Below are 55,867 nucleotides of genomic sequence, written 5' to 3'. Positions count from 1 at the left end.
GAACCAATGAGACCGGTAAAATCAACCTGCTCCACCAGCTTGCGCATGTCGCGCAGTTCCTGCCGCAGCGGCTCAATGTCGGGCCAGGCATGGGAGCGCAGCAGGCTTTCCACCCGGTCGGAGATATCGCCCACCCGGCCTTCCAGCACCATCAGATGCTCGGCACGCGGCAGCGAAGCAAGGCCGTCCTCGATCTCGACCAGACGGGCACTGAGATTGCGCACGACGCGCGGATCAACGGCAGAACGGGTCAGCTCGTCCAGCCGCTGCACCACATGGGCATAGCCCATTTCCAACGACTTCAGCGTGCCATCCACGTTGGTCTGGCCGATCAGCGTCTTCAGACTGGAAATCTCGCTTCGCAGTTCCTTCGCCAGGCGGTCGTTGACACCTCCGGCACGCAGGCCCTCGACCATTTCCGCAAGGCGCCGCATCTCGCGCCGGTCGCTGTCATCGCGCTGGGCTGCGGGCATGTTGCCGATGGCTTCGCGCAGGGAGCCGATTTCCCGCCGCACCACATCCAGCGCCTCTTCCTGCGGACGGCGCAGGGCGTCGATGCGGCGGGCCAGATCCTGATAGAGATGACGGGACTGCTCTTCCCCCTCACGGGCGGCCTGCTTAGCTGCCGCGCTGCGCGGAGCGGGGCGGGAGCGGGTGTCCTGCACCTCGAAATCTTCCTCGATCAGCCGCTCCAGCGGGCTGCCGCGGCGGCGCGGCTGTGCCGGGGCACGGCGCGGGGTGCGGGCGGCAAAATCATCTTCGTCATCCAGTTCCGCACCGGCTGCCAGTTCGTCGAAGTCATAACCGGGCACGCCCCGGCCCTTCTTCGGTGCCGGGGCACGCTGGGGCTGGGGGCGGCGGGCCGGAGCACGTGCAGAAGCAAGGGCGGGCGCCTCGTGCTCGTAGTCCTCATCCTCGAAATGAGATCCGTAAACGCTGCTGCCGAAGTCTTCCTCATCGTCCGCCGCTTCATGGGGCCGGACGGGCGAGGACAGGGTTTCCACATGGCGGTCCAGACGCTCCAGCGCCTCGAGAACGGCGCCGATCCGGCCGGGAGCAGCCTCGCGGCGCGCACGCGCGGAGCGCTCGCTATGCTCTACGGCGTCTTGGGCCGGACGGCGGCGGTTTTCCTCGGGCTTGCGGCGGGCGCGCTGGCGGCTGTTCATCAGGCGGTCGAGCTCGCTCGCCACCTCTTCCAGTTCTTGCGCGGTTTCAGAGGCGTGGCTGGCCCGGCCAAAGTTGCCGGCAGCGGTGGATGTGCGCGTCAGACGCTCGACACGCTCCTGCGGACGCTCTGTGCGCAGGCCATAGCCCGCGTCAAAGCCGTCATCCTCGCCGTCATTTCCCGGACCATCCCAGCCGTCATGGCTATGCCGGGCATATCCCGCATCATGACGTACGCTGCCGCTTTCAGGCTTGCGGGTTTTCCAAGAGGACATTGACTGGACCTGGCCTTGCGGTCGTGCTGACCATTGAACACAAGAGATGCTGCAGAAGCCCGGAACGCAATACTGACTTGGCAACGAAGCAATTGATGAATCTTTGTCGTGTTAGGGTAAACACCGCGTTAACTGGCACTGCATGTTGCAACAGCAGGCCCCCGGAAGCTGGCTCTGGCAGGGCTGTTTGTCAAAAAATTGCGCAAGGTCACTGGACCATTCCGTATGCGTAAGGTAAGGCAGAGACAAGCAGGCAGTCTCGTGCCTCCCTCCTCAAGGGCCGTGACGCCGGGGGCATCCGCCCGCATGCACTTCAGATTTTCCGCAGTACAGCAGGTCCGGCCACATGCGGACGGACAGGACAAGGCAATGAGCGAAGCACTTTCCATTCAGGACGGCAACGAGATTGCCGATGTCGTTGCCGCAGCCGACGACAGCACCAAGAAGACCCAGTTCACCATCGGTGACCTTGCCAAGGAATTCGGCGTCACGCTGCGCACCCTGCGCTTCTACGAAGACCGGGGCCTGCTGAACCCCAAGCGTGATGGCCTCAACCGCGTCTATACCCGCCGCGACCGCGCCCGCCTGAAGCTCGTCGTCATGGGCAAGCGCGTCGGCTTTTCCCTGTCCGAGATCCGTGACATGCTGGATCTTTATGACCTGCGCGATGGCCAGGTGACCCAGCTCCGCGTCGCCCTCTCCCGCTTCAACGAGCAGATTGCCGTGCTGGAAACCCAGCGCAAGGACATCGATCAGGCGATTGAAGAGCTGTCGCGCACCGTCGCCATCGTCTCCGGCATGCTGAAGCACAAGGAAAACGAAGCCGGGGAGTGATCCCGGTCCGGCCGCCATTTCTCCAGGAGGCGGCAAAACAGCGCGCCTGACCATCAGAACCGGAGCCTTCGCTCCGGTTTTTCGCGTTTCATGACACAGTTTTCATTCATTTCACGCAAAAACAGGCGTACCTTCCCCAAGGACATGGCTTGCCCGCCTGAAAATTGAGACGTATATATCGGGAGAGGTGACGTTTACGGAAACGTCAACTGCCAACGGTTACGTTCTGGGAGGAATTGATGCCGGCTTACCGTGCTCCCGTCGAGGACACCCTCTTCCTGCTCAATGATGTGTTCGGCTACGAACGCTACAGCAATCTGCCTGGATTTGCTGATGCGACGCCGGATCTGGTGGAAGCCATCCTGCGCGAAGGCGCGAAGTTCTGCGAGGAAATTATCCAGCCCCTGAACCAGACCGGTGACCGGGAAGGCTGCGTCCGCCATGAAGATGGCCGGGTGAGCACGCCCAAGGGCTTCAAGGCTGCCTATGACGCCTATTGCGAAGGCGGCTGGGGCGGGCTGTCTGTCAGCCCGGACTTCGGCGGCCAGGGCCTGCCGCATACGCTGGCCATGATCATGGCCGAATACATGTCTTCCGCCAACATGGCCTTCGCCATGTATCCGGGTCTGACGGCAGGAGCCATCGCCGCCCTGACCCTGCATGGCACGGATGAGCAGAAGGCAACCTATCTGCCGAAGATGGTGGCAGGCACCTGGACCGGCACCATGAACCTAACCGAGCCCCATTGCGGCACGGATCTGGGCCTCATCCGCACCAAGGCCGTGCCGCAGGGCGACGGCAGCTATGCCATCTCCGGCACCAAGATCTTCATTTCCGCTGGCGAGCACGACATGGCGGAGAACATCATCCATCTGGTTCTGGCCCGCATCGAGGGCGCTCCGGAAGGCGTGAAGGGCATCTCGCTCTTCGTGGTGCCGAAGTTCGTTCCTGCCGCCGACGGCACGCCTGGCGAGCGCAACGGCGTCTCCTGCGGCTCCATCGAGCATAAGATGGGTATCCACGGCAATGCCACCTGCGTCATGAACTATGACGGCGCCCGCGGCTGGCTGGTTGGCGAGGAGCACAAGGGCCTGCGCGCCATGTTCACCATGATGAACGAGGCCCGCCTCGGCGTCGCGGTGCAAGGGCTGGCCCAGTCCGAAGTCGCCTATCAGAACGCCGTCATCTATGCCAAGGACCGCATTCAGGGCCGCGCCCTGACCGGGCCGAAAGCGGCGGACAAGGCAGCCGATCCGATCATCGTGCATCCGGATGTGCGCCGCGTGCTGATGTCGATCCGTTCCTTCAACGAGGCCGCCCGCGCTCTGGTGCTGTGGACGGCCCTCAAGGGCGATGTGTCGCACCGCTCCGAAGATGAGGCCGAGCGCGTCAAGGCCGACGACATCATGGGGCTGATGACTCCGGTTCTGAAGGGTGTGCTCACCGACACCGGCTTTGCCAATGCGGTCAACGCCCAGCAGATGTTTGGCGGCCACGGCTATATCGCCGAATGGGGCATGGAGCAGTTCGTCCGCGATGCCCGTATCGCCATGATCTACGAGGGTGCCAACGGCATTCAGGCGCTGGATCTCGTCGGCCGCAAGCTTCCAGCCAATGGCGGGCGTGCCGTCATGGCGTTCTTCGATGAGGTCGGCGCCTTCCTGAAGGCACACAAGGAAGACGAGGCGCTGGCGCCCTACACCAAGCCGCTGAAGCAGGGGCTCGATCATCTGCAGGCCGCGACCATGTGGTTCATGCAGAATGCCATGAGCAACCCGGACAACGCAGGCGCTGGCTCCACCGACTACATGCATCTCTTCGGGCTGGTTGCCCTTGGCTACATGTGGGCGCAGATGGCCAAGGCAGCGCAGGCCAAGATCGCCAGCGGCGAAGAGACGGAGCGTTTCGAAGCCAAACTGGCTTTCGGACGCTACTTCATGGAACGGGTCATGCCGGAAACGGGCGCGCATCTGGCCCGCATCACCAGCGGTTCCGCCACCATGATGAGCCTTGCGGCAGACGCATTCTAAGCCTTTGATACGCCATAGCCCCGGGCGCCATGCCCCGGGGCAGCCCCGCCAAAGAAAAGCCCGCCGCTGCGGGCTGGAGGTTTCATGGCCGAGTATGTCCTGCATTGTTTCGCCCAGTCCGGCAACGCCTACAAGGTTGCCCTCATGCTCCAGCTTGCCGGAGCGGAGTGGGAGCCCCGCTTCTGCGACTTCTTCAACGGCGCCACCCGCACGCCGGAATTCCGCGCCGAGGTGAACGAAATGGGCGAGATTCCGGTGCTGGAGCACAAGGGCCTGAAGCTCAGCCAGTCTGGCGTCATCCTTGATTATCTCGCCGAGGAACTGGGCGAATTCGGTGCCCACACGGAAGATGAAGCCCGCGAAATCCTGCGCTGGGTGCTGTTCGACAACCACAAGCTCACCAGCTACACCGCGACGCTCCGCTTCCTGCGCCAGTTCGCCAAGACCGGCGAGACGCCGGTCACGGCCTTCTTCGAGGCACGCGCCAAGTCGGCCTATGCCATTCTCGACAAGCATCTGGAGGGGCGCCGTTTCGTGGCGGCGGACCGGCCGACCACGGCGGATCTGTCCCTGTGCGGCTATCTCTTCTGGCCCGAAGAGATCGGCATCGACTTTGCCCCCTACTCCAGCATCGCCCGCTGGCTGGATGCAATCCGCGCCCTGCCCGGCTGGGTGCACCCTTATGAACTCATGCCGGGGCACCCGCTGCCCGCCAAGGCCTGACAAGAAACACATCAGGAGGAAACCATGCCCGAGGCCTATGTATTCGACCATGTGCGCACCCCGCGCGGGCGCGGCAAGAAGGACGGCAGCCTGCACGAGGTGACCGCCGTCCGCCTTGCCGCCATCGCACTGGAGGCACTGCGCGACCGCAACAAGCTGGACACCCGTCAGGTGGACGATCTGGTGCTGGGCTGCGTCGATCCCATCGGCGAGGCTGGCGGCGACATTGCCCGTGCGGCGGTGTTTGCGGCTGGCTATGACAACTCGGTCCCAGGCATGCAGATCAACCGCTTCTGCGCCTCCGGCCTTGATGCAGTGAACATGGCCGCAGCGCAGGTCATGTCCGGCCAGCACCAGCTGGTCGTGGCTGGCGGCGTGGAAAGCATGAGCCGCATCGGCATCGGTGCCTCCGGCGGTGCCTGGCCGGTCGATCCGCAGGTGGCCCTGCCCTCCTATTTCATGCCGCAGGGCGTCTCGGCGGACCTCATCGCCACCAAATACGGCTTCACCCGCGACGATTGCGACGCCTATGCGGTGGAAAGCCAGAAGCGGGCGGCAAACGCCTGGGACAAGGGCTATTTCAACAAGTCGGTTGTGCCGGTGAAGGACGTCAACGGCATCACCATCCTTGCCCGTGACGAACACATGCGCCCCGGCACGGACATGCAGTCGCTTGCCTCGCTCAACGCCTCCTTCGAGATGATGGGCGCCATGGGCGGCTTCGATGCAGTGGCCATTGCCGCCCATCCGGAGCTGGAAAAGGTGCGCCATGTGCACCACGCGGGCAATTCCTCCGGCATCGTTGACGGCGCCGCCGCCGTGCTGATCGGCTCGCGCAAGGCCGGCAAATCGGCTGGCCTGAAGCCCCGCGCCCGCATCCGCGCCTTCGCCAACATCGGCTCGGAGCCTGCGCTGATGCTGACCGGCCCGGTGGATGTCACGGAAAAGCTGCTGGCCAATTCCGGCATGAAGCTGAAGGACATCGACCTCTTCGAGATCAACGAGGCCTTTGCCTCCGTGGTGCTGCGCTACCGGCAGGCCTTCGACCTTGACCCGTCCGTGGTCAACGTCAATGGCGGAGCCATCGCGCTCGGCCACCCGCTGGGGGCAACCGGCGCCATGATCCTCGGCACGGTTCTCGATGAACTGGAACGCCGCGACCTGAACACTGCCCTTGTCACCCTCTGCATCGGCGCCGGCATGGGCACGGCGACGATCATCGAGCGCGTGTGACAAGAGACCGGAGGAGACAAGCCATGACCTACAAGAACTTCACTCTTGAAACCGGCGCCGACGGCATCGCTCTGATCACCTGGGACATGAAGGACAAGTCGATGAATGTCATCGACATGTCCGTGATGGACGATCTGGAAGCGATCGTTGCCCATGTGGCCACGACGGATGCCATCAAGGGGGCCATCATCACATCCGGCAAGGCCGCCTTCTCGGGCGGTGCGGACCTGACCATGCTGGAAGGCCTGCTCAAGGTCTTCCATGCCGAGCGTGCCAAGGATCAGGAAGCGGCCGCCAAGGCGCTGTTCGAAGGCTCCCGCCGCCTCTCGCTGATCTACCGGAAGCTGGAGACCTGCGGCAAACCCTTCGTTGCTGCCATCAACGGCACCTGCATGGGCGGTGGCACCGAGCTGGCGCTCGCCTGTCATGCCAGGGTTGCGGCGGAGGATGACAGCTTCAAAATGGGCCTGCCGGAAGTAAAGGTCGGCCTCTTCCCCGGCGCTGGCGGCACCCAGCGCGTCATGCGCATGACCGATGCGCAGGCCGGCCTTCAGTTCCTGCTGCAGGGCCAGACCCTGCGTGCCGCCAAGGCCAAGCAGATGAAGCTGGTGGACGAGACGGCAGCGCCGAAGAAGCTGGTGGAGACCGCCCGCAAGATGCTGCAGGCAGGCGTCAAGCCGGTGAAGCCGTGGGACGAAAAGGGCTTCAAGCTGCCGAACGGCCCGGTCTATTCCCCCGCCGGTTTCCAGTTCTGGCCCGCCGCCAATGCCATCTACCGGCGTGAGACCCACGACAACTACCCCGGCGCCCGCGCCCTGCTGAAGTCCGTCTTCGAAGGGCTGCAGCTGCCGATGGATCTCGCCCTGCAGGTGGAAAGCCGCTATTTCGCCAACGTGCTGCAGAGCCCGGAAGCGGCGAACATGATCCGCTCGCTCTTTGTCTCCATGCAGGAGCTGAACAAGGGCGCCCGCCGCCCGCAGGACGTGAAGCCCAACAAGATCAAGAAAATCGGCGTGCTCGGCGCCGGCTTCATGGGCGCCGGCATTGCCTATGTCACGGCCAAGGCCGGAATCGACGTGGTGCTGCTCGACCGCGATCAGGCTGCCGCCGACAAGGGCAAGGCTCATTCGGACGAGCTGATGAGCAAGGCCGTCTCGCGCGGCCATGCCACGGCGGGGGAAAAGGAAAAGCTCCTCGCCCGTATCACCCCGACGGACAACTATGACCTTCTCGCCGACTGCGATCTGGTGATCGAGGCCGTGTTCGAGGACCGTGAGGTCAAGCGTGTGGTGACGGAAAAGGCCGAGGCGGTGATGAAGGCCCGCGCCATCTACGCTTCCAACACCTCCACCCTGCCGATCACCTCGCTGGCGGAAGCCTCTTCCCGCCCGAAGAACTTCATCGGCATCCACTTCTTCTCGCCCGTCGACAAGATGATGCTGGTGGAAGTGATCCTCGGCAAGAAGACCTCCGACAAGGCGCTGGCCATGGCGCTGGACTACATCAAGGCTATCAAGAAGACGCCGATCGTCGTCAATGACAGCCGCGGCTTCTACACCTCGCGCGTGGTCATGACCTACATCCGCGAAGGCCTGATGATGCTGGCCGATGGCGTTCCGGCGGCCATGGTCGAGAACGCGGGCAAGATGGCCGGCATGCCGGTCGGCCCGCTGTCGCTGGGTGATGAAGTGGCGCTGGACCTTGCCTGGAAGATCGTCTCGGCCACCCGCAAGGACCTTGGCGTCAACTATGTGGAAGGCCCGCTCGACAACATCCTTGAGGAGATGGTGGTCAAGCGCGAGCGCTTCGGCCGCAAGAACGGCAAGGGTTTCTATGACTATGCAGGCAAGGAAAAGAGCCTGTGGCCCGGCATTCCGGAGGTCTTAGGCAAGCCCAAGGCCGCTGACGCCTTCAACATTGAAGAGCTGAAGCAGCGGCTTCTGGTGATGCAGGCGCTGGAAACCGCCCGCATCTTCGAGGAAAAATGCCTGACGGACGTGCGTGAGGCCGATGTCGGCTCAATCCTCGGCTTCGGCTTCGCCCCTTACACCGGCGGCACGCTGAGCTACATCGACATGATGGGCACCCACGCCTTCGTGGAGCTGTGCAAGAAGTTCACCAAGAAGTGGGGCCCGCGCTTCAAGCCCAACCGCCTGCTGCGCGAGATGGCCAAGACCAACGAAACCTTCTACGGCAAGTTCCCGCCCAAGGCCGAAGCTGCCATCACGGCGGATGCAGCCTGACAGGTTCTGCAAGTTAGCCTCGACGCCCGGCCCTGTGCCGGGCGTTTTGCTTTTTCTAGCCGCTCATCGATGAGAAGCGCTGGTGGAACAGGCATGTCGCGGGGCTGCCCGTCTGGAGAGAGCACGGCATGGATGCCGTTACCCGTCATCACGAGAAGCGGTGCGCCCTGCCCCCAAAAACAAAACCGCCGCAGCCTTTGCAGGCTGCGGCGGCTCAAAACGTCAAAACTTCAAAGGCTCAGGCAGCCAGTTCGCCGCTAAGGGCCTTGGCGATGAGCGCGCGGGTTTCGGCGATGCCGTAGAGCGCCACGAAGGAGCCGAAGCGCGGGCCCTGTTCGAGGCCCAGCAACACCTTGTAAAGCGCCTGGAACCAGGCCACCGACACGCCGGGGCCGCCGTCCGGGCTCTTCTTCGTCTGGTCCTGATAGCGCTCGATCTTGCGCGCTACATCCAGCACGGCATCCTGAATGGTGTTGCCATCGGCACCGGCCGGCAGGGCAGCCAGCGCGGCATCGAGGGCTTCGAGAGCGGCCCGCTCCACATCGTCCGGCGCGCGGAACTGCTTCGACGGCTTCACGAAGTCGTCGAAGTAGCGGATCGCATAGGTGACGAGTTCATCCAGCTTCGGATGGGTGTCCTTGGTCACGCCCGGCGCATAGCGGGTGATGAAGGCCCACAGCACGTCCTTGTTTTCGGCGTTGGAGGCCGAGACGAGGTTCAGCAGCATGGCGAAAGGCACCGGCGAGCTGATGTCCGGCACATTGCCGGAATGAATGTGCCAGGCCGGGTTCATCAGCTTCTGTTCCGGCGTCATTTCCGCGAACTTGCCCGCAAAGGCGAGATACTCATCGACGGCACGCGGGATCACGTCGAAATAGAGCTTCTTCGCAGTCTTGGGCTTCTGGAACATGTAGAGCGCAAGGCTCTCCGGCGAGGCATAGGTCAGCCACTCGTCGATGGTCAGACCGTTGCCCTTGGACTTGGAGATCTTGGAGCCGTCATCAGCCAGGAACAGCTCATAGACGAAATGCTCCGGCGGGGTGCCGCCCAGCACTTCGCAGATGCGGTCATAGACCGGCATGTTCGGGCCATGGTCCTTGCCGAACATCTCGAAGTCAACGTTGAGCGCGGCCCAGCGGGCGCCGAAGTCCGGCTTCCACTGCAGCTTTACCTTACCGCCGGTGACCGGCAGGGTCACGTCGGTGCCATCCTCATCCTCAAACGTGATGGTGCCTTCGCGGGCGTTCACATCCTTCATCGGCACATAGAGCACGCGCCCGGAAATGGGCGAAATCGGCAGGAACGGGCTGTAGGTGGCGCGGCGCTCTTCGCCGAGCGTCGGCAGCATCACGTCCATCAGTTCCTGATACTTCTCGACGGCCTTCAGCAGGATGCCATCCAGCTTGCCGGACTTGTAATACTCGGTCGCGCTGGCGAATTCGTACTCGAAACCAAAGGTGTCGAGGAAGCGGCGCAGCATGGCGTTGTTGTGGTCGCCAAAGCTCTTGTAGTCCCCGCCGAAGGGATTCGGCACCATCGTCAGCGGCATCTGCAGATAAGGCTTCAGCGCTTCCTGATCCGGCACATTTTCCGGGATCTTGCGCATGCCGTCCATATCGTCGGAGAAGCACAGCAGGCGGGTCGGAATCTTGTCTTCGGTGAGGATGCGGAAGGCCGTGCGCACCATGGTCGTGCGCGCCACCTCGCCGAAGGTGCCGATGTGGGGCAGGCCCGAGGGGCCGTATCCCGTTTCGAACAGGACCGGAATCGAGGGATCACGTTTCTCGATGCGCTTCACCAGTTTGCGGGCTTCCTCGAACGGCCAGGCCTTGGAGGTCCGGGCCGCCTCGACAAAAGCGGGCGACAGGTCAAGCGAAGGGAGGGAACGTTCACTCATAATCTCAGATGGTCCGTGATGTTTTCGGGAATCCGGTTCCGTTGCCCGCGAGCTCCTGCGGGCGGCCGGAGCGCGGACACTAGAAAAGCCGCGGGCTTGCGTCAATCAAACTCTGCCCGCCGGACGTCCGCGCAGGCACAAATATTTGCGGCCCTTCTTGAAGGCCGCCTGCCGAAGCATTACCCATGGGGCCTTGAAACTGTTCAACAGGACCGTGCAGCCACAATGAGCAAGCCGTTCAGCATCCAGGAAGCCCTGATCTATGTCATGGTCATCACATCGGCCTCTGACGGGCTGATGACCGACAATGAGCTGGCCACCATCGGCGACGTGACCCGCATGCTGCCGGTTTTCGACGGTTTCGACCCGGCCAATGTGCTGCCGGCGGCCCAGCGCTGCACCCAGCTGCTGCAGGCCGAGGACGGCATGAATGACGTGCTGACCATCATCGCCGAGACCCTGCCGCACCTGCTCTATGACACGGCCTATGCGCTGGCAGTGGAGGTGGCGGCCTCCGACATTGCCGTCTCGAAGGAAGAGCTGCGCATCCTGCAACTCCTGCGCGACCGGTTCCGCCTCGACAAGCTGACCTGCGCCGCCATCGAGCGCGGTGCCATCGCCCGCTACCGCCTCGCCGGATAGGCCTCCGGCAGAGCGGGTTTGAGCGGAGTGGGTTTCAGTTCAGAAACCCGCGCCGGTTCGGAGTGTCCAGCGAAAAGGGCGGGATGGAGACATTCATCATGCGCCCGTCCGGCAGCTCCATCAGATAGGCGCCTTCCATGATGCCGGAGGGCGTGGTCAGCGGGCAGCCGGAGGAATATTCAAAGGCTTCGCCCGGCTTGATGACCGGCTCTTCCCCGACCACGCCCGGCCCTTCCACTTCCTGCATCTGGCCGTTGCCATCCGTAATCAGCCAGTGGCGGCGGCGCAACTGGACCGGCACATCCCCGAGATTGACGATCTCGACGGTATAGCCCCAGACATAGCTCCCCTCTTCCGGCGAGGACTGGTCCGCCAGATAGAAGGGTTCGACTGTGACCTGTATCCCGTTGGTAACGGCCCGGTACATGGCCTTCCGGATCCTCAACAATTCGTGAAGCGGATCAGGCTGTTGCCGGCTCCGCGTGTCATTTTCAAGATATAGAGCGCCGCAATGCACACGAAAAGTGCAAGCGTGAAAATGACTGACGGGGTGGAGTGTTTTCAAGCACTCCACCCCGTCCTGATATCGTCCCGTGCTCAGCGGGCTGCCGCCAGTGCCCGCTCGATATCCTCGATAAGGTCCAGCGGATCTTCGAGGCCCACGGACAGGCGCAGCATGCCTTCGGTGATGCCCAGTTCCAGCCGCGCCTCTTCGGCCACGTTCTTGTGCGTGGTCGTGGACGGGTGGGTGATCAGGCTCTTGGCATCGCCAAGATTGTTGGACAGCTTGATCACTTCCAGCGCATTGGTGAAGGCAAAGGCTGCTGCCTTGCCGCCCTTCAGCTCGAAGGCCAGCATGGTGGAGCCGCCGCGCATCTGCTTGCGGGCGACTGCGGCCTGCGGATGGTCGTCACGGCCCGGATAGATCAGGCGGGCAATGGCAGGGTCGCCCGCCAGACGGCCGGCAATGAGGGCCGCGCTGGAAGACTGCTGGGCAACGCGCAACGGCAGCGTCTCCAGCCCCTTCAGCAGCACCCAGGCATTGAACGGGCTCATGGCCGGGCCAGTGTGCTTGACCAGCGGCAGCACTTCTTCTTCGATCCACTTGGCATCGGACAGCACGACGCCGCCCAGGCAGCGGCCCTGACCGTCAATGTGCTTGGTGGCCGAATAAACCACAACATCGGCGCCCAGCTTCAGCGGCGACTGGAAGATCGGCGTGGCAAAGACGTTGTCGATGATGACTCTTGCGCCTACGCCATGGGCAATCTCCGCCACGGCAGCGATATCGATCACATCCAGCGCCGGATTGGTCGGACTCTCAAGGAACACGGCCTTGGTGTTCGGCTTCACCGCATCGCGCCACTGATTCAGGTCCGTACCGTCCACCAGCGTACTGGTCACGCCAAAGCGCGGCAGCAGGGTTTCGACGATGTAACGGCAGGAGCCGAAGAGCGCCTTGGCGGCAACCACATGATCACCGGCCTTGACCGAGGCCATCAGCGCCAGATTGACGGCGGCCATGCCGCTGGCGGTGCCGATGGCTGCTTCAGCCTCTTCCAGTTCGCACATGCGCTGCTCGAACATGGCAACGGTGGGGTTGGAATAGCGCGAATAGACATAGCCCGGATCCTCGCCGTTGAAGCGCGCTTCTGCTGCTTCCGCATTGGCATAGACGAAGCCCTGCGTCAGGAAGATGGCTTCGGAGGTCTCGCCATGCTGGGAGCGGACAGTGCCACCATGAACAAGACGGGTGGCCGGACGCAGGGGGCGGGAGGACGGGGTATCGGATGCGCTCATCGGTCTTCGCTCCAGAAACAAAAAACCGGCCATAAAGGCCGGGTGTTTCTCCCCGGCCTCTTTAGCAACTTCTTTAACGTGGCTGCAAGCCGGCCGGCTCAAATCACCACGGATCCTGTCTGCAAATACGCCTTTCATGGCCAGTGGTCAATCTTTGCCAGCCATGGCCCCTCCATGAAAGGGTTGGCCAAGACCCTGCCATCGGCTAATGACAGCGCAGAGGAAGATAACGCCCCTCCCCGGCTCCCTCCGGCTCCATGAAAGGCTTGCCATGCGCCCAGACGGCATTCTGCCCGCCCACATGATCGAGGACATGTTCCGCGCCGGAACGATCCGCAGCGAGCTGGCGCCTGTCGACGGCCAGATTCAGCCGGCCAGCCTTGACCTGCGCCTCGGGGGGCTGGCCTACCGGGTGCGCGCCAGCTTCCTGCCGGGCAATGGCGTCGCCGTCGCCGACAAGCTGGATGCCTTCGCGCTGCACACCATCGACCTGACACGTGGCGCCGTGCTGGAGACGGGCTGCGTCTACATCGTGCCGCTTCAGGAAAGCCTCGCCCTGCCTGATGCCATCTCGGCGACTGCCAACCCGAAAAGCTCCACCGGGCGGCTTGATGTCTTCACCCGCGTCATCACCGATGGCGGGCGCGCCTTTGACACGGTGCCGGCCGGCTACAACGGGCCGCTCTATGCGGAAATCTCACCGCTCACCTTCCCCATTCTGGTGCGCAGTGGCTCCCGCCTGTCGCAGATCCGCTTCCGCGCCGGTGAACCGCTGATCCCGGACAGCGAGCTGGAAGACGTGCATGCGCGCCTGCGCCTTGTTTCCGGCGGCATGGAGCGCATCGGCGGCGGCGTGCAACTGTCCATCGATCTGGAAGGCTCCGGCGATGGCAGCCTCGTCGGCTACCGCGCCAGGCACCACACGGGCGTCATCGATGTGGACCTGAAGGATGCGCATCACCCGCTCGACTTCTGGGATCCGATCTACCGGCGCGGGGCGGCCGAACTGGTGCTCGACCCGAACGAGTTCTACATTCTCGTCAGCCAGGAGGCGGTGCATGTGCCGCCGGATTTTGCCGCCGAGATGGTGCCCTTCGATCCGCTGGTGGGAGAATTCCGCGTGCATTACGCCGGTTTCTTCGATCCCGGCTTTGGCCACAGCACCGCGGGCGGCACAGGCTCACGCGCCGTGCTGGAAGTGCGCTCGCACGACGTGCCCTTCATTCTGGAGCATGGCCAGACGGTCGGGCGGCTGGTCTATGAGCACATGGCCGAGCGCCCGCATCAGCTCTATGGCGAGGGCATCGGTTCCAACTATCAGGGGCAGGAGCTGAAGCTCTCCAAGCACTTCCGCGCGCTCAGCTGATATGAACTCCCGATGAGCCTTACTCATCGGGAGTTGATCAAGCCCACGCGGCAGCCGCACCGGGCCTGCAATCTCAGGCGGCCAGAACCTTGCGGGCAAACTCCGCAACGGCCTTGGCGGTGGCGGTGATGTTGCTGTCCCAGGTCGCGGGCGACTGGCCGCGAGGCCCGAGGTCGTGGTTGCCGTCTTCGAGGAACAGGATCTCGCAGGTGCCCGGCAGGGTCACGTCTTCCAGCTCGGCCTGACTGCCGAAGGGGTCACGCTCGCCCTGCGCAATGAAGATGGGGCGGCGGGCCTGTTCCAGCGGCTCAAGGCGCCAGACATCGGACTTGCCCTGCGGGTGGAACGGGTAGCCGATGCAGACAACGCCCTTCACACGGCCCGGCAGCGAGGCGCCGGCCGTCAGCATGGCGGCCACACGCCCGCCCATGGACTTGCCGCCAATGAGGAACGGGCCTTCCACCTCCCCCATCAGCGCCTGCATGGCCTTCTGATAGGCCCCGACCAGCAGTTCGGCCTTCGGCGGCGGTGCCTTCTTGGCCGTGGTGCGGCGCGCGGCCATATAGGGAAACTCGAACCGCACCACGGCAATGCCTTCGGCCGCGAGGGCTGTGGCAAGCCGGTTCATGATGGCGGAGTCCATCGGCGCACCGGCGCCATGGGCCAGAAGCAGGGTTGCATCCGGCGTGCCTTCCGGGCGGGTCCAGAGAAATTCGGTCATCAGGTTGTCCTGTTGTGGCGGCGGATGGGCTCCGCGCGCAAAGAGTGCCCCGGCTTAGCCAGAACCGGCCGGTCTGGCAATGGCTTTGCTGCCGGTCTGAAGCCTCAGTAGAACCCGACCGGGAAATAGCGCAGGTAAAGCTCGCCATAGATGCCCTTGTCCTGCACCTGCCGCAGGGCATAGTTCAGCGCGTCCAGCAGCGCCTGGTCATCACGGCGCAAGGCAATGGAAAGCCCGTCGCCAAAATAGCGAGGCTCCAGCCAGGGGCCGGGGGCAAAGCGGCAGCAGCCATCCGCCTCCTTGCTGGCCAGCCAGAAGGACAGCGCCATGCCGTCGCCGAAATGCACATCGGCCTTGCCCTCCTTCAGCGCAGCCCTTGCCTCACCGGCTGTGGGGAACGGCTCGACGGCAAGGCCCGGGAAGGCGGCCTTCAGGAAGGCCTCGTGGCGGCTGCCGGCTTCCACGCTGATGCGCTTTGCGGATGGCATGTTGGGATCAAAGCTGTCCGTGCCCTGCCCAAGCACGAACCGGGCGGGCAGGCGCATATAGGTGTCGGAGAAGGCCATCTCCCGCCGCAGGGCTTCCGTCTTGGCGAGGCCGGAGAGAATGGCATCGCCCTCCCCCGCCATCAGCGCATCCGGCAGAGCCTCGAAGGCCTTCACCCTCAGGCTGCAGGAGGCTCCAAGCTCCTCGCAGACCGCCCGCGCCAGATCCACGTTGAAGCCGGTCAAGCGTCCTTGCGGGTCGCGGAAGGAAAAGGGAGGAAAATCATCCGAGGCGAGGAATTCAATCTTCTCCGGCGGCTGCGCGGGACGTTCGGCCAGCGCGCGCGGATCGCGGAAGTTGGGAATGACAATGGTCATGCCCGCTCCGTTCAGGGGCGAAGGATCCGCAGTTTCCTGAGCTGGTGCCTGGGCTGGTATAAAACCAATCGCAATCGAGACTAAAAAATATAAAACTGTTGATTGCAGGAATATCTTCTGCCGTACTCCTTGCAGGAGCCGGATGAGTGTGTGTCCGGCGGCCTCGGAAGGGGCGGGCAATGTCTGTTGTGGCACAGGAGACTGCGTCAGACACTGTGAAGCTGCCAAGAATGGCAGCAGACGCCGGCGAAGCTTTCCTGCAGTGTGAATCTCCTTCGCCCCGCCCGCAGGCAGCGGCCCACAAGGCCTCTTCCGAAAACGGAGCAGTCCCGAAAAATGAAAGAGCCGCACCGCAGCAATTGCTGCAAGAGGAGATGCATGTCCTTGTGTCACGGGGTCTTTCTGCCTCTGCGCTGCGGTCTGCCTGTCAACTGGCATCCTATCACGGTGTCCATCCCGTGCACTACATGATGCGCAATGCCATCCTCACGGAAGATGCCTATTACAGCGCAGTGGCGGAAATCTGCGGCGTCCCCTTTCTGCCAGCCGGCAGCTTCCGGCCGCTGCTGGTCAATGGCCATGTGCTGCAATGCGGTCCGGGTGAAGCCGGGCCGATGATGATCGGTCTCGGCCAGGAGGGGCCGGTCTATGTGGTTGCGCCCGAACCTGAGCACGCCGCCGAACTGCGCGCCTTCTTTCTGCGCCATCCGGACTGGAGTGCGGCCGTGCGCATCGCCACGCCTTCGGCCCTGCGCCACGCCCTGACTGTGCTGAATGCGCCCGCCGGCGAACTGGAAGCGCGCTTTCCCCACATGTCGGCCCGCACCCGCGTGACACCGCGCCAGCAAATCGGCGCGGCTGCCATGGCCGCCAGCTTCTTCACCGGCATGGTTCTGCCCTTTGATGTACAGATGCTGCTGCTGAGCCTTGTTGTGGGCCTTACCTGCATTCTCACCGCAATCGCCCGGCTTTCGAGCGCGCAGCAGGCCCAGGAACGGGCGCGTCTCGCCGCGGAGGAAGCCTTTTTTCAGTCCCAGCGGGCAGCAGCGCATCCCCATGAGCGTCCAATTCAAGAAGAGTGGCCGCTCTATACGGTGCTGGTCCCGCTCTACAAGGAAGCGGCGGTCGTGCCGTCGCTGGTGGATGGCCTTGCCAGGCTCGACTATCCGCCGGACAGGCTCGACATCCGCTTTCTGGTGGAACAGGACGACCGGGAAACCCGCGTGGCTTTCAGGGGCCTGCTACGCGAGGGCATGGAAGTGGTGGTGGTGCCCCCGGGCCATCCGCGCACCAAACCAAGGGCTCTGGCCTATGGGCTGGACTCCTCCATGGGCGAGTTCGTCACCATCTATGACGCGGAAGACCGGCCAGAGCCCGGCCAGCTGAAAAAGGCGGTGCGCAAGTTCCGGGAAAGCCCGGAAAGCCTTGCCTGCCTGCAGGCGAGCCTTGTCATCGACAATGCGGAGGAGAGCTTTTTCACCCGTCAGTTCGCCATGGAATATGCGAGCCTGTTCGATCAGGTCATTCCGTGGTTTTCCGGCGAGGAATGGCCCTTTCCGCTTGGGGGCACCTCAAACCATTTCCGCCGCGCGGCCCTCGTTACCGCAGGCGGGTGGGACCCCTACAATGTGACGGAAGATGCCGACCTTGGCCTGCGCCTTGCCCGCCTCGGCTTTTCCAGTGCCGCCCTCGACAGCGCCACCTATGAAGAAGCGCCGGTGACGTGGAAGGTCTGGTATGCGCAGCGGGCGCGCTGGTACAAGGGCTGGCTGCAGACGGTGCTCGTCCACCTGCGCGATCCGTCCATGCTGTGGCGTGACATGAGCCCGCGCCGCGCGGTGCCCCTCGCCTTCCTCATTGGCGGCAGCCTGCTGACGCTCGGCCTGCACCCCATATTCTGCATGATCCTGATGGGTTACCTGATCGGCCTGTGGAACATGCCCGTGCCCGATGGGCTCATGTCCGACATCACCGTCTGCCTCAGTGCGCTGGCCGCCATTTCCGGCTATGGCGCCGCCGTCATTGCCGGACGCAGCGCCGCCCGCGCCCGCGGCTTCGACCCGCGCTTCAGCGATCTCGCCCTCATTCCCGCCTACTGGCTCTGCGCCAGCTTCGCCTTCTACCGCGCCGTCTGGGACTTCTTCATCCGCCCCCACCACTGGCACAAGACCACCCACGGCACCGCCCGCAAGCGCAAGACGCCGGATTTCGGGAAGAAGGGGGAGGATGGGAGCGGGTAGAGGGCTATTGAACCTCAAACGCTGAAGCTGGGCCGCAATTTCTCATGATAGGCTTCTGACGCGCCCTGCCATGGAACTCACTTCATGAGAGCAAGAACCGCTTCGATCTGAAGGTCAGCATCGCTTCCTGAAACGGAGGGACGGCGATCGGCCAATGCCATTTCAATCCGTTCCTCGATCCAGCGTCCATAGCTATCGGAAACAGCCTCAGCATCCGGCATTGTGCCACCAAAGCGCTATCAGGCGCTGCCCGTCTCGACGCGCACCAGCGTCTCTAGCGCCTGATGCACGATGGCAGTGGTCTCCATTGTGCCAGTCAGGTCTCGCGCCGCCTCAAGAAGCTCATCATCAATATTGATAGTCAATTTCATGATCCGGCCTCCGTTGTCAGGCATAAGAATAGCACCAGCGGCACCCAGACTGCTGACAAACCAGCAACTCCTCCATCGTCATCCTCGGCCCTGTGCCGAGGATCTATACAAATCAATGATTTGCAGATGGCCGGGACAAGCCCGACAATGACGAAAGAAAGAAAGGATCTGGAGCGGGTAGCGGGAATCGAACCCGCGCGTTCAGCTTGGGAAGCTGACAGGCTACCATTACATCATACCCGCCTGAGCATGACGGCATCAAAAGGGGACAAGGGGTGTCCGGATGCCGTGGCCTTGGCGCATTAGATCGCCTGCGGCGGCGGTTCTGTCAAGCGGCGCAGGGACGCTTTTCAACGGGAGCCGGATGCAGGGCGGCTTCCGCAGAGTAGTTCCAGAGGCCGGCGCGGGAAACTGACCTGCAAAGCTGAGGGATTTTGCGTTTCAATGTCCTGCGGGCTATTGCGTATCAAGAGCGGAATCCCCAGTTTGCGCGGGCGGCGTCCGGCCGTGTTTCCAGATGGACATTTTTCAGTATGCGCCAGACTTTAAAGGCCCTCATCACGTCAAGCCGCTGGGAAGCGGCCATCATTGCGATCATTGTTGTCAATGCCTTCACCCTCGGGCTTGAGACCAGCCCCACTGTCGTTTCTGCTATCGGTCCGTTGCTGCACACGCTCGACAAGATCATCCTCGGCATTTTCGTGATCGAGCTGACGTTGCGCCTTTATGTGCACCGGCTGTCCTTCTTCCGCGATCCCTGGAGCATCTTCGACTTCGTGATCGTGGCGATTGCCCTTGTCCCGGCGAGCGGCCCCTTCTCGGTGCTGCGTGCACTGCGCGTCCTGCGCGTGCTGCGTCTCATCTCGGTGGTGCCGTCCCTGCGGCGGGTTATCGGCGGGCTGATCACCGCCCTGCCCGGCATGGGCTCCATCATGGTGCTGATGAGCCTCGTCTTCTATGTCTTCGCCGTCATGGCCACGAAGCTCTATGGCGAGACATTCCCCGACTGGTTCGGAGATCTTGGCCGTTCGCTTTACACCCTGTTCCAGGTGATGACGCTGGAAAGCTGGTCCATGGGCATCGTGCGGCCGGTGATGGAAGTTCACCCCTATGCCTGGGCCTTCTTCCTGCCCTTCCTGGTCTGCACCGCCTTCACCGTGCTCAACCTCTTCATCGGTATCATCGTTTCGGCCATGCAGTCCGAAACGGAGACGATTGCCGAAGCTGACCGGCAGGCGATCCACGACGAAACGGGGGTTATTCTGGAAGAAGTCCGCGCCCTGCGCCGGGAGATCGAGGCGCTGCGGCAGCAGACGGCGGGCCGCTGACGGGGACTTTCGTGAAGTACAAATGCACGAGGCCGGAGTTCAACAACTCCGGCCTCTTCGCAGTTTCCATACCAAGGCTTCCGATGCTGACGGATCATGCCTTGAAATTGCTCAAGCGCCGCACGGGCTTGACCAAATCCCGATGAGTCAAGCCCGTCGGGATTTGGTCTCAGTCCAGATTTTCGCTCGCCCAGGCATCCGCATTGACTGAGCGCAGCCCGGCGAGGCTGGAGAAGCCGCCGCGTTTCAGTTCCCCATCCAGATGCTTGAGGATGGCAGGAACCAGCCCCGGCCCCTTGTAGACCAGTGACGAATAGATCTGCAGCAGCGTTGCCCCGGCGGTGATCTTGACCAGAGCCGTTTCGGGGCTGTCGATGCCGCCAACGCCGACAATCGGAAGATCCGGCCCCACCAGCTTGCGCGCGCGGGCCAGAATGACCGTGGCACGGCGGAACAGGGGGCGCCCGGAAAGCCCGCCCGCTTCCTGCGCGGTCTGCGTATCGCGAAGACCGGCGCGGGACAGCGTGGTGTTGGAAACGATCAACCCGTCCACCTTGTGGGTCAGCACCGCTTCGGCAATGTCCTCCAGCCCTTCGGCGGAGACATCCGGCGCGATCTTCAACAGCACCGGCACCTTACGTCCCACCTGCAGGCTCTGCGCATCGCGCTCGGCCATCGCGGCAGACAGCAGTTCATCCAGCGCCGCCCTGGCCTGCAGATCGCGCAGGCCCGGCGTGTTGGGCGAGGAAATGTTGACGGTGAAATAGGACGCCAGATGCGCGAAGGTGCGGATGCCGGCCACATAGTCGGCCACCCGGTCCGCCGCATCCTTGTTGGCCCCCACGTTGACGCCAACGATGCCGCCCCTGCCCTTGCGCGCTTCCAGCCGGGCCAGCAACGCCGCATGCCCCTCGTTGTTGAAGCCGAAGCGGTTGATCACTCCCTGATCGGCCGGCAGGCGGAACAGGCGCGGACGCGGATTGCCCTCCTGCGGGCGCGGCGTCACGGTTCCCGCCTCGGCAAAGCCGAAGCCCATCCCGAGGATCGCATCCGGCACTTCGCCGTTCTTGTCGAAGCCGGCGGCCATGCCGAGCGGATTCGGGAAGCTCAAACCCAGTACCTCCTGCCGCAGGGAGGGCAGGCTGGCGTTGGAAAAGCGCGGATAAACCCCGCTGGCGAGCGCGCGGATCGTCACGCCATGGGCCGTTTCGGCGTCGACACAATGGAGAGCCCGGAGGGTCAGGCGATTGGCAAGGGACTGGAACATGGGCGTGAGATCACTTCGTCAGGTCAGGAAACACATGCTGTCCATCCGGGCCGAGCGGCAGCGCCTCGACCCACAGGGCGCAGGCCGGATCGAAGCTGGCGTAAAGATGCGGGAACAGCGCGCCGCCGCGCGAGGGCTCCCACTTGACCGGCTGCCCGAAAGCCTCGCTGTCGAAGGCAGCCAGCAAGAGGTCCTCCTGTCCGGCAAAATGTTTGGCTGCCGTTTCGCGCACCTGCTCCGCCGTCGAGAAGTGGATGTAGCCATCGGCAAGGTCGACCGGCGCGCCATCGAACCTGCCACGGCTCACGGCATCATCCCAGAGGTTGCGCGTGAGTATCTTGAAAATCACCGTCATGCCGGTCTGCCCATGTGCTTTTGGGGAGCCTCGGAACTGGCCCCTGTGCGTTGGTTGAGGCGGACCCTAGTCCGGGATTTTGCATTGGACAACCAGCGCGCACCACTGGATCAACCGCCTATTCATTTGCATCAGGAATATTTGCCAATATCAATGGCATTCAAAGGGATTTATTCCTGATGAGGCAGCACGTGGAGGAAAGGACCATGCTCTCGCACGAGCGCGTCTGGGCAGCGATAGACGCCCTGGCCACACGCAAGCGTCTTTCGCCCTCAGCTCTCGCACGCCGTGCCGGGCTGGATCCTACCACCTTCAATCCATCAAAGCGGGTCGCCGGCGACGGCCGCCCCCGCTGGCCCTCGACGGAATCTCTAGCCAAGATACTTGAGGCAACGGGCGCGCAGCTGTCCGACTTTGCACAACTTGTGGAAGGAGATGCAATCACCGCACCCGCCAAGGCAGCAAACGGCATAACCATGCCATTTGCCCGTCTCTGCGAGGCCCGCGACGGCGCTGGCTTCTTCGACGCGACCGGCAATCCGGCAGGCGCCGGCTGGGACGAGATCTCCTTTCCCGATGATCTGGGCAGTCAGGTCTATGCACTGGGGGTGGGAGGCGATGACTATCTGCCGCTTTACCGGGACGGAGACATTATCGTCATCGCGCCGGGCATTCCCATACGCCGGGGCGACCGGATCGTGCTCCGCCAGACCACTGGCGGAATGCTGGTCGGCAGCTTCGTGATGCGCACTGCGCGGCGGCTGGAGTTGCATACGCTGGGCCGTTCGGGCACCATCACCGCGATGGACCTCGACAGCATCGCCTGGATGGCGCGGATCGTCTGGGCCAGTCAGTAGACCGGGACGGTACGAGGCGGAACTGCATGGCCGGACAAGAGATCAGACACCCGGTCTCATGCCGCGGAATCATTCGCTTCATATGGGCTTGCAGCCTTGTCTTTCTTGCAGGCCCAGCTTTCAGTCAATCCGCCGTGCGCAACGTCTCGCCACCGGGTGTCGCCGTACCTCACATCACGGCCCCCCTGCAGCGGATTGAGCGCGTCCGGCCGCAGGCTGCCCGCCAGAGTGAAACCGCCGCCCTGCCTGAACGCAGTTTCCACATCTTTCGCCCGCTCGTCCTGGAAAGAGCCGCCCTCAAGTCGGGGAAGCTGACGGTTGAACTCGCTCATGTCACCGGCCTGCCTGCTGCCGGGACCTGTGAAACCGCAAGCGGCCAGATCTGGCCCTGCGGCACAAGGGCGTTGACGGCCCTGCGCGCGCTTGTCCGCAGCCATAGAGTTGACTGTGAACCGGCCGCCTCCCTGGGCCCGCATCACATGTCCGCCATCTGCCGCAAGGGACCGGTGGACCTTGGCTACTGGCTGGTGCAGCAAGGATGGGCGAGGGCTTCCGGGGAAGCGCCGGAAGACTACACAACGGCTGAGGCCGCAGCCCGCGAGGCAGGGCTCGGCCAATGGCAGCAGGCAGACTTCCAGCCCCTGCCGCAAGGCACCTCCATACCGGACATGCCGCTCACCGGCATGACCGGTGACACGGCACCGCAAAGACCCGCGTCCATCGAGATACTCCAAGATGAAGGTGCGCCGGATCAATCCAGTTCCCGCGCTGAAACGCCGCTCATCCCCGCATGGGAAAACCCGTTTGATGTACAGGATACCGGCGCGGAGACGGCTTCTGCCCCTGCGCTTCATTCTCTCCCCCAGCCCTGAGCCCAACGGCAGAAATCGCTAGGCATTCTTCCCCGCTTTCCAGCCGTAAAGACTGAGGCATGATGGCTCAATCCTGTGGGCGCGAAGGAGGAAGCACCATGCCAGCACCTGTACTGGTACCGACACCTGCACTGGCGCAAACCGTTTTTGATTGAACCTGACGGAAAATTGACATGTTGCGCCAGCGCGGGAGTTGTATCATCCTATGCAATCACAGGATGAAGCCGGGGAAGATGTGATGGATAAGTCGTTGCCTCGCCGCATGGTGGAGGAATGGTGCCGGGCCGACACGCTGCAATCCCTCGAAATTATCTGCGAGGAAAAAGGGCTCGACTGGCCCCGCATTGCCCGGCGGTTTGGCATTTCTCCCGAGACGGTCCATCAAACAGGCGCGACAATTCCCTACCGCATCGCTGTTTCCGTCTGCGAATTCGTGGCGGCTGAAACACGGGATGACGCCATCATTCTGGATGTGGCCTCCAATATGCCGACAGGCGTGTTTTCAACCTTTGACTACGTGGGTCTGTGCGCCCCAAACCTGCGTGCAGGCATATGCAACTGGGTCCGCTTCCTGCCGCTGCGATCCAACAGTTACGGACTGAATTTCCGCGAGGACGAGGATTGGGGCATCATCGAGTGGGTCGTGCCTGACCGGAACATGCCCCGTGCCCAGCATACCTTCGAACGCATTGCCTGGGCGGCCAGCCGGGTCGAATATGCGACGCAGGACCCACAGGTGCAGCTGCGCATCGACATCAGCCAGCCAGCGCCCCGATGCCGGTCCGCCTTTCAGGAGCGCTACGGCAGCCGGCTGCGCTTCGGCCAGCCGCTTGACCGTATCCTCATCCCCGCGAAATATCTCGACCGGCCGACACCCAACAGCGAGCAAAACCTCTACAGCATCGTCGAACAGGCCGCGATCCGGGAGATGGAGGAGTTCCGGGTCAAGAGCGATCCGCTGGTGCGCGTTGCCGATGCCATCAACGAGAGCCTCAAGGCCGGCGCCGTCAGTCTGGAACATGTGGCCAGCGAACTGGGCATGTCCCAGCGCTCGCTGCAGCGGCTGCTGGAGGCGGAGGGCACTTCGTTCCGCAAGCTGACGGAAACGATCCGCCGCAACATGGCCGCCCGCTATCTGCGCGACACGTCACTGCCGCTGAAGGAAATCGCTTTCCTTCTTGGCTTTTCGGAGCTCTCGGCCTTTTCCCGCGCGGTCAAGACCTGGTACGGCGTGCCGCCCAAGGCTGTGCGGCTGCATGGGGAAACTCCGGCGCCGCTCAGCTGGCAAGCTCCCGACTGAACTCACATGGGGGATGCGGAACGGCTGGCGAATCCCTATGTTGTGGCGCAGACGCTGCTTCAAGGGAGTTCGGCATGTCCGGTGGCCTCAACAAGTTTCTGGGTGACAGTCCGGCACGGGTGCTCCTGCGCCTCGTGTTCCTGTCGCTTGTGGCCGGCGTCATCCTCTCGGCGCTGAACCTTGACCCGCTGGGTCTCTTCGACCTGCTGGTCTCCTTCGTCCAGCGCCTCTGGAACATGGGCTTTTCCGCCATCGAGCAGCTCTGGCACTATCTGGTGCTTGGCGCCGTCGTGGTGGTGCCGGTGTGGCTGGTCATGCGGCTGATGGCGAGCCGTTCAAGCTGACAGAACGGACGTTTCACGGGCGGCCGTGGCTGCCGCCCTCAACAGGGTGAGATGCCGGCGCGCCAGCTCGTCAATATCCGTGGAATAGCCGCCGCCCAGCACTCCGGCCAGCGGCAGGCTGAGACGGCGCACGGTGCGGATGACATGCTCGTCCCTCAGCCGCAGGCCTTCATGGCTCAGCGCCAGCCGCCCCAGCTTGTCGCCTGCGAAGGGATCAACCCCGGCATTGTAGAACACGATGTCCGGTTCGGCCCGGTCTATCACCTGCGGCAGATGCTCTGCCAAAAGGTCCAGATAAGGCGCGTCCATCAGCCCGTCCTCCAGCCCCAGATCCAGATCCGAAGGCACCTTGCGCACCGGATAGTTCTTCTGCGCATGCATGGAGAAGGTGAAGACGGACGGATCGCCTGCAAAGATATCCGCCGTGCCGTCGCCCTGATGCACGTCCAGATCCACCACCAGCGCGCGGCGGATGACGCCATCGGCCTGCATCACCCGGATGGCCACGGCGACATCGTTGAAGACGCAGAAACCCGCCCCATGCGCCTTGCGGGCATGATGGCTGCCGCCTGCCGTGTTGCAGGCAAGGCCATGTTCCAGCGCCATATAGCCGGTCAGCACAGAGCCGCCGGTGGCGCAGCGTCCGCGCAAGGCAATGCTCTGCGTCATCGGAAAGCCGATCTCGCGGGCAATCGCAGGCGGAACATTGGTGCTGAAGACTTGCTCCACATAGGCCGGATCATGGGCCAAAGCCAACCATTCCACCGGAGCGGCCCGTGGCTTCAGGAATTTGCCTCCCGGCACCAGCCCTTCGGCCAGCGCCAGCTCCGCCACACGGCGGAACTTGTTCATGGGAAAGCGGTGTTCTTCCGGCAGCTCAGCGCAATAGGCCGGATGATGGACAACAGGAGGAAGAGGTGCGGCGGCAGGCGAGGTCAAAGTCATACCCGCCATTATAGATGCGGCGGCTAGCCCTTCCAGAGGCAGGCCGCCGGTATTTCAGACGGCTTCGGCCTTGAACTCATAGGCGGCGCTGCAGAATTCGCAGGTCACCACTACCTTGCCGTCCACAACCATCTCCGCCTTCTCCTCTTCGGAGAAGCTCTGGAAGATGCCTTCGATCTTCTCACGCGAGCAGCGGCAGCGGTCGGCGATGGGCTGGGCGTCATAGAGGCGCACGCCGCGCTCATGGAACAGGCGGAACAGCAGCTCCTCCACCGGAATGTCCGGATCGGTCAGCTCGTCATCGCGCACGGTGCCGGTGAGGCTGCGGGCCTCGGTCCAGGCATCGTCCTCATCAATGCTGTGCTCTTCCACGCCTTCCGGCATGTCCCCGGGGTGGAGATCCGCCTGACGCATGCGCTCCGGCGCTTCGGGCAGGAACTGCACGAGGATGCCGCCCGCTGTCCACTGCTGGCTCGGAGCCTCGCCCTCGCGGCGAGTGAACAGGCGGCCAACGGCAAGGCGCACTTCGGTCGGGATCTGTTCGGAGCGGGCAAAGTAGCGGCGGGCCACCTCTTCCAGCGAAATGCCGTCCAGCTCCACCAGCCCTTGATAGCGCTGCATGTGCTTGCCCTGGTCGATGGTCATCGCCAGATGGCCACGTCCCAGCAGCGCGGCCGCATCGCCATGTTCCCCTGCCCCGCCCGGCGCGAAGGCGCCGGCGTCGAAGCGGGCATAGGCGCGGATGGCGTCGGGTGAGGAAAAATCCACCACCAGCATGTTCACCGGGCCGTCGGTCTGGGTCTGCAGCGTGAAGCGGCCCTCGAACTTCAGCGAGGTGCCAAGCAGCGCCGTCAGCGCAATGGCCTCGCCCAGCAGGCGGGCCACGGGCGCCGGATAGTCATGCCGGTCAAGGATCCGGTTCAGAATGGGGCCAAGCGCCACGGCGCGGCCGCGCACATCCAGCCCTTCCACGGAGAAGGGCCGGACGGCATCGGTGCCCGCAGGCGTCACGCCATAGGATGCAAGATCAAGTGCCACGCTTTACATCCTCAAAAGCCGTTGAAACACCAGGCCAGAATGCCCTTTTGGGCATGCAGCCGGTTTTCGGCCTCATCAAAGACCACAGAATTGGGTCCGTCCATCACGTCCGAAGTCACTTCCTCGCCGCGATGGGCCGGCAGGCAGTGCATGAACAAGGCATCCGCATGGGCTTCCGCCATCAGCCGCTTGTTCACCTGATAAGGTCTCAGCAGGTTGTGACGGTTTGCCTCGTCCTCGTCGCCCATGGACACCCAACAGTCGGTGATGACGCAATCGGTGCCCTTGACGGCGGCAAAGGGATCATCGGTGACGATGATCGACGCGCCTTCCGCACGCGCGGCTTCAATGAGCGCAGGTGGCGGTGCCAGTTCCGGCGGCGTGGCGATGCGCAGTTCGAAATCCATACGCGGCGCGGCATGCACCCAGGAGGCGAGCACGTTGTTGCTGTCGCCGGTCCAGGCCACGGACTTGCCCTTGATGGAGCCGCGATGCTCCTCAAAGGTCATCAGATCGGCCATAATCTGGCACGGATGCGAGCGCTTGGTCAGGCCATTGATGACCGGAACGGTGGCGTTTGCCGCCAGCTCGTTGAGGTCATCATGGTCGAGAATGCGGATCATGATGGCATCAACGAAGCGGGACAGCACCCGGGCCGTATCGGCGATGGTCTCGCCCCGGCCCAGCTGCATTTCCGCGCCGGTCAGCATCAGCGTTTCACCGCCAAGTTCACGCATGCCCACGTCAAAGGAAATGCGGGTGCGGGTGGAGGGCTGCTCGAAGATCATCGCCAGCACCTTGCCGGCCAGCGGGCCTTCACCGCGGCGCACACCGTTGCGCTCAGTCTTCAGCTTGCGCCCGAGTGCCAGAATTCCGCGCAGTTCCTCACCGTCAAACTGCGTCAGATCGAGGAAATGACGCCCATTCGCAGACATGTTCACACCCCATCCCCTTCCTTGGCCAGATCGGCCTCCACGGCCGCTGCGGCCGCCTCGATGCGGGCCACAGCCTCGCCGATTTCCTCATCCGTGATCGTCAGCGGCGGCAGGATGCGCAGCACGTTGTCGCCGGCGGGAACCACCAGCAGGCCATTGGCACGCACCTTGGCCAGAACTTCCGTGTTCGGGCGCACACACTTGATGCCCAGCATCAGGCCACGGCCCCGCACTTCCTCAAATACTTTCGGATGAGCATCAATGACAGCAGCCAGCCGCTGCTTCAGCAGCAGGCCCTTGCGCTGCACTTCTTCCAGGAAGCCCGGAGCCAGAATGACATCCAGCACCGCATTGCCCACAGCCATGGCCAGCGGGTTGCCGCCGAAGGTGGTGCCATGCGTGCCGGGAACCATACCGGCGGCGGCCGCTTCCGTGGCAAGGCAGGCGCCCATGGGGAAGCCTCCCCCGATGCCCTTGGCAACGGCCATCAGGTCCGGCGTTACACCCGCCCATTCATGGGCAAAGAGCTTGCCAGTGCGGCCAACGCCGGTCTGGATCTCGTCAAAGATCAGCAGCAGGCCTTCGGCATCACAGATCTCGCGCAGCTTGCGCAGGAATTCCGCATCCACCTCGCGCACGCCGCCCTCACCCTGAATGGGCTCAATGCAGAGCGCTGCGGTGGTGGGGCCGATGGCCGCCTTCAGCGCATCCAGGTCACCGGTCTTCACCTGATCAAAGCCCGGCGCCTTGGGGCCGAAGCCTTCCATATATTTGGCCTGGCCGCCCGCCGCGATGGTAGCAATGGTCCGGCCATGGAAGGCGCCTTCAAAGGTGATGATGCCGATCCGTTCCGGGCGGCCATTGACATAATGATAGCGCCGCGCCGTCTTGATGCAGGCTTCCATCGCCTCGGCGCCGGAGTTGGAAAAGAACACCCGGTCCGCAAAGGTGGCATCCGCCAGCCGCTGGCCAAGCTCTTCCTGCCCTGCAACCTTGTAGAGATTTGAGATGTGCCACAGCTTCCCGGCCTGCACCTTCAGCGCATTGACGAGATGAGGGTGGGAGTGACCCAGCGCATTCACCGCAATTCCCGACCCGCAGTCGAGAAAGCGTCGCCCGTCAGCGGTCTCCAGCCAGACGCCTTCTCCGCGGACGAAATCCAGGTCCGCCCGTGCGTATGTGCCGAAAAGTGCCGACGCAGTCATTCCCTTGCTCCTTCAGGTAGTTAAGCGCGCCTTTCGCATAGGGTTCATGCCAGGGCGTCTACCATCAACGGGTTCTCAAAACGAACTGTGCCGCCCTCGCAGGCGGCACACCGAACAAGGACTGTTTATACAACGCTCTTGCCTATGGGTGTCAATGCAAATGGCGCATTTCCGCCATTGCCGCAGAAGGTAAAAGTCAACCCCGGTTATCTGGGGAAAAGTCGTTTCGTCCCCGGTTCATGTTTGCCCCCAACTTGCCTCGCCTTCATCGCCCATTGTAGTGTCCAACCAGTCGGATACGACATGTCGTGCTGTAGTTCACCAAATCATACTGGATATGGCCACTAAGGCGCGGACCACGCGTGCCTTAATTCATGGTTAATGCGTAAAATTCTACAGCCGCAAACGACGGGGTGCGACAGATGAGCTGGACTGACGAACGCGTAGATCTCTTGAAGAAGCTTTGGACGGACGGTCTGAGTGCGAGCCAGATTGCTGCCGAGCTTGGCGGCATCACGCGCAACGCTGTCATCGGCAAGGTGCACCGCCTTGGCCTTTCGGGCCGGGCGAAGACCACAGCACCCGTTGCCAAGCAGCGCCGGCCGCGCAGCGCAACGGCGCCGGTGACGGCAGCCGCCGCGCCACAGCAGACCACGGTGCAAGCCACCTCCACCATGCGCACGCCTTCGGCAGGCACGCCCCAGTTGCGCGGTGCCACGGCCCTGAAGATGGCACCGCAGGAAGATGTGGCCATCGACGTGGAAGCAGCGCCGCTCGCCGAACTGGTGCCCTTCACCGAGCGCGCCACGATCCTCACCCTCACCGAGCGCACCTGCAAGTGGCCGATCGGTGATCCGTCCTCCTCGGATTTCTATTTCTGCGGCCGCCATTCGGAACCCGGCGTTCCCTATTGCCCGCAGCACTGCCGGATCGCCTACCAGCCGGTCAATGACCGCCGCCGCGCCGCTCCGGACAAGAAAGCCCTTCGCGGCTGATGCTTCAGAGGGGGCCAACCAGCACCCCAAGCGGCTCCCTCACCCAATCAAGCCTGCCCGCTGCGGCAGGCTTTTTTGTTGGCTGGACGTCCGACTGCATTTGTTGAACGGCTGGGAACGCCGGCGCAAAATGGCGCGCTTGTCCAAAAGCCAAAAGGCCCGCACGGATGGCGGGCCTTTCCAGAATAATTGCAGCAGAGCGGATCAGCTGGCGGCGGCGAACTGATCGTTGAAGGCATAACCCGCGCCGCGGACCGTGCGGATCGGGTCCTTCACCTTGCCCTTGTTGATGGCCTTGCGCAGGCGGCCGACGTGAACGTCGACGGTGCGCTCATCCACATAGACATCGTGGCCCCACACACCGTCGAGCAGCTGCTCGCGGGAGAACACGCGGCCGGGCGAGGTCATCAGGAATTCCAGCAGGCGGAACTCCGTCGGCCCCAGGTGGATTTCCTTGCCGTTGCGGCGGACGCGATGGGTTTCCTTGTCCAGCTCCAGATCGCCAGACTTCAGTATGGTGGACACCACTTCCGGGCGGGCCCGGCGCAGGATGGCGCGCACCCGGGCCATCAGCTCGGGGATCGAGAAGGGTTTCACCACATAGTCATCGGCGCCGGTGGCGAGCCCCCGGATGCGCTCGGCCTCCTCGCCGCGTGCCGTCAGCATGATGATCGGCAGGCGCTCGGTTTCGGACCGGGCCCGGACGCGGCGGCACAGCTCGATGCCGGAAAGGCCTGGCAGCATCCAGTCCAGCAGCAGCAAGTCCGGCTGCGTCTCCCGCAGCCGGATTTCGGCGTCATCTCCCCGGTCGCAGGAGTCCACGTCATAGCCTTCCGCTTCAAGATTGTAGCGCAGCAGAAGGCTCAGGGGCTCTTCGTCTTCAACGATAAGAACCTTGGGCATGACAATATGCTCCGGACGTCACGCAAAGTCAGTCAGGTCAGTTGCCTTCGTTAACGGCAATGCCCATTTCGTCGATCTTCCGGCGGGCTTCCAGCAGCTGGTCACCGGTCACCATGAAATAGACGTTTTCGGCGATGTTGGTGGCGTGGTCACCAATGCGCTCGATGTTCTTGGCACAGAACAGCAGGTGGGCACACTGGGTGATCTTGCGCGGATCTTCCATCATGTAGGTCAGCAACTCGCGGAACAGCGAGGTGTAGATGGCATCCACCTCATCATCGCGCTCGCGCACGGCCTTGGCGGCTTCGGCATCACGGCCCGTGTAAGCGTCCAGCACCGACTTGAGCTGGTTCAGCGCCAGATCGGACATATGCTCGACGCCGAAGGCGGCCTTCTTGGAATTGAAGACGCCGTCGATGGCAATCACGCGCTTGGCGATGTTCTTGGCAAGGTCGCCAACGCGCTCCAGATCGTTGGCAATGCGGCCTGCGGCCATGATCTCGCGCAGATCCTGGCCCATCGGCTGGCGCAGGGCGACGATGCGGATGAACTTCGCCTCGATTTCCTGCTGCATTTCGTCCAGCTTGGCATCAGCCTGAACTGTGGCCTGCGCCTTGGCCAGATCGTGAGTCAGCAGAGCGCTGACAGCATCATTCACCAGCTTTTCAGCCAGACCGCCCATTTCGGCAACCCGGCCGGCCAGGGCGCGCAGTTCCTCGTCATACGAGCTTACAATATGCTCGGACATGTCGTGTTCCTCTCAAATTCTCGAGCGCAAGATCCAGTATCAGCCGAAACGGCCGGTGATGTAATCCTGCGTGCGCTTGTCCTGCGGATTGGTGAAGATGTCCTGCGTCGCCCCTTCCTCGACCAGATTGCCGAGATGGAAGAAAGCGGTGCGCTGGGACACACGGGCGGCCTGCTGCATGGAGTGCGTCACGATCACGATGGTGAAGTTGGTGCGCAGCTCGTCGATCAGCTCTTCGACCTTGGCGGTTGCGATCGGATCAAGGGCCGAGCACGGCTCGTCCATGAGGATCACTTCGGGGCTGACGGCGATGGCACGGGCAATGCAGAGACGCTGCTGCTGGCCACCGGACAGGCCAGTACCGGACTCATCCAGACGGTCCTTCACCTCACTCCACAGACCAGCTTTCTGAAGGGAGGTTGAGACGATCTCATCCAGTTGCGCCTTGTTCTTGGCAAGGCCGTGGATGCGCGGCCCATAGGCGACGTTCTCGTAGATCGACTTGGGGAACGGGTTCGGCTTCTGGAACACCATCCCGACGCGGGCACGCAACTCAACGACATCGATATTCGGATCGTAAATGTCTTCGTTATCCAGCTTGATCTTGCCCGAAACGCGGCAGCTGTCGATGGTGTCGTTCATCCGGTTGAGGCAGCGCAGGAAGGTGGACTTACCGCAGCCAGACGGGCCGATCAGCGCCGTCACCTGATTAGCAGGCACATCCAGCGACACTCCGAACAGAGCCTGCTTTTCTCCGTAAAAAACCTCTACGCCAGTCCCGGACATCTTTGGCTTGCTCATCGCGCTATACTCCTGAGCCAGCGTTTCTCCGCTCGCAATTTGAAACATGTCATTCATCCTTCTTGTGATCACCAGCGCCGCTCAAAGCGCTGACGCAGGAAGATGGCAATCGCGTTCATGGTGATGAGAAAACCAAGCAGCACGAGAATGGCTGCAGACGTGCGCGAGACGAAGCCGCGCTCCGGGCTGTCTGCCCAGATGAAGATCTGTGTCGGCAGAGCCGTGGAGGGCTCCAGAATTCCAGCTGGAGGGCTGGTGATGAAAGCATTCATGCCGACAAGCAACAGAGGTGCCGTCTCGCCGAGTGCCTGAGCCAGTCCGATGATGGTTCCCGTAAGGATCGTCGGCATGGCAAGCGGCAGAATGTGATGCAAGATCACTTCGTGCTTTGATGCGCCGACACCGAGCGCCGCCTCACGGATCGCGGAGGGAACCGACTTCAGCGAGGCACGGGTGACGATGATGATCGTCGGCAGTGTCATAAGTGCCAGAGTCATGCCGCCGACCAGCGGCACCGAGCGCGGCAGACCGAACCAGCCAATGAACACCGCCAGGGCGAGCAGACCGAACACCACGGAAGGCACCGCAGCCAGATTGTTGATATTGACCTCGATCAGATCAGTAAGCCGGTTCTTGGGCGCAAACTCCTCCAGATAGATCGCTGCGGCGATACCCGCAGGGAAGCTGATCAGGAAGCAGACCATCAAGGCCCAGAAGGAACCCGATACAGCGCCAGCCAGACCCGCAAGTTCCGGAAAGCGGCTATCTGAGTTGAAGAACAATCCCCAGTTAAAGGAGCGGGTCAGCACCCCCTCCTCGACCAGCTTGTCGTAAAAGCCGAGCTGGACATCATTCACACGGCGCAGCTGCTCTGGCAGAGAACGGTCAATATTTCCCTTTGCAAGCTGGTCAATCGGGTCGGCGGCAGGAAAGGTAAATGCAACCGTCGTGCCAATCACCTGCGGGTTCTTCACCACCTGATCGCGTACCAGAAACGGCGCATTGTTGGTGAACATCGCGAAGTAATCACGTTCCTGCGACGCTTCCAGGCCGGGAACCAAGTCTTTCAGTGCGCCGCGGACGATATTGCGCCAATTGGCACTGAACGGATCGGCGGGATCAATCTGATCCTGCTTCAGGTCGATCCGTACCGTGATCATGGTCTGGGTGAAGGCCGTATAGCCAGTTCCAATCAATGAAATCATCAGAGTGGCCAACAGCCCGAGCGCTATGACAATGGCTCCGGCGCCATAGTACTTTAGACGGCGGTCAGCAGCATAGCGGCGTGCGCGGCGGGTCCTGAACTCGTCCGAGCGCCAGTCGACAGCAGACGGGCCAGGCAGGTTTTCACTGATACCACTCATCAGTATTTCTCCCGGTATTTCCGCACAATTCTCAGCGCCATCACATTCAGCGCCAGAGTAATCAGGAACAGCATCAGGCCAAGCGCGAACGCGGAGAGGGTCTTCGGATTGTCGAAGGCCGTATCACCGATCAGCAGCGTGACAATCTGCACGGTTACGGTCGTGACAGAGTCGAACGGGTTGATATTCAAGGAGGCGATTAGGCCGGCAGCCATCACGACAATCATTGTTTCACCAATGGCCCGGCTCAGAGCCAGCAGCACACCGCCCATGATGCCCGGCAGGGCGGCCGGAAGCAGCACCTTGCGAATCGTCTCTCCCTTGGTCGCCCCCATCGCATAGGAGCCTTCGCGCAAGGCGCGGGGCACCGCCGCAAGCGCGTCATCCGACAGGGAGGAAATGAAGGGGATGAGCATGATCGACATCACACCACCCGCAGCAAGCGCGCTGCGCGGGGCAACTTCAAGCCCGAGCCCTGTGCCGAAATCCCGGATCAGCGGGGCGACGATCAGGACCGCAAAGAAGCCGTATACAACGGTGGGCACGCCCGCCAGAATTTCAAGCAGCGGCTTGACCGAAGCACGCACACGGTGGTCCGCATATTCCGTGAGGTAGATTGCGGCCAGAAGCCCGATCGGAACAGCAAACACCATGGCAATCGTGGCAATCACGAAGGTGCCGACGAAGACCGGTATCGCGCCGAATGCACCAAGCCCTGCAACTTGGTCGGCACGCAATGGAATCTGCGGCTCCCAGCGCAGGCCGAAGAAGAACTCCGATGCAGGAACCTTGGAGAAGAACTGGAAGGATTCGTACACCAGAGAAGCGATGATCCCCAGAGTGGTGAAAATTGCCACAAAGGAGCAGAAAATCATAAAGACATTGAGCGAGCGCTCAACGCTGTGACGGGCGCGATAACGCGGCGCAACAACGCGCAAACCAAGACCCATTCCCAGAAGACAGCAGACAAGAACGCATCCGAACATTGATGCCCGCGCGATCCAGGTCCAATCGTTCAGCTTCTCCGCTGCCGCCAGCACAGTTGCATCAGGCGCGCCAAAGATCCGGCCAGCTGCAATCTGCCGTATTTCGCTGATCAGCAGCGCCTTGTCGGCACTTGTCATGGCCTCGACACGGGAGGGCTCGAACAAACCAAGCAGCAACTGGTCGATCACTGAGTTCTGGAACATCAGCCACACAAGGATGACGACAACAGCCGGAGCCGCCGTCCAGATCGCTGCGTTCATGCCGTGGTAGACTGGCCGCGAATGCATCTGTGCACCCACCTTGCCCAGCACGGACCCGGCGTGGACGCGCGCAGCAACATAGCCGATCACCGTCAACAGAAAGATCACTAGGAATGCATTGGCGACCATGTCCGCCCTCGCCGCATATCGGGAAATGGAAATCCGGCCACGAGGATACCCTCGCGGCCGGATGAAGTTTCATGAGATTACATGTCGAACTTCTTGGCGCTGAGCACAGCGTCACGAACTTCTTCGTACTTCTCCGGGGACAGCGGAGTCAGGCCACGCTCGGCGAGGTAGCCGCCAGCTGCCAGAGCTTCGGCAGAGACGTACTCGGCGAGGAACTCGTCGAGGCCCGGGATCACGCCGCGGTGAGCGTTCTTCACATAGAAGAACAGCGGGCGGGCGATCGGATAGGAACCGTCAGCAATGGTGTCGAAGGTCGGCTCAACGCCATTGATCTTCACACCCTTCAGCTTGTCCTGGTTCTCGTAGAGGAACGAGTAACCGAAGATACCGACAGCGTTCGGATCGGCCTCCAGCGACTGCACGATCAGGTTGTCATTCTCACCAGCTTCAACGAAGAGGCCATCCTGACGAACGCGGGAGCAAACCTCGTTCCACTTGTCAGCATTATCCTTCTTGAGGGCATGGATCGCCGGAATGGCGTCGCAGCCGTCATGCAGGGTCAGCTCGACAAAAGCGTCACGGGTACCGGAGGTCGGGGGCGGCCCGATCACAACGATCTTGACTGCCGGCAGAGACGGGTCGATGTCAGACCACATCTGGTTCGGGTTGGCTACCAGCTCACCAGCTTCGTTCGGCAGCTCTGCAGCAACCGCACGGAAGATCTGCTCTTCGGTGAGGTTCAGCTCGGGCCCCTTGCGAGAATGGGCGATGGACAGACCATCATATCCGATCAGGGCTTCGGTGATGTCAGTCACACCGTTGGCCTTGCAGAGATCGACTTCCGACGGCTTGATGGCGCGCGAAGCGCCGGTCACGTCGGCGAAATCGGGGCCGACGCCACCGCAAAAGGCCTTGAAGCCACCGCCCGTACCGAGCGACTCGACCACAGGGGCCGGCTTGCCGGTCTTGGCAGCGTATTCTTCAGCGACAGCCTGGCTGTACGGGAAGACCGTGGAGGAGCCGACGACCTTAATCTGGTCGCGGGCCTGAGCAGCACCGGCAACTGCGGTTGCAGCAACCGCCAGAGCCATCGTGCTTACGAGGGTTTTGAACTTCACCTGACCACTCCCTTTGAATGTCAAGGTTTTTGGGCGCGCCACCCAGCCTCCCTTGAGGCCCTGGCGACGAGCGGAACCTATCGGTCTCAGATGTGACTTCTATGTCAGTTTCGTATCACTTTTGTGACAATTTAAGTAATTGATAAATATGAGCAATTCTCCAGACTCCGCCACAATAAACACCGTTTTGTGACATTGCGGAGCAAGCAGGGCCGCTCCCGCTGGATCAGTGGAGGTTTGTTAGATGGCAGCTATTCAGCTGTCCTTGACAATCAGTGCGCAGCCGCCAGTTCTGCAGCCAGTTTCTCGTTCTCCAGCCTCTGGTGCTTGGGAAGCGGGACAAGGCCGATCTGCGCCAGATAGCCGTCCGGTCCAAGTGCTTTCTCAGAGGCAAATTCAAGGAGGAACTCCTCAAGACCTGGAACTTTTCCCAAGTGCTCTTTCTTCACATAGAAATAAAGCGGCCGGGACAGGGGATAGGTGCCAGCCGCAATCGTGACGGCGGATGGCTCGACACCGGAGATCTTCACGGCTTTCAGCCCGCCGCGGTTCTGGTCCAGGAATGAATAGCCGAAGATGCCGAGGGCTGTCGGGTTCTGTTCCAGCATCGCAACGATAAGATTGTCGTTCTCCCCCGTTTCCAGAAAGAGACCGTCCTGCCGCAACGCATGACAGGTCTTGCCATGCAGGCCGAGTTTTTCAGCATCCGCAATTGTGGCGCAACCCTGCTCCATGGCGATCTCGACAAATGAGTCACGCGTGCCGGAGGTCGGCGGCGGACCAAGAATCTCGATGCGCTTGTCCGGCAGCTCTGCGCTGATCTGACGCCAGGATTGAAAGGGATTGTCCAGCAAACGGCCTTCCAAAGGCACCTTGCGGGCGAGGCCCAGAAAGAGCTGTTCGAGGGAAAGATCCATGTCTTTCCCGCTTGCCGCCCCGGCAAGCACGATGCCATCAAAGCCAACCCGGATCTCAATCGGCGTTACACCATTTGCGCGGCATTCTTCCAGTTCGGCCGGTTTCATCGGCCTTGAAGCATTGGCCACATCAGGTGTCGCATCCCCCGCTCCGGCGCAGAAAAGCTTGATGCCGCCTCCGGTGCCGGTGGATTCGATGACCGGAAATTTTCCGCCGTTCTGAAGGGAAACCCGTTCGGCGACCGCTGCTGCGAAGGGGTAGACCGTCGAGGAGCCGACTATCTGCACCTTGTCACGCGCCTGTGCAGGCAGACCAGCCCCCACGAGGATGGGCAGAAGCAACGCAGCTCCAAGATAATGTCTTGTCATGCTGATGATCTCCGGCGTGCAACTCAAGCGCGGGATCCGTCACCGGGACGGCCGCTTCGGCAGGACTGCCTATAGCACATGTCCTAATGACACGTTGTGAGAGTTGCATGAAGCCTTGCAGATTTTGACGGATCAACGTGAGGCTGCAGCCCCGGTCTGTCCATCTGCGGGGAAGGTGATCGAGAATGCCGCCCCCTGCCCCGGCTGGCTTTCGATATCCAGGCGGGCCCGGTGCCGGGTGAGGATGTGCTTGACGATGGCAAGTCCGAGGCCGGTGCCCTTCATGGCGCGGCTGGAGGCGACATCGACGCGGTAGAACCGTTCGGTGAGCCGCGGCAGATGCTCCGACGAAATGCCCTCGCCATAGTCCCGGACGGTCAGCACCCAGCCCTGTCCGCTTCCCTGCGGGCGGACCGAAACATCGACACGCTTGCCGGTGCTGCCGTATTTCAAGGCATTTTCCACGAGGTTTTCGGTCACCTGGATCAACTCGTCCCGGTCACCACGGACCATCGCCTCCTGCTCGGGCACATCGACGTGCACCTCCATGCCAAGCTCGCGCGCCAGCGGCGAGAGGGCGTCATTGGTGTGGCGCACGGCCTCGCGCAGATCCACCAGCTTGTCCGGACGCACATGGGCTTTCAGCTCGATGCGGGACAGGGACAGGATGTCGTCGATCAGGCGGCGCATCCGGTTCGCCTGTTCCAGCATGATGGCAAGGAATCTCTCCCGCGCCCGTTCATCGTCCTTGGCCGGCCCCTGCAGGGTTTCGATGAAGCCGGTGAGGGATGCCAGAGGCGTGCGCAGCTCATGGCTGGCATTGGCGACAAAGTCGGTGCGCATGCGCTCCAGCCGCCGCTGCTCGGTCAGGTCCCGCAGGGCCACCAGCAGAAAGTCGGGCATGGCGGGTTCGTCCTGCCCCGGCTTCAGCGAGGGCAGATAGATCGGCGCGATACTGGCTTCGAACCAGGATTCGGTCGGCACTTTCTCCGCCCATTCGATCCGTTCCACCGTGCCTTGCGAGCGGGCGCGGTCGAAGGCTTCGAGCAGGGATGGCGTGCGCAGGCCGAAGGAAATCGGGTCCCCCGGGCGCACGGCCGGATAGTGCTCGCGGGCCAGCGTGTTCACATAACGGGTGATGCCCCGCCCGTCGGCAATGAAACAGGGCATGGGCAGCGCGTCTGCCGTCACCTTGATGCCGGTTCCGGGCCACATGCGGCGCAGGTCGCGATTGTTCTCAAGCTGCAGGGCACGAACGGCATCGCTGCGGCGGGGACCGAGGGCTGCGGCCAGAAACACGGCGAAGAATCCGCAAAGCACGGCCAGAAGCGGAATACGGAAGACGGCCCAAAGCAGAACCAGCACGGCGCCTGTCGTGAAAAGCACCCAGCGCGCATCCTTCAGGCGCTGCGACGGCCTTGCCTGCAGCTCGCGCGGGGGCAGCTTCTCGTCTTCAATCTGTGTATTGGTCATCGCGAACCTGCGCCTGCTTCCGCCCCGCCGCTCCCACGGAATATCATGAGCCGGTGAAATAACCCGGCTCTATGTCACTCACACGACAAAAACCAGATTAGCGTATCGAACCAACGCCCAGATGAATGTCCCGTGTCATTTTGACGGCATTTCACATGTTCTTTCACTGTGCGAAACGGCAGGCGCCCCCCCTGGCCCCGGAAGGCTGATGCGGGGAGCGGCCGATGGTGCCGGGCAAACGGAACTCATCCTGAGGTGATGTGGCGTGAAGAGGCGGCTCTCGTCAGGGCTTCCAGCAAGCGCGGCCAGCCAGCCCCGGAGGCCATGAAGGCGCGGTAATCCTCGCCTGCTGCGCCATGGCGGATGAAATCCCCGTGGCTGACTTCAAGGCGCGTCGCCTCCCCGGCATCGCGGAAGGCCAGCACCACCCGGCTTGCTGCCGAAGGATCGGCAACCGGCTTTCCGTCCGGGCCGATTTGCCAGGCGAGCCGCAGATAGAGCGGCGCTTCAATGGACAGGACCGTGCCCCAGATTATCCGCCGGCCATCCTCGCCCACCCGCGAACAGGCCCCGCCCAGATGCGGGTCAATGATGACGTCCTGCGCGGACTGGCCGAAGAAGGGATCATGCCTTGGCCACCAGGAGGCAATCCTGTCCACAGTCAGGGCAAAGGCCGCCTCGCGCTTGAGGGGAAGAACGGATTCCAGGGAAAGAGCATGTTCGGGCATGGGGCCTTGTCTGTCCTCATCTGGCTGGTCGTGTGAGCGGCCGCACCCACCTCTCCTTAGGGGAAAGACAGCGCCGCCCATCGCTTTCTAACCCGTCCACATTACCGCTTCATGCCAGTGGCGCCAATGCGACGGGTCAATCAAAACGGGAAACGGCCGTGTGCCGGACCTGACAATTGCTTGACTTGACTTGTCCTGCGCTGAACAGATGCGCAGGAACAGGCGATAGCAAGGCTTTGAGATGCTGACGCATCACGCCTTGAAATTGCTCAGGCGCCGCACGGCTTGCCCCTCCAAAGAGACCGGTGATGACGAAACTGCAGCACGATCTTTCCTTCGATCCGCGTCATGGCGAGCCGGTGGAAGTGGCTCCCGGCATCCGGCGGCTGACGGTGAACAATCCCGGCCCTTTCACGTTTCACGGCACCAACACCTATCTGATCGGCGAGGGCGAGGTGGCCGTGCTGGACCCCGGCCCGGAGGATGAGGCACATCTGCAGGCCATTCTGGCGGCCACCCGCGGCCAGAGCGTCACGGCCATTCTCGTCAGCCACACCCACAAGGATCACTCGCCCGCGGCCGCGCGGCTTGCCGCGATCACCGGCGCCCAGATACTCGGCTGCGCGCCCCACCGGCCAGCCCGGGCGCTGCATGGCAACGAGGTCAATCCGCTGGATGCCAGCGCCGACATGGACTACCGGCCGGACCGGCAGCTGGCTGACGGAGAGCGCTTCACCGCCGGCGGGCGGCTGTTCGAGGCAGTGGAAACACCCGGCCACACGGCCAATCATCTCGCCTTCGCCCTGCCGGATGACGGGTTGATGTTCTCCGCCGATCACGTCATGGCCTGGTCCACCTCCATCGTCGCTCCTCCGGATGGATCGATGCAGGCCTATCTCGCCTCACTCGACAGGATGATGGAGCGCAGCGAGAGCCTTTATCTGCCCGGCCACGGCAACCTGCTTCACGCGGCGCAGGACTACATGGCCGCTCTGAAGGCACACCGGATGCAGCGGGAGGCTGCCATCCTCGGCGTGCTGCAGCGCCTTGGCCAGTCGAACATTCCGCAGATCGTTGATGCGGTCTATGCAGGTCTAGATCCGCGCCTGAAGGGGGCAGCGGCCCTCTCCGTCTTTGCGCAACTGGAGCGGCTGGTGGAGACAGGGGCGGCGCAGTGCGACGGAGAGGCACGGCTTGAAGGGCTCTACAGGGTGGCGCCGTGAAAGCTCACGCCTTGGTTTCGGGGCTCCGGGATGCTGGCGCATCACGCCTTGCAATTGCTCACACGCCGCACCGGATTGGCTCCCCTCAATTCGGCAAACTCATTGAGGGGCGGTTTGGCCCTGCGTCTCCTCGCCCTGATAAATCTCGTCGAACTCCAGCTCTGCAGCGGCAGGCTCCGGTGCCTGATAGGGCTTGAAGCCTGGCAAAGGCACTGGCTTGCCCGCATCCTCTTCCGGCCGTTCGGTCAGGAGCGGCAGTTCTTCGGCCTTTGCACGGGCCTCCTCGGCTTCTTCCTCAGTGACGTTGAGGCGGCCGATGCTCCCGTAGGCCTCGGTCAATGCCGCATCAAGATCCCGGTAGAAGCTGCGGATCTGCTGGGCATTGAAACCCAGATCATGTGCGGCGAAACGCGAGCTGGCCCGCACATCGAGGATGGATCCGGTCACGTCAGGCTCCACGCGCACCGATATGCCGGCCGGAAGGCCGATGAGCGGAACCCGGGCGATCGCCTGCAGCAGGCTGGGAGAATCGCGCATGTCCGGCGGCAGTTCGGTTACAATCTCCCAGCCGTTCTTCTCCATCACCTTGCGCACGGCCGCATGCAGATCGACCGGCTCAAGCCGGAAGCGGCGCGAGACGATTTCCGGATAGGCCAGCGTCTGCAAGGCCGCATCGAAGCGGGGCGGGGCGAGAGCATCGCGGGCAGAAAGGGCTTCAATGGCCGGAGGCGGATCGGCGGGATCCGTACTGATATCATTGAGCTGCGGAAACATGTTCCAGCCCGCAGCCAGAAGCACCAGCGGCACGAGCAGGACAAGGCCGTAGAAAACCGCGCGCACAGCATCGCCAACTCCGGTCCCGCCACGCTGCCACCACAGCACGATGGCCGCGATGGCCAGACAAAGACCGGAAAGCCCGAGAGCCGCGCCGAGCAGCAGGCTGAGTTCAAGCTGGTTGGCTGCAATAATCCCGGTTCGATAGGCCACGGCGGCGGCAAGCAGCGTCGGAACGCCCATCGCCGCCATGAAGCGTGAGGCGCGCCCAAGTTCAGAACGCGGAACGGGATACCGCTTTCTCACCACCTGCTCCCCTGCCCAGTCCACATGGGCCCGTTGCCGGAATGGCCGCCGGAAGGCGGCACCCTTATCTGGGTGCCGTCTGCTGCCGTCAAAAGCAAGAGCAGAAACACCATCCCCAGCGAAGAGACGGGGTTCAGTGCACCGGCATCATTGCATCAAGCCAGTCCAGAAGCTCATCAAGACCGGAGAGAACGTGATCCGCATGCGGGGCCAGAATGTCTGCGCCAATGGTGCCCGTGGCAACGGCAACGGCAACGGCACCGGCCTGACGTCCTGCATGCATGTCATGCAGGCTGTCCCCCACCATAGCAACCTCCTGCGGGTGCAGGCCGTTCTGCTCCTGGAAGGCCATGACCATGCCGGGCGCAGGCTTGGCGCCGAAGCCGCTGTCATAGCCATAGATCTGGGAAAAGCACTGCTCGATGCCCAGTGCGCGCATCTGGGCGCGGGCGGAGCTTTCCGTGTCGTTGGTGGCGATGCCGAGGATGTAGCCAGCCTCATGCAGCGTCCGGATCGTTGCTTCCAGCGCCGGGAACGGGGCAAGGCTCTCAAGGCCAAAGGCCTTCAGATGTGCTTCGATCTCGCGCAGGAGCGCCGTGGTGTCAGCAATGCCCATCACCTGCGCCCATTCGCCGATGACCACATCGTTGGCCCCCGCCACGAAGGGGGAATGCGGCTCGAACAGGCCGGTTTCCAGATTGAAGGCGGTGATCCGCGCCAGCTCGGTCTTCACCACCGCATTTCCGGCTGCCATCGTTTCGAGCAGCCGGGCAAAGGCGGGCGACCAGGTCTGCTGGAAGTCGATCAGCGTGCCGTCCTTGTCGAACAGGATTGCCTTGACTGGGGTTTGCGGCCGTGTGCTCATGCCTTGCGTCTCCGATGCCCGGTGCCGGACAAGAAAGGCCGGAGACGGGACAAAACTTTTGTTGCGGGCTGATTCTGCCCTTTTGCGCAGACAGACATGACTTTCCCGCCCATGCAAGACCCGACTGAACGGAGAAGGCGGTTTCCTTGGATTTTGTCCCGGTGCAACCATCTATTTGCCTTTGCTGCCTCTGGAACGGCCATACGGGCATCAGCCTTTTCAAGGCGTGAGCGGATTGTAACAAGACGACATTTTATTTGACCGGCATTTGCCTTCAACTCACCTTACCCAAGGATTAAGTTTTTACCAGACGTAAACTGTCGAAATTTACGCTTTAGTCAGTATCTTTCCTCTGTGTTTTTCAGGGAAAGGCAAGAAAAACCCGCGCGAAAGCCACACAGATGCCGCAATCGGGCATCACTGAGCGCGCCATTCAACGCCCAACGGACCAGAAACAATGTCGACCCTCGCAAAGCAGACCCCGAAAGCCGCCGCTCCGAACCTTGCGGATCTCTACAAGCCGCTGGGCATTCAGGCCGTGACCGCTGCTGCCATGTGCTTCAAGCAGAGCAAGGCCGCCAAGACCGGCTCCGCCCGCAAGTAATGCGCATGACCGCTGATTTCTGAGCCGGGCATCTGAGGAGGATGCCCGGCTCTTGCTTTTCTGACTGGCTTGTATTCAGTAGCGCAGCCAGGCTCCTGTCGTCTTTCTGTCATGGTGGAATCGTATGCGGCGTGGCATCGTCACCCCGGCGCACCGGACGGGAGTTCCTTCATGATCATTGCATACACACCATCAGCCGCCGCCATGGTTAGGGTTGAAGTGAAAGGCGGCGAACAGATACCCCCGTCTGCAGTGTGGATTGACCTGTTCAATCCCACCTTCGAGGAGCAGCGGCTGGCGGAAAAACTGATGGGCGCAGAGATTCCGACGCGGGAGGAAATCTCCTCCATCGAAACGTCGGAGCGGCTCTATGAAGAACCCGGCGCCATCGTCATGACGGCGGTGCTGCCCATGGCAGCACGGATGCCTGATCCGCGCACCTCATCCGTCACCTTTGTCCTCAGTTCCCGGCGGCTTGTGACCGTCCGCTATGGCGAGCCCCAGTCGATCCAGACCTGCGCCCGCCGCGTCCAGCAGGATGGCACCATCCCGCGCAACGGCCCCGGTGTGCTGTTCGTGCTGCTGGATATCATTTGCGACCGCTGCGCCGATGTGATGGAAGAAGCGTCGGATGCTTTCGACCGGATATCGATGCAGGTGTTCGAGGAGGGCTTGAGTTCGCGCAAGGCTGAGACCTACCGTTCCGCCATCCGCACGCAGGGGCGCATCGGTCTGCAGGTCGCACGCATGCATGATGTCTGCGCCAGCCTGACGCGTCTGTTCCTGTTCCTCTCCGCCCGTTCAACACGGGTGAACCTGACGGACGAGCAGGTGGCGGCCTGCAAGATGCTGGGGCGTGACATCAACTCGATCAAGCAGCATGCCGATGCGCTGGATGCCAAGCTCAGCTTCCTGCTCGACGCAACCGTCGGCCTGGTCAATCTGGAGCAGAACCAGATCATCAAGATCTTCTCGGTCCTTGCTGTCGTATTCCTGCCGCCGACGCTGATTGCCTCGATCTACGGCATGAACTTCGCCAAGATGCCGGAGCTGGAATGGGACTGGGGTTACCCGTTTTCCCTCGGCCTGATGCTTTTAGCGGTCCTGGTGAACTTCCTCTATTTCCGCTGGAAGAAGCTGCTCTGATACCAGGGCTTTCGATGCTGAGGCATCGCGCCTTGAAATTGCTCATGCGCCGCAAGGTCCTATACCGGTTCCCGATGAGCCAAGCTCACCGGGAGCCGGTATGTCAGGGCTGTTTTCCGTGTCTTAGGGATAAAGGCGGGTCTTCGTCCAGGCCTCTGCTTCCGATGCCCGGGTGAATTTCACCCGGTCGTGCAGGCGGAACGGACGGTCGTGCCAGAACTCGATTTCCACCGGCACGATGCGCAGGCCCGACCAGTAATCCGGGCGGGGAATGTCACCTATGCCGAACTTGGCGGTGTAGCGCGCCACTTCCTTTTCCAGCGCAAAGCGGCTTTCCAGCGGGCGGGACTGTTTCGAGGCCCAGGCACCGATGCGGCTGCCGCGCGGGCGGGACTTGTAATACTCGTCCGCCTCTTCCGGGCTGACCTGCGTGACCAGCCCGCGCACCCGCACCTGGCGGCGCAGCGACTTCCAGTGGAAGCACATCGCGGCCTTGCCGGCTGACAGAAGCTCCCGCCCCTTTGCGCTTTCCAGATTCGTATAGAACACGAAGCCGCGCTCATCGAAATCCTTCAGCAGCACCATGCGCACATTCGGCAGTCCGCTGTCATCGACGGTTGCCACCGCTACGGCGTTGGGATCATTGATCTCTTTCTCCGTGGCGTCCGCAAGCCATTCAGCAAAAAGCTGAAATGGTTCCGCTACTTCCGTGAAGTCACCTTTTGTTAACGCTTCCGGGGGAGTGTTTACTGTATGGGTCATCGGCTTTCACGACTGCTTCTTATGGGCGCTTTGCCTCCGGGCGGGAAAGTCCGACCCGGGGAAGAAGGGCTTTTGTGATGCGTAACCTTTCATATCCCCGGCCGCTTTCCAAGCGGCTGGTTCCGCTTGGTGTGATTTTGTCGCTGGGCTGGTTTGCCGCTGGCTGTGCGCAGACCTCCGCGCCCATCGCCACGAATGACATGGTCACGCCGCTGGATCTGACCAATTCCATCAACGGCATGCCCGCAGATGCCAGCGCGGGCGTTGAACCGGCAGACCGCAAGGCCATCGCTCTGGCGCTTGCCGAAACAGCACCCGCCGGGGGCGGCGAGGTCGAAATTCCCTGGCTCAACCCCGAAAGCGGCAACTCCGGCACCATCACCAAGGTGTCCGGTGAAGGAGAGCAGGTGCCCGGCTGCATGAGCTTCCGCACCACGGCCAACACGTTTCAGGGGGTGAAGGCCTATGAGGGAAGCGCCTGCCGGGATGCGCGCCAGAACCTTGCCGTCATCAGCCTTGCCGCACTTGGGGTTTGAAAGAAGATATTCCGGCGTTGCATGAGCTACGTGCAAGCTTGTACTGGCATCATTTCCTGTCGCTTCCCATATGAGACGTGACTAGACTTATCAGGCGTCCGGATGCTCCGGGCGCCTTCACCACATAGCGGACTGACAATGAAAGACCCTTACTCCGTTCTTGGCGTAACCAAAACGGCAAGCGAAGCGGACATCAAACGGGCCTTCCGCAAGCTTGCAAAGCAGTATCACCCGGATCAGAACGCCAATGATCCGAATGCACAGGCACGCTTTTCCGAAATCAACCAGGCCTACGAGATTGTGGGCGACAAGGAGAAGCGCCAGAAGTTCGACCGGGGCGAGATCGGCGCCGATGGCAAGCCGCGCTTTCAGGCGCATGGCTTTGAAGGCTTCGACGGCTTCCGCGAAGGTTCTGCACGCGGCGGTGCAGGCGGCGGCTTTACGGGTGGCGCCTTTGACGACATCCTGAACGACATTCTCGGCGGTTTCGGAGCAAGGCGAAGCGGCGCTGGAGCGCGCGGCTTTGCCGGGGATCCGGGCGCAGCGCGCGGCGGCGCCCCCCGTGCCGGCAAGACCGTCGAGATGATCGCGCAGGTGACAATCGAAGAGCTGGGCCGCGACGGCAAGACCCGCGTTACCCTGCCCAACGGCAAGACCATCGACATGAAGATCCCGGCCGGAACCGTGGAGGGCGACAAGATCCGCCTGCGCGGCCAGGGCCAGCCCGGTATCAATGGCGGGGCTGCGGGCGATGCGGTAATCGAAATCCGCCTGAAGCCGCACAAGCTGTTCTCGGTGCGGGGCAACGATCTGCATCTCGATCTGCCGCTGGCGCTCTACGAAGCGGTTCTGGGCGCGAAGGTGCGCACGCCGCTGCTCGACGGCGCGGCCTATCTCACCATTCCGCCCGGCTCCAGCAGCGGCAAGATCATGCGGCTCAAGGGCAAGGGCTTGCCGACGAAGAACGGCGGCCATGGCGACCTTCTGGTCCGCCTCGAAATCGTTCTGCCACCGCATGCGGATGAAGAGCTGGAAACGCTGATGAAGGCCTGGCGGGAAGTCACCCCCTACCCGGCCCGCGGCCCCGAGTTCGACTGACCGGGATCATTGGGACAAACAGAAATGAAACAGCCCGCCGGAGTGGTCCGGCGGGCTGATTTGTTTGAATCTGCCAGCTTCGGGTGGTCAGGTGCCCACAGACGTTCAGCCTACACCACGCCCTCCCGGCTCACTCCTTTCCTTTGCCCATGAAGGCCGCAAAGGCGGTGGCGGCTTCCGGTGAGGAAAGGCGCTGGCCGAAGATGAGGGCTTCCTCGTCCATCCGTGCCAGAACCTCCGTCCGGTCCCCGCGCAGCAGGCGGCGGGAGAGGGCCATGGCCTCGCGCGGACGGGCGGCAATGCGGCTGGCACAATCAAAGGCCGCCGTTTCAAGATCGGCCTCGCTGACCACATGATTGACGATGCCCGCCTCACGCGCCGCCTCCGCCGTGAAGGGATCACCAAGGCACAGAAGCGCAAAGGCGCGCGGGTGGCCCATGATGCGCGGTGCCAGCAGACTGGAGCCAGCCTCCGGCACAAGCCCCAGATCAACAAACGGCGTGCGCAGTACCGTGCGCGGCGTGGCATAGACCATGTCGCAATGAAACAGCAGCGTGGTGCCGACGCCGATGGCAAGCCCGTCCACCGCCGCAACCAGCGGCTTTTCCAGCCGGGCAAGCACCGACAGGAACTTCAGCACAGGTGTATCAGACAGGTCGCCCTGCGAGGCGTAGCGCATGAAGTCGGCAATATCATTGCCAGCGGTGAAGGCGCCGGGCGAGCCACTGATCAGGTGGCAACCGATGCTTGCGTCCGCCTCACCCGACATCAACCCGTCGACGAGGGAGAGATACATTTCGCCGGTGATGGCATTCTTCTTGTCTGGCCGGTCGAACCTGACGAGGTTCACGCCATCCCTGCTTTCATGACGGATCATACCGCCCTCCCCGCTTCACGTACCGTCAGAATCCCAGCCATCAGCCGATGCGGGCTGAAAGGGCAGCCGGGTCGAAGGCAAGGATTGCGCCCGCCGCTCCGGTGACATCGCGGGCAAGGCCCGCCGTCTCGCCGAGCAGCGTTTCGGCAAAGTGCCGTGCCAGCAGGCGGCGGTGGGCCTCCGCTGCCGGGTTCTGCCCGTCAGCCGCCATTGCGCCCTTGATCAGCAGCGCACCGCCCAGCACCAGACCGGCCAGCCGCAGATAGGGCGTGGCGCCCGCCAGCGCTTCCGCCACCCGGCCATCGGCCTGCGCCTGCTTCAGCCAGGCTGTTGCGGAGGCCAGCCCGTCGAGAGCGGGCAGAAGATGGGCGGCTGCGGCCTTGATATCTGCATCACTGTGGCCAGCAGCAGCTTCTGCGATGGCCTTCAGTTCGGCGATGAACCCGTCCACATGCGCCCCACCCTCCAGCGGCAGCTTGCGCTGCACGAGGTCGATTGCCTGAATGCCGTTGGTGCCCTCATAGATCGGAGCAATGCGCGCATCGCGCAGGTGCTGGGCGGCCCCCGTCTCCTCGATGAAGCCCATGCCTCCGTGAACCTGAACGCCGAGTGAGGCCGATTCCACGCCGAAGTCGGTGGAGAGCGCCTTGGCGATGGGCGTCAGCAGCCCGGCGCGGCTTGCCCAATGCGTCCGCTCTTCCGGCGTTGCAGCCAGATGCGCCATGTCGATGGCATGGGCACAGGAATAGCAGATGGCACGGGCAACCTGCGTGCGGGCCTGCATGGCCAGCAAGGTGCGCTTGATGTCCGGATGCAGGGCAATCGGGCTCATGCCCTCCCCCTTGTCACCCGGAGCCCGGCCCTGCCGCCGGTCCAGCGCATAGGCGAGCGCCTGCTGGAAGGCACGTTCGGACACACCCAGCCCCTGCACGCCCACCGCGAGGCGGGCGTTGTTCATCATGGTGAACATGCAGGCGAGGCCCCGGTTTTCCTCGCCGATCAGCCAGCCGGTGGCGCCGCCCTCGTCACCATAGATCATGGTGCAGGTGGGCGAGCCGTGGATGCCGAGCTTGTGCTCGATGCCTGCGCAGCGCACATCATTGCGCGCCCCCAGCGAGCCGTCATCATTGACGAAGAATTTCGGCACGAGGAAGAGTGAAATGCCGCGCGTGCCCGCAGGCGCATCCGGAAGGCGGGCAAGCACCAGATGGATGATGTTGTCCGTGAGATCGTGCTCGCCATAGGTGATGAAGATCTTCTGCCCGAAGATGCGGTAGCTGCCATCCGGATTGCGTTCCGCCCTTGCCTTCAGCGCATTGAGGTCGGAGCCTGCCTGCGGCTCGGTCAGGTTCATGGTGCCCATCCACTCGCCGGACACGAGCTTGGCAAGGTACTTCTCCTGCAGCTCCGGCGCCGCATGCTTCTCCAGCGCCTCGACGGCGCCCATGGTCAGAGTCGGGCCAAGGGCGAAAGCCATGGAGGCAGAGTTCCAGATTTCCAGCGCAGCGATGTTCAGCATCACCGGCAGGCCTTGCCCGCCGAAATCCGTGGTGGCGGCCAGCGCGTTCCAGCCGCCGTCGATCCAGCGGTGATAGCAATCACGCCACCCATCGGGCGTCGTCACCGTGCCGTTGGCGAAGGGGGTGCCCTGCCTGTCGGCGATCTTGTTGAGCGGGGCGATTTCCTCGGCGGCGAAACGTCCGGCCTCTGTCAGAATGGCCTCGATCAGATCCTCGCCCAATTCCTCCGCACCATAGGCATCACGGACTTGCGGCAGTCCGGCCACATGCTTGAGCGTGAAGGCAATTTCGGCGAGCGGCGCGCGGTACATCCCGTTTCTCCCTGATCCGGATACGCTTGGTGCTTGACGCGAACCGCTGAAGTCCGCAAAAGCCGCGCATCTCATGTGTCTCCTGCGAACGTACCGCAGTTTACGTAAACGTCAATACATTACCCAGAGGCAGGCCGCGCCGTTTCCTGTTGGCACAGCGCAGCCGCCCCGGCTTCCGGAGCCCCAGAATGCAGCGCTGGCCCATCGATTTGAAGTCCACCGACTGGATGATGTCCGGCTTGCTTCAGCCGGTGGTGGAGGCGTTGGCCGGGGGCAAGCTGGTGGCCGTGCCGACGGAAACCGTCTACGGCCTCGCCGCCGACGCCACGAACGGGCGCGCCTGTGCCGGCATCTATGAAGCCAAGGGGCGGCCGAACTTCAATCCTCTGATCTCGCATGTGGAGAGCCTTGAAGCAGCGGAGCAGCACGGCCTGTTCGATGACAGGGCAAAAGCGCTGGCCGCTGCCTTCTGGCCGGGGCCGCTGACCATGGTGGTGCCGCGCAATCCAGCATCCCCCATCGCCAGCCTGACGACCGCCGGACTCCACAGCGTCGCGCTGCGCGTGCCTGCCGCACCCGTCATGCGCTGGCTGGCCAGCCGGCTCGGCCGTCCGCTGGCTGCCCCCAGCGCCAATCTCTCGGGCCGCATTTCCACAACAGATGCGGATGCAGTGATTGCGGATCTGGGGGACAAGGTGGCCCATGTGATCGACGCAGGCCCCTGCCCCATCGGCATCGAATCCACCATTGTCAGCCTGACCGGCGAGACACCTGCGCTGCTGCGGCCCGGCGGCGTTCCGGCGGAAGAGATTGAAGCGGTGCTGGGCTGCCGCCTGATCCGCGCCGCCGCCGATGATCACGCGCCGCAGGCCCCCGGCATGCTGACCTCCCATTACGCCCCCGCCGCCGCTGTGCGGATTGAGGCCAACAGCATCGCAGTTGGTGAGGCCGCGCTGCTGTTTGGCCCCGAAGGTCTGCCCGGTGCAGATCAGGCAGAGGCCTGCCTCAACCTCTCTCCCACCGGCGATCTGGTGGAAGCAGCCGCCAATCTCTTCTCCGCCCTGCGCCAGCTGGATGCGAGCGGTGCCGCCGTCATCGCAGTGCAGGCGATCCCCGGAGAAGGACTGGGCGAGGCGATCAACGACAGGCTGCGGCGCGCTGCTGCCCCAAGGTAAGCGCACACTGGTCAAACCAGGACGTCATCCTGCTGAAATTTCCTAGGCTGATCCGCGTAAGCATTTTACCTGCCTGAATATTTCACCAATATCAGACCCGTTGCCCCCCGTTGATAAGCTGGCTTATGCACAGCCTCACCGGCATTTTTTACTGTAATCACCTGCGTGAGGCGGCACAGAATCAGCTACCAATAGTCTTGAGGACAGGAGATGCAGCGGACCTCCCCCGAGCATAGCGATGCTCGCACCTTCAGAAGGACTTGACCTTGTGGCCAAGTCCTTTCTTTTGTCTGCTGCCCCTCAAGTTTCCTTCTCCTCAGCAATCAGCGCAAGCGTGACCTCACGGATTGACAGGCCGGGATGAAATGCCGCTCACTGGCACCCCTGTTCTTGCGGAGGAGCGCAGTTCCTTGTCCACCCTTCTGATTTCCCATCCCTGCTTTCTCGATCACCTGACGCCCATCGGCCATCCCGAGCGGCCGGACCGGCTGCGGGCCATCGACAGGGTGCTGGAGCACGAGCGGTTTCAGGCGCTGGAGCGGGAAACGGCAGCAATGGGCACTGTGGAGGCCATTGCCCGGGCCCATCCCATGGCGCATGTGGACCGGCTCTACAAAGCTGCGCCGGAAGAAGGGCTGGTGCGGCTCGATGCGGACACGACGCTCTCTCCCGGCAGCTGGGAGGCGGCCCTGCGCGGCGCAGGCGCGGCCTGTCAGGCGGTCGATGAAGTGGTGACCCGCAAGGTCAGCAATGCCTTCGTGGCATCGCGCCCGCCCGGCCATCACGCGGAACATGAGCGGGCCATGGGCTTCTGCCTGTTCAACAACGCCGCGATTGCCGCCCGCCACGCACAGGCCGTCCACGGCATTGGCCGCGTTGCAATCGTCGATTTCGACGTGCATCACGGCAACGGCACGCAGGATATTTTCTGGGCGGACCCGTCCGTCATGTATTGCTCCACCCACCAGATGCCGCTTTACCCCGGCTCGGGCGCCGCCAGCGAGCGCGGCGAAGCGGATACGATCGTCAACGTGCCTTTGTCCGCAGGCGATGACGGCACCATCTTCCGCGAAGCTGTGGAAACCGGCATCCTGCCGCGGCTGGAAGCCTTCAAGCCGGAACTGATCATCATCTCCGCCGGTTTCGATGCCCATGTGCGTGATCCGCTCGGCGGGCTCAATCTGGTGGAAGCCGATTTCGGCTGGATCACCCGCGTGCTGATGGATGTGGCGGACCAGCATGCCGGCGGGCGTGTGGTCTCCCTGCTGGAAGGCGGCTACGACCTTGAAGGGCTGGCCCGCTCCACAGCCGCCCATGTGATGACGCTGATGACAGGGTAGGAAACTTCAGCAAAACAGGATTGTCAGGCTTGACGCCCGGCAGCGTTCCGGCAAGGGTCGCCAGACTGACCAACCGGCGAGGATGACACCATGGCGAACGGAACGCTTTCCCATGACGAAGCTGCGGCTCTGGCTGCCCTGTCCTTTGAAGAGGCGCTGAGCCAGCTGGAAAGCATCGTGAGGGCTCTGGAACAGGGCAATGTGCCGCTGGAGAAGAGCATCGAGATGTATGAGCGCGGCGACCGCCTGCGTGCCCGTTGCGACCAGCTTCTGAAAGCAGCGGAAGAAAAGGTGGAAAAGATCCAGCTTGGCGCTGACGGCCGCGCCGCCAAGACCGTGCCGCTTGACCCCGAGGCCTGAACGGCCCGTCATGTGAGGCTCGAGTGATCATGGATGCAAACGGAGGCAAGAGAATTTTCGGCGGCAGCGGCCCTGAGGATGCAGCCTCTGCCTTCAACCAGATGCTCGATAGCGTGTTTGAGGCGGTGCTTGAGCCTGCCGGGTGGAGCACAGTCTGCGCTGCCCTGGAACAGCATCTTGAGGCGCAACTGCTTCTCATGACGTTCGGCCCGGATGGCCGTCACGATGGCAGCTTCTGTGACCACTCTGCCGCCGAGCCGATGCTCATTCACCTGGCCCGCAGTCAGGTGGAGAGCGGCAAATCTGTCATCGCCTACATGCTGCATGATGCCGGCCTGCTGACCTACCATTGCAAGCGCAAGATCATCTGCCCGGCGCAACAGCACGAGCTGGAACGCTCTCCTGCAAGGGACAGCCTGCATTACACCAAGGCGCTGATGACCCGCGTCCACGAAAAGGACGGGTACAAGGCATTGCTCGTCGCCTGCCGCTCCCAATCGCAGCCCTCTTTTGACGTTCAGGAGTTCCACTATGTTGACCTGCTGTCAAAGCGGCTCAACATCGCCCTTGAATGCGCATCCCGCGTCAGGCAGGCCCGTCTGGAGGCCGGACAGGCGGCGCTGATGGCTGGCTCGGGCTGCCACTTGTCCATGCTGATGGACCCGATGCGCCGCATCATCGTGAGCCGGGGGCCGGCTCTGGAAGAACTCGGGCTGAACCAGATCCTCGAAGTCCGCAACGGGCGGCTCAACATTCTGTCACGGGAACTGGAAGAGCTTTTCGAGCCAATGGCCGACAAGATGGCTCCGGGGCTTCTGCTTGGGGCGATCCGGCCTGACAAACGGCAACCAGACACGAATCCGCAGGAAATTGTTCTGATCACCGAAAGCGGGACACCTTGCCGCATCGTGCTGGAGCTCAGCGGCCAGGACGGTCAGGAAAGGCCCTCACAGCTGGTGATACGCATACACCTGCCGCGCGGCATTCCTGCCGAGATCAGTGCAGCCTTGCAGGCGGTTTATGGCCTGTCCAGAAGCGAGGCCCGGCTGGTGCAGTTTCTGGTCGCAAGCGGATCGCTGACCGATACGCTGGACTCACTGTCGGTCACCCGCAACACGGCCAAAACGCATTTGCGCCGTATCTACGAGAAAACGGGTACCCGCTCCCAGCTGGAACTGGCGCAGACAGTCTACAGGCTGGCAAGCTTGTACTGCTGATCCCTCGGTAAAACTGCCGAATCTGCCGGACCAGTCCAAACCAGACGACTCGCAGTAAATTGACGCAACGTCAACCAAAACCACAAAAAAAGGACCGTGCCGAAACACGGTCCAAGTTATCACTGTGCACGTGGCCCCATCGACCACGCGTAACCCTTAGGACATTTCAAACCTTGCTGCATCACCCTTTCGGGTGACAATCGGGGGCATATGGTACGATTTTTCAGCGCTTGGATTGCCATTCGCTTCACGACTCCCGCTCCGGAACCTGACGGGCCTTGCCGAACGGTTTGCGCCGCCCAGATGGTTGGTGTAAGGCTCAAACCTTGTTTGCGCCGCATCATTGCCGTGTCATGGAGTGACCCAAAGCGTGTCTTCTAAGCCGCATACCCCTTTGCTTGACGGGATCACCGGCATGGACGCCCTGCGCGCCCTGCCCGAGAGCGACCTGCGCCAGCTGGCCGAGGAACTGCGTCTGGAGACAATTGATGCAGTCTCACAGACCGGCGGCCACCTTGGCGCGGGCCTCGGTGTCGTCGAGCTGACAGTGGCGCTGCACTATGTGTTCAACACTCCCGATGACCGGCTGATCTGGGACGTGGGGCACCAGTGCTACCCGCACAAGATCCTGACCGGACGGCGCGACCGCATCCGCACCCTGCGCCAGCCGGGCGGCCTTTCGGGCTTCACCAAGCGAAGCGAAAGCCCGTTTGATCCCTTCGGCGCGGCCCATTCCTCCACATCCATCTCCGCCGGCCTCGGCATGTCCGTGGCGCGGGATCTGGACGGGCGCAGCAACAATGTCATCGCCGTCATCGGCGACGGATCGATCTCCGCCGGCATGGCCTATGAGGCCATGAACAACGCCGGTGCGCTCAACTCGCGGCTGATCGTCATCCTCAACGACAACGACATGTCCATCGCTCCGCCGGTGGGCGCCATGTCCGCCTATCTGGCACGGCTCGTTTCGGGCCCGGCCTACAAGTCGCTGCGCGATGCTGCCAAGAAGATTGCCCACACCCTGCCGCGCCAGCTGCAGGAAAAGGCGGCGCGGGCCGAGGAATATGCCCGCGGCTTCTGGACCGGCGGCACTCTGTTTGAGGAACTGGGCTTCTACTATGTCGGCCCGGTCGATGGCCACAACATGGACCATCTGCTGCCCGTCCTGAAGAATGTGCGCGACACCCATCAGGGGCCGGTGCTCATTCACGTGGTCACGCAGAAGGGCAAGGGCTACGCCCCGGCAGAAGGCGCCAAGGACAAGTATCACGGCGTCGCGCGCTTCGATGTGATCACCGGCAAGCAGGACAAGCCCAAGGCCAATGCGCCGAGCTACACCAGCGTCTTTGCCCGTGCGCTGGTGGAAGAGGCCGAGCGTGATGAGAAGATCGTCGGCGTCACCGCAGCCATGCCCGACGGCACGGGCCTTGACCTGATGCAGCAGGTGTTCCCCACCCGTGTCTTCGACGTCGGCATTGCCGAACAGCATGCCGTCACGTTTGGTGCGGGCCTTGCCAGCGAGGGCTACAAGCCTTTCGTCGCCATCTATTCCACCTTCCTGCAGCGCGGCTACGATCAGGTCGTGCATGACGTAGCCATCCAGGGCCTGCCCGTGCGCTTTCCCATCGACCGTGCGGGACTGGTAGGTGCCGATGGCCCCACCCATGCCGGTGCCTTCGACACGGCCTTCCTCGCCTGCCTGCCCGGCTTTGTGGTGATGGCGGCCGCCGACGAAGCCGAGCTGAAGCATATGGTGGCAACCGCTGCAGCCTATGACGAAGGCCCCATCTCCTTCCGCTATCCGCGTGGTGAGGGCCTTGGCATCGAGCTGCCGGAACGCGGGCAGGTGCTGCCGATCGGCAAGGGCATCATCCGCAAGGAAGGCACCAAGGTGGCGCTGCTGTCCTTTGGCACCCGTCTGGCGGAGTGCATGACGGCGGCGCATGAGCTGGATGCGGCCGGTCTTTCGACGACCGTGGCCGATGCCCGCTTCGCCAAGCCGCTGGATCTGGACCTGCTGACGCGGCTCGCACGCGAGCACGAGGTGCTGATCACCGTCGAGGAAGGCTCCGTCGGCGGCTTCGGCAGCCATGTGCTGAGCGCGCTGGCCGAG

The 55,867-nt window shown here is 62.7% G+C and carries 52 protein-coding genes, 1 tRNA gene, 1 pseudogene and 1 riboswitch (2 of these 55 cut by a window edge); of the genes and pseudogenes, 24 read left to right on the top strand and 30 right to left on the bottom strand.

The genetic code is table 11. The features are described from left to right. Positions 1-1,439, bottom strand: the 5' portion of a protein-coding gene (locus ASC48_RS08140) for a peptidoglycan-binding protein (RefSeq protein ID WP_055455223.1). It extends 2,860 nt beyond the left edge of the window; only the first 1,439 of its 4,299 coding nucleotides appear in the window; the start codon lies at positions 1,437-1,439; its stop codon lies beyond the left edge, outside the window. A gap of 369 nt (positions 1,440-1,808) precedes the next feature. Here ASC48_RS08140 and ASC48_RS08135 point away from each other — a divergent pair, with 369 nt between their 5' ends. From ASC48_RS08135 to ASC48_RS08115, 5 genes are all read left to right on the top strand, one after another. Beyond that, positions 1,809-2,273 carry a MerR family transcriptional regulator gene (locus ASC48_RS08135; RefSeq protein ID WP_055455222.1) on the top strand — a complete coding sequence of 155 codons (465 nt, stop codon included), beginning with the start codon at positions 1,809-1,811 and terminating at the stop codon, positions 2,271-2,273. Positions 2,274-2,512: 239 nt separating this feature from the next. Beyond that, a complete protein-coding gene (locus ASC48_RS08130) occupies positions 2,513-4,303 on the top strand; it encodes an acyl-CoA dehydrogenase C-terminal domain-containing protein (RefSeq protein ID WP_055455221.1) in 1,791 nt (596 codons plus the stop codon). Positions 4,304-4,387: 84 nt separating this feature from the next. Next, a complete protein-coding gene (locus ASC48_RS08125) occupies positions 4,388-5,026 on the top strand; it encodes a glutathione S-transferase family protein (RefSeq protein WP_055455220.1) in 639 nt (212 codons plus the stop codon). A 24-nt stretch (positions 5,027-5,050) separates the two neighbouring features. Further along, the gene (locus tag ASC48_RS08120; RefSeq protein ID WP_055455219.1) at positions 5,051-6,259 is read left to right on the top strand and encodes an acetyl-CoA C-acetyltransferase; all 1,209 of its coding nucleotides are present in this window, start codon (positions 5,051-5,053) and stop codon (positions 6,257-6,259) included. A gap of 23 nt (positions 6,260-6,282) precedes the next feature. After that, positions 6,283-8,502, top strand: coding sequence for a 3-hydroxyacyl-CoA dehydrogenase NAD-binding domain-containing protein (locus tag ASC48_RS08115; RefSeq protein ID WP_055455218.1), 2,220 nt, complete (start codon positions 6,283-6,285; stop codon positions 8,500-8,502). 238 nt (positions 8,503-8,740) lie between these two features. Here ASC48_RS08115 and ASC48_RS08110 read toward each other — a convergent pair whose 3' ends face one another. Next, positions 8,741-10,399 (bottom strand): lysine--tRNA ligase, encoded by a 1,659-nt coding sequence (locus ASC48_RS08110; protein ID WP_055455217.1) that lies wholly within the window; start codon positions 10,397-10,399, stop codon positions 8,741-8,743. A 225-nt stretch (positions 10,400-10,624) separates the two neighbouring features. On the opposite strand from ASC48_RS08110, the gene ASC48_RS08105 reads away from it, so the two are divergent. After that, the gene (locus tag ASC48_RS08105; RefSeq protein ID WP_055455216.1) at positions 10,625-11,041 is read left to right on the top strand and encodes a tellurite resistance TerB family protein; all 417 of its coding nucleotides are present in this window, start codon (positions 10,625-10,627) and stop codon (positions 11,039-11,041) included. Positions 11,042-11,075: 34 nt separating this feature from the next. Here the strand turns inward: ASC48_RS08105 and apaG are convergent, their stop codons facing one another. Together apaG and ASC48_RS08095 are read right to left on the bottom strand one after the other, a co-directional pair. Continuing rightward, complete coding sequence (gene apaG / locus ASC48_RS08100) at positions 11,076-11,468, bottom strand: Co2+/Mg2+ efflux protein ApaG (RefSeq protein WP_019962998.1); 393 nt, start codon at positions 11,466-11,468, stop codon at positions 11,076-11,078. Positions 11,469-11,638: 170 nt separating this feature from the next. Next, on the bottom strand, positions 11,639-12,841 hold the full coding sequence (locus tag ASC48_RS08095) for an O-succinylhomoserine sulfhydrylase (RefSeq protein WP_055455215.1): 1,203 nt from the start codon (positions 12,839-12,841) through the stop codon (positions 11,639-11,641). A gap of 40 nt (positions 12,842-12,881) precedes the next feature. Continuing rightward, positions 12,882-12,961, bottom strand: a riboswitch (SAM riboswitch). A 151-nt stretch (positions 12,962-13,112) separates the two neighbouring features. On the opposite strand from ASC48_RS08095, the gene ASC48_RS08090 reads away from it, so the two are divergent. Next, positions 13,113-14,207: a 2'-deoxycytidine 5'-triphosphate deaminase gene (locus ASC48_RS08090; protein ID WP_055455214.1), complete on the top strand. Its 1,095-nt coding sequence runs from the start codon at positions 13,113-13,115 to the stop codon at positions 14,205-14,207. Between the two features lie 73 nt (positions 14,208-14,280). Here the strand turns inward: ASC48_RS08090 and ASC48_RS08085 are convergent, their stop codons facing one another. Both ASC48_RS08085 and ASC48_RS08080 read right to left on the bottom strand, forming a co-directional pair. Then, entirely contained in the window at positions 14,281-14,928 is a 648-nt protein-coding gene (locus ASC48_RS08085) for an alpha/beta family hydrolase (RefSeq protein ID WP_055455213.1), read from the bottom strand. 104 nt (positions 14,929-15,032) lie between these two features. Further along, positions 15,033-15,791, bottom strand: coding sequence for a transporter substrate-binding domain-containing protein (locus ASC48_RS08080; RefSeq protein ID WP_055455212.1), 759 nt, complete (start codon positions 15,789-15,791; stop codon positions 15,033-15,035). Positions 15,792-16,258: 467 nt separating this feature from the next. Between ASC48_RS08080 and ASC48_RS08075 the strand changes: the two genes are divergently transcribed. Next, the gene (locus ASC48_RS08075; protein ID WP_244270026.1) at positions 16,259-18,031 is read left to right on the top strand and encodes a glycosyltransferase; all 1,773 of its coding nucleotides are present in this window, start codon (positions 16,259-16,261) and stop codon (positions 18,029-18,031) included. Positions 18,032-18,108: 77 nt separating this feature from the next. Here the strand turns inward: ASC48_RS08075 and ASC48_RS19520 are convergent, their stop codons facing one another. The 3 genes and pseudogenes from ASC48_RS19520 to ASC48_RS08065 form a co-directional block, all read right to left on the bottom strand. Further along, a complete protein-coding gene (locus tag ASC48_RS19520) occupies positions 18,109-18,252 on the bottom strand; it encodes a hypothetical protein (RefSeq protein WP_156367089.1) in 144 nt (47 codons plus the stop codon). Then, positions 18,235-18,402: pseudogene (locus ASC48_RS08070) on the bottom strand (type II toxin-antitoxin system VapB family antitoxin); the annotation flags it as partial. The pseudogene ASC48_RS08070 and the gene ASC48_RS19520, both read right to left, overlap by 18 nt. Positions 18,403-18,571: 169 nt before the next feature. After that, a tRNA-Gly gene (locus ASC48_RS08065) sits at positions 18,572-18,645 on the bottom strand. A gap of 290 nt (positions 18,646-18,935) precedes the next feature. Between ASC48_RS08065 and ASC48_RS08060 the strand changes: the two genes are divergently transcribed. Further along, complete coding sequence (locus ASC48_RS08060; RefSeq protein ID WP_055455211.1) at positions 18,936-19,730, top strand: ion transporter; 795 nt, start codon at positions 18,936-18,938, stop codon at positions 19,728-19,730. 169 nt (positions 19,731-19,899) lie between these two features. Here the strand turns inward: ASC48_RS08060 and ASC48_RS08055 are convergent, their stop codons facing one another. After that, on the bottom strand, positions 19,900-20,997 hold the full coding sequence (locus ASC48_RS08055) for a quinone-dependent dihydroorotate dehydrogenase (RefSeq protein ID WP_055455210.1): 1,098 nt from the start codon (positions 20,995-20,997) through the stop codon (positions 19,900-19,902). A 10-nt stretch (positions 20,998-21,007) separates the two neighbouring features. Then, entirely contained in the window at positions 21,008-21,352 is a 345-nt protein-coding gene (locus ASC48_RS08050; protein WP_019963007.1) for a DUF952 domain-containing protein, read from the bottom strand. A gap of 206 nt (positions 21,353-21,558) precedes the next feature. On the opposite strand from ASC48_RS08050, the gene ASC48_RS08045 reads away from it, so the two are divergent. Further along, positions 21,559-22,209, top strand: a complete 651-nt coding sequence (locus ASC48_RS08045) for a S24 family peptidase (RefSeq protein ID WP_055455209.1) — start codon at positions 21,559-21,561, stop codon at positions 22,207-22,209. A gap of 56 nt (positions 22,210-22,265) precedes the next feature. Here the strand turns inward: ASC48_RS08045 and ASC48_RS19515 are convergent, their stop codons facing one another. Then, a complete protein-coding gene (locus ASC48_RS19515; protein WP_141658903.1) occupies positions 22,266-22,541 on the bottom strand; it encodes a hypothetical protein in 276 nt (91 codons plus the stop codon). A gap of 147 nt (positions 22,542-22,688) precedes the next feature. On the opposite strand from ASC48_RS19515, the gene ASC48_RS19510 reads away from it, so the two are divergent. The 3 genes from ASC48_RS19510 to ASC48_RS08030 all read left to right on the top strand — a co-directional run bounded on the left by ASC48_RS19510 (position 22,689) and on the right by ASC48_RS08030 (position 24,725). Further along, a complete protein-coding gene (locus tag ASC48_RS19510) occupies positions 22,689-23,081 on the top strand; it encodes a hypothetical protein (RefSeq protein WP_141658902.1) in 393 nt (130 codons plus the stop codon). 238 nt (positions 23,082-23,319) lie between these two features. After that, positions 23,320-24,381: an AraC family transcriptional regulator gene (locus ASC48_RS08035; protein WP_208975595.1), complete on the top strand. Its 1,062-nt coding sequence runs from the start codon at positions 23,320-23,322 to the stop codon at positions 24,379-24,381. Positions 24,382-24,455: 74 nt separating this feature from the next. Next, on the top strand, positions 24,456-24,725 hold the full coding sequence (locus ASC48_RS08030; RefSeq protein WP_055455206.1) for a DUF6460 domain-containing protein: 270 nt from the start codon (positions 24,456-24,458) through the stop codon (positions 24,723-24,725). On the opposite strand, the gene ASC48_RS08025 is transcribed toward ASC48_RS08030, so the two are convergent. The 4 genes from ASC48_RS08025 to ASC48_RS08010 are packed head-to-tail and all read right to left on the bottom strand — an operon-like array spanning position 24,717 to position 28,848. Further along, positions 24,717-25,679, bottom strand: a complete 963-nt coding sequence (locus ASC48_RS08025) for a histone deacetylase family protein (RefSeq protein WP_055455205.1) — start codon at positions 25,677-25,679, stop codon at positions 24,717-24,719. The two genes, ASC48_RS08030 and ASC48_RS08025, sit on opposite strands and share 9 nt — an antisense overlap. A 45-nt stretch (positions 25,680-25,724) precedes the next feature. Continuing rightward, complete coding sequence (locus ASC48_RS08020; protein WP_055455204.1) at positions 25,725-26,708, bottom strand: Hsp33 family molecular chaperone; 984 nt, start codon at positions 26,706-26,708, stop codon at positions 25,725-25,727. An 11-nt stretch (positions 26,709-26,719) separates the two neighbouring features. Next, entirely contained in the window at positions 26,720-27,643 is a 924-nt protein-coding gene (gene argF / locus ASC48_RS08015; protein WP_055455203.1) for an ornithine carbamoyltransferase, read from the bottom strand. A gap of 2 nt (positions 27,644-27,645) precedes the next feature. Further along, positions 27,646-28,848, bottom strand: coding sequence for an aspartate aminotransferase family protein (locus tag ASC48_RS08010; RefSeq protein WP_055455202.1), 1,203 nt, complete (start codon positions 28,846-28,848; stop codon positions 27,646-27,648). 422 nt (positions 28,849-29,270) lie between these two features. Here ASC48_RS08010 and ASC48_RS08005 point away from each other — a divergent pair, with 422 nt between their 5' ends. Continuing rightward, positions 29,271-29,843, top strand: coding sequence for a GcrA family cell cycle regulator (locus tag ASC48_RS08005; protein ID WP_055455201.1), 573 nt, complete (start codon positions 29,271-29,273; stop codon positions 29,841-29,843). Positions 29,844-30,047: 204 nt separating this feature from the next. On the opposite strand, the gene phoB is transcribed toward ASC48_RS08005, so the two are convergent. The 9 genes from phoB to ASC48_RS07960 all read right to left on the bottom strand — a co-directional run bounded on the left by phoB (position 30,048) and on the right by ASC48_RS07960 (position 39,640). Then, the gene (phoB, locus tag ASC48_RS08000; protein WP_055455200.1) at positions 30,048-30,746 is read right to left on the bottom strand and encodes a phosphate regulon transcriptional regulator PhoB; all 699 of its coding nucleotides are present in this window, start codon (positions 30,744-30,746) and stop codon (positions 30,048-30,050) included. Positions 30,747-30,783: 37 nt separating this feature from the next. Further along, a complete protein-coding gene (gene phoU, locus ASC48_RS07995) occupies positions 30,784-31,494 on the bottom strand; it encodes a phosphate signaling complex protein PhoU (RefSeq protein ID WP_055455199.1) in 711 nt (236 codons plus the stop codon). 39 nt (positions 31,495-31,533) lie between these two features. Continuing rightward, positions 31,534-32,343 (bottom strand): phosphate ABC transporter ATP-binding protein PstB, encoded by an 810-nt coding sequence (gene pstB, locus ASC48_RS07990; protein WP_409840449.1) that lies wholly within the window; start codon positions 32,341-32,343, stop codon positions 31,534-31,536. Between the two features lie 20 nt (positions 32,344-32,363). After that, positions 32,364-33,659: a phosphate ABC transporter permease PstA gene (pstA, locus tag ASC48_RS07985; protein ID WP_055455197.1), complete on the bottom strand. Its 1,296-nt coding sequence runs from the start codon at positions 33,657-33,659 to the stop codon at positions 32,364-32,366. Continuing rightward, entirely contained in the window at positions 33,659-35,035 is a 1,377-nt protein-coding gene (gene pstC, locus ASC48_RS07980; protein WP_055455196.1) for a phosphate ABC transporter permease subunit PstC, read from the bottom strand. Before pstC ends, pstA begins: the two co-directional genes overlap by 1 nt. A gap of 77 nt (positions 35,036-35,112) precedes the next feature. Beyond that, positions 35,113-36,153, bottom strand: a complete 1,041-nt coding sequence (locus tag ASC48_RS07975; protein ID WP_244270020.1) for a substrate-binding domain-containing protein — start codon at positions 36,151-36,153, stop codon at positions 35,113-35,115. A gap of 272 nt (positions 36,154-36,425) precedes the next feature. Further along, positions 36,426-37,439, bottom strand: a complete 1,014-nt coding sequence (locus ASC48_RS07970) for a substrate-binding domain-containing protein (protein ID WP_055455194.1) — start codon at positions 37,437-37,439, stop codon at positions 36,426-36,428. A 132-nt stretch (positions 37,440-37,571) separates the two neighbouring features. Then, entirely contained in the window at positions 37,572-38,912 is a 1,341-nt protein-coding gene (locus ASC48_RS07965; protein WP_055455193.1) for an ATP-binding protein, read from the bottom strand. Between the two features lie 245 nt (positions 38,913-39,157). Further along, positions 39,158-39,640, bottom strand: a complete 483-nt coding sequence (locus tag ASC48_RS07960) for an SRPBCC domain-containing protein (RefSeq protein WP_055455192.1) — start codon at positions 39,638-39,640, stop codon at positions 39,158-39,160. Between the two features lie 308 nt (positions 39,641-39,948). Here ASC48_RS07960 and ASC48_RS07955 point away from each other — a divergent pair, with 308 nt between their 5' ends. Continuing rightward, positions 39,949-40,863 (top strand): MBL fold metallo-hydrolase, encoded by a 915-nt coding sequence (locus ASC48_RS07955; protein ID WP_055455191.1) that lies wholly within the window; start codon positions 39,949-39,951, stop codon positions 40,861-40,863. Positions 40,864-40,962: 99 nt separating this feature from the next. On the opposite strand, the gene ASC48_RS07950 is transcribed toward ASC48_RS07955, so the two are convergent. Together ASC48_RS07950 and ASC48_RS07945 are read right to left on the bottom strand one after the other, a co-directional pair. After that, positions 40,963-41,943 (bottom strand): DUF1499 domain-containing protein, encoded by a 981-nt coding sequence (locus tag ASC48_RS07950; protein ID WP_141658901.1) that lies wholly within the window; start codon positions 41,941-41,943, stop codon positions 40,963-40,965. 133 nt (positions 41,944-42,076) lie between these two features. Further along, positions 42,077-42,808, bottom strand: coding sequence for an HAD family hydrolase (locus tag ASC48_RS07945; protein WP_055455189.1), 732 nt, complete (start codon positions 42,806-42,808; stop codon positions 42,077-42,079). Positions 42,809-43,265: 457 nt separating this feature from the next. On the opposite strand from ASC48_RS07945, the gene ASC48_RS19505 reads away from it, so the two are divergent. Beyond that, entirely contained in the window at positions 43,266-43,412 is a 147-nt protein-coding gene (locus ASC48_RS19505; protein ID WP_156367087.1) for a hypothetical protein, read from the top strand. Positions 43,413-43,583: 171 nt separating this feature from the next. Then, positions 43,584-44,558, top strand: a complete 975-nt coding sequence (locus tag ASC48_RS07940) for a magnesium transporter CorA family protein (RefSeq protein WP_050470863.1) — start codon at positions 43,584-43,586, stop codon at positions 44,556-44,558. A gap of 123 nt (positions 44,559-44,681) precedes the next feature. Here the strand turns inward: ASC48_RS07940 and pdxH are convergent, their stop codons facing one another. Beyond that, on the bottom strand, positions 44,682-45,320 hold the full coding sequence (gene pdxH / locus ASC48_RS07935; RefSeq protein ID WP_055455188.1) for a pyridoxamine 5'-phosphate oxidase: 639 nt from the start codon (positions 45,318-45,320) through the stop codon (positions 44,682-44,684). Positions 45,321-45,397: 77 nt separating this feature from the next. Between pdxH and ASC48_RS07930 the strand changes: the two genes are divergently transcribed. Next, on the top strand, positions 45,398-45,856 hold the full coding sequence (locus ASC48_RS07930) for an RT0821/Lpp0805 family surface protein (RefSeq protein ID WP_055455187.1): 459 nt from the start codon (positions 45,398-45,400) through the stop codon (positions 45,854-45,856). A 138-nt stretch (positions 45,857-45,994) separates the two neighbouring features. After that, complete coding sequence (locus ASC48_RS07925) at positions 45,995-46,954, top strand: DnaJ C-terminal domain-containing protein (RefSeq protein WP_055455186.1); 960 nt, start codon at positions 45,995-45,997, stop codon at positions 46,952-46,954. Between the two features lie 130 nt (positions 46,955-47,084). Here ASC48_RS07925 and ASC48_RS07920 read toward each other — a convergent pair whose 3' ends face one another. Further along, positions 47,085-47,831, bottom strand: a complete 747-nt coding sequence (locus ASC48_RS07920; RefSeq protein ID WP_055455185.1) for a crotonase/enoyl-CoA hydratase family protein — start codon at positions 47,829-47,831, stop codon at positions 47,085-47,087. Between the two features lie 40 nt (positions 47,832-47,871). Continuing rightward, entirely contained in the window at positions 47,872-49,662 is a 1,791-nt protein-coding gene (locus ASC48_RS07915) for an acyl-CoA dehydrogenase family protein (protein WP_055455184.1), read from the bottom strand. 188 nt (positions 49,663-49,850) lie between these two features. On the opposite strand from ASC48_RS07915, the gene ASC48_RS07910 reads away from it, so the two are divergent. The 5 genes from ASC48_RS07910 to dxs all read left to right on the top strand — a co-directional run. Further along, on the top strand, positions 49,851-50,837 hold the full coding sequence (locus ASC48_RS07910) for an L-threonylcarbamoyladenylate synthase (protein WP_055455183.1): 987 nt from the start codon (positions 49,851-49,853) through the stop codon (positions 50,835-50,837). A 410-nt stretch (positions 50,838-51,247) separates the two neighbouring features. Then, complete coding sequence (locus ASC48_RS07905; protein WP_055455317.1) at positions 51,248-52,177, top strand: histone deacetylase family protein; 930 nt, start codon at positions 51,248-51,250, stop codon at positions 52,175-52,177. 90 nt (positions 52,178-52,267) lie between these two features. Then, positions 52,268-52,537 carry an exodeoxyribonuclease VII small subunit gene (locus ASC48_RS07900; RefSeq protein ID WP_019963041.1) on the top strand — a complete coding sequence of 90 codons (270 nt, stop codon included), beginning with the start codon at positions 52,268-52,270 and terminating at the stop codon, positions 52,535-52,537. A gap of 29 nt (positions 52,538-52,566) precedes the next feature. After that, positions 52,567-53,754, top strand: coding sequence for a helix-turn-helix transcriptional regulator (locus tag ASC48_RS07895; RefSeq protein WP_055455182.1), 1,188 nt, complete (start codon positions 52,567-52,569; stop codon positions 53,752-53,754). A gap of 370 nt (positions 53,755-54,124) precedes the next feature. Continuing rightward, positions 54,125-55,867, top strand: partial view of a 1-deoxy-D-xylulose-5-phosphate synthase gene (gene dxs / locus ASC48_RS07890; RefSeq protein WP_072242556.1) — the 5' portion only. Its footprint extends 177 nt past the window's final position; 1,743 of the gene's 1,920 nt are visible here — the first part of the coding sequence; its start codon is at positions 54,125-54,127; the stop codon falls past the right edge of the window.

Origin of the sequence: Pannonibacter indicus (genome assembly GCF_001418225.1) — a bacterium.
In the GTDB taxonomy this organism is placed as follows: domain Bacteria; phylum Pseudomonadota; class Alphaproteobacteria; order Rhizobiales; family Stappiaceae; genus Pannonibacter; species Pannonibacter indicus.
The sequence above is the reverse complement of the archived record's forward strand: the minus strand, read 5'-3'. Positions and strand labels throughout refer to the sequence as shown.

What these genes read in the sequence shown, in the direction of transcription:
- ASC48_RS08135 (WP_055455222.1), top strand. Translation starts at nt 1,809, where the DNA reads ATGAGCGAAGCACTTTCCATTCAGGACGGCAACGAGATTGCCGATGTC.
- ASC48_RS08130 (WP_055455221.1), top strand. Translation starts at nt 2,513, where the DNA reads ATGCCGGCTTACCGTGCTCCCGTCGAGGACACCCTCTTCCTGCTCAAT.
- ASC48_RS08125 (WP_055455220.1), top strand. Translation starts at nt 4,388, where the DNA reads ATGGCCGAGTATGTCCTGCATTGTTTCGCCCAGTCCGGCAACGCCTAC.
- ASC48_RS08120 (WP_055455219.1), top strand. Translation starts at nt 5,051, where the DNA reads ATGCCCGAGGCCTATGTATTCGACCATGTGCGCACCCCGCGCGGGCGC.
- ASC48_RS08115 (WP_055455218.1), top strand. Translation starts at nt 6,283, where the DNA reads ATGACCTACAAGAACTTCACTCTTGAAACCGGCGCCGACGGCATCGCT.
- ASC48_RS08110 (WP_055455217.1), bottom strand. Translation starts at nt 10,399, where the DNA reads ATGAGTGAACGTTCCCTCCCTTCGCTTGACCTGTCGCCCGCTTTTGTC.
- ASC48_RS08105 (WP_055455216.1), top strand. Translation starts at nt 10,625, where the DNA reads ATGAGCAAGCCGTTCAGCATCCAGGAAGCCCTGATCTATGTCATGGTC.
- apaG (WP_019962998.1), bottom strand. Translation starts at nt 11,468, where the DNA reads ATGTACCGGGCCGTTACCAACGGGATACAGGTCACAGTCGAACCCTTC.
- ASC48_RS08095 (WP_055455215.1), bottom strand. Translation starts at nt 12,841, where the DNA reads ATGAGCGCATCCGATACCCCGTCCTCCCGCCCCCTGCGTCCGGCCACC.
- ASC48_RS08090 (WP_055455214.1), top strand. Translation starts at nt 13,113, where the DNA reads ATGCGCCCAGACGGCATTCTGCCCGCCCACATGATCGAGGACATGTTC.
- ASC48_RS08085 (WP_055455213.1), bottom strand. Translation starts at nt 14,928, where the DNA reads ATGACCGAATTTCTCTGGACCCGCCCGGAAGGCACGCCGGATGCAACC.
- ASC48_RS08080 (WP_055455212.1), bottom strand. Translation starts at nt 15,791, where the DNA reads ATGACCATTGTCATTCCCAACTTCCGCGATCCGCGCGCGCTGGCCGAA.
- ASC48_RS08075 (WP_244270026.1), top strand. Translation starts at nt 16,259, where the DNA reads ATGATGCGCAATGCCATCCTCACGGAAGATGCCTATTACAGCGCAGTG.
- ASC48_RS19520 (WP_156367089.1), bottom strand. Translation starts at nt 18,252, where the DNA reads ATGCCGGATGCTGAGGCTGTTTCCGATAGCTATGGACGCTGGATCGAG.
- ASC48_RS08060 (WP_055455211.1), top strand. Translation starts at nt 18,936, where the DNA reads ATGCGCCAGACTTTAAAGGCCCTCATCACGTCAAGCCGCTGGGAAGCG.
- ASC48_RS08055 (WP_055455210.1), bottom strand. Translation starts at nt 20,997, where the DNA reads ATGTTCCAGTCCCTTGCCAATCGCCTGACCCTCCGGGCTCTCCATTGT.
- ASC48_RS08050 (WP_019963007.1), bottom strand. Translation starts at nt 21,352, where the DNA reads ATGACGGTGATTTTCAAGATACTCACGCGCAACCTCTGGGATGATGCC.
- ASC48_RS08045 (WP_055455209.1), top strand. Translation starts at nt 21,559, where the DNA reads ATGCTCTCGCACGAGCGCGTCTGGGCAGCGATAGACGCCCTGGCCACA.
- ASC48_RS19515 (WP_141658903.1), bottom strand. Translation starts at nt 22,541, where the DNA reads ATGAGCGAGTTCAACCGTCAGCTTCCCCGACTTGAGGGCGGCTCTTTC.
- ASC48_RS19510 (WP_141658902.1), top strand. Translation starts at nt 22,689, where the DNA reads ATGTCCGCCATCTGCCGCAAGGGACCGGTGGACCTTGGCTACTGGCTG.
- ASC48_RS08035 (WP_208975595.1), top strand. Translation starts at nt 23,320, where the DNA reads ATGGATAAGTCGTTGCCTCGCCGCATGGTGGAGGAATGGTGCCGGGCC.
- ASC48_RS08030 (WP_055455206.1), top strand. Translation starts at nt 24,456, where the DNA reads ATGTCCGGTGGCCTCAACAAGTTTCTGGGTGACAGTCCGGCACGGGTG.
- ASC48_RS08025 (WP_055455205.1), bottom strand. Translation starts at nt 25,679, where the DNA reads ATGGCGGGTATGACTTTGACCTCGCCTGCCGCCGCACCTCTTCCTCCT.
- argF (WP_055455203.1), bottom strand. Translation starts at nt 27,643, where the DNA reads ATGTCTGCGAATGGGCGTCATTTCCTCGATCTGACGCAGTTTGACGGT.
- ASC48_RS08010 (WP_055455202.1), bottom strand. Translation starts at nt 28,848, where the DNA reads ATGACTGCGTCGGCACTTTTCGGCACATACGCACGGGCGGACCTGGAT.
- ASC48_RS08005 (WP_055455201.1), top strand. Translation starts at nt 29,271, where the DNA reads ATGAGCTGGACTGACGAACGCGTAGATCTCTTGAAGAAGCTTTGGACG.
- phoB (WP_055455200.1), bottom strand. Translation starts at nt 30,746, where the DNA reads ATGCCCAAGGTTCTTATCGTTGAAGACGAAGAGCCCCTGAGCCTTCTG.
- phoU (WP_055455199.1), bottom strand. Translation starts at nt 31,494, where the DNA reads ATGTCCGAGCATATTGTAAGCTCGTATGACGAGGAACTGCGCGCCCTG.
- pstB (WP_409840449.1), bottom strand. Translation starts at nt 32,343, where the DNA reads ATGTTTCAAATTGCGAGCGGAGAAACGCTGGCTCAGGAGTATAGCGCG.
- pstA (WP_055455197.1), bottom strand. Translation starts at nt 33,659, where the DNA reads ATGAGTGGTATCAGTGAAAACCTGCCTGGCCCGTCTGCTGTCGACTGG.
- pstC (WP_055455196.1), bottom strand. Translation starts at nt 35,035, where the DNA reads ATGGTCGCCAATGCATTCCTAGTGATCTTTCTGTTGACGGTGATCGGC.
- ASC48_RS07970 (WP_055455194.1), bottom strand. Translation starts at nt 37,439, where the DNA reads ATGACAAGACATTATCTTGGAGCTGCGTTGCTTCTGCCCATCCTCGTG.
- ASC48_RS07965 (WP_055455193.1), bottom strand. Translation starts at nt 38,912, where the DNA reads ATGACCAATACACAGATTGAAGACGAGAAGCTGCCCCCGCGCGAGCTG.
- ASC48_RS07960 (WP_055455192.1), bottom strand. Translation starts at nt 39,640, where the DNA reads ATGCCCGAACATGCTCTTTCCCTGGAATCCGTTCTTCCCCTCAAGCGC.
- ASC48_RS07955 (WP_055455191.1), top strand. Translation starts at nt 39,949, where the DNA reads ATGACGAAACTGCAGCACGATCTTTCCTTCGATCCGCGTCATGGCGAG.
- ASC48_RS07945 (WP_055455189.1), bottom strand. Translation starts at nt 42,808, where the DNA reads ATGAGCACACGGCCGCAAACCCCAGTCAAGGCAATCCTGTTCGACAAG.
- ASC48_RS19505 (WP_156367087.1), top strand. Translation starts at nt 43,266, where the DNA reads ATGTCGACCCTCGCAAAGCAGACCCCGAAAGCCGCCGCTCCGAACCTT.
- ASC48_RS07940 (WP_050470863.1), top strand. Translation starts at nt 43,584, where the DNA reads ATGATCATTGCATACACACCATCAGCCGCCGCCATGGTTAGGGTTGAA.
- pdxH (WP_055455188.1), bottom strand. Translation starts at nt 45,320, where the DNA reads ATGACCCATACAGTAAACACTCCCCCGGAAGCGTTAACAAAAGGTGAC.
- ASC48_RS07930 (WP_055455187.1), top strand. Translation starts at nt 45,398, where the DNA reads ATGCGTAACCTTTCATATCCCCGGCCGCTTTCCAAGCGGCTGGTTCCG.
- ASC48_RS07925 (WP_055455186.1), top strand. Translation starts at nt 45,995, where the DNA reads ATGAAAGACCCTTACTCCGTTCTTGGCGTAACCAAAACGGCAAGCGAA.
- ASC48_RS07920 (WP_055455185.1), bottom strand. Translation starts at nt 47,831, where the DNA reads ATGATCCGTCATGAAAGCAGGGATGGCGTGAACCTCGTCAGGTTCGAC.
- ASC48_RS07915 (WP_055455184.1), bottom strand. Translation starts at nt 49,662, where the DNA reads ATGTACCGCGCGCCGCTCGCCGAAATTGCCTTCACGCTCAAGCATGTG.
- ASC48_RS07910 (WP_055455183.1), top strand. Translation starts at nt 49,851, where the DNA reads ATGCAGCGCTGGCCCATCGATTTGAAGTCCACCGACTGGATGATGTCC.
- ASC48_RS07900 (WP_019963041.1), top strand. Translation starts at nt 52,268, where the DNA reads ATGGCGAACGGAACGCTTTCCCATGACGAAGCTGCGGCTCTGGCTGCC.
- ASC48_RS07895 (WP_055455182.1), top strand. Translation starts at nt 52,567, where the DNA reads ATGGATGCAAACGGAGGCAAGAGAATTTTCGGCGGCAGCGGCCCTGAG.